General features: G+C 61.0%; 45 protein-coding genes (1 of these 45 running past the window's edge). 23 read left to right on the top strand and 22 right to left on the bottom strand.

Annotated elements, in window-relative coordinates:
• A protein-coding gene (locus C1X29_RS23125; protein ID WP_102718454.1) for a leucine-rich repeat domain-containing protein crosses the window boundary here: on the bottom strand, positions 1–3,965 show its 5' portion. 1,291 nt of this gene lie to the left of the window's left edge; the window shows 3,965 of its 5,256 coding nt (coding positions 1–3,965); its start codon is at positions 3,963–3,965; its stop codon lies off the left edge, out of view.
• A 177-nt stretch (positions 3,966–4,142) separates the two neighbouring features.
• Here C1X29_RS23125 and C1X29_RS23120 point away from each other — a divergent pair, with 177 nt between their 5' ends.
• A complete protein-coding gene (locus C1X29_RS23120; protein WP_007959515.1) occupies positions 4,143–4,361 on the top strand; it encodes a DUF2970 domain-containing protein in 219 nt (72 codons plus the stop codon).
• A 4-nt stretch (positions 4,362–4,365) separates the two neighbouring features.
• Here C1X29_RS23120 and C1X29_RS23115 read toward each other — a convergent pair whose 3' ends face one another.
• Positions 4,366–5,439 (bottom strand): ABC transporter substrate-binding protein, encoded by a 1,074-nt coding sequence (locus C1X29_RS23115; RefSeq protein WP_102687624.1) that lies wholly within the window; start codon positions 5,437–5,439, stop codon positions 4,366–4,368.
• 525 nt (positions 5,440–5,964) lie between these two features.
• Here C1X29_RS23115 and C1X29_RS23110 point away from each other — a divergent pair.
• Together C1X29_RS23110 and C1X29_RS23105 are read left to right on the top strand one after the other, a co-directional pair.
• Positions 5,965–7,623, top strand: a complete 1,659-nt coding sequence (locus tag C1X29_RS23110) for a nitrite/sulfite reductase (RefSeq protein WP_102718453.1) — start codon at positions 5,965–5,967, stop codon at positions 7,621–7,623.
• A complete protein-coding gene (locus tag C1X29_RS23105) occupies positions 7,607–8,101 on the top strand; it encodes a DUF934 domain-containing protein (protein ID WP_007959510.1) in 495 nt (164 codons plus the stop codon). The genes C1X29_RS23110 and C1X29_RS23105 overlap by 17 nt, the downstream gene beginning before the upstream one ends.
• Positions 8,102–8,148: 47 nt before the next feature.
• On the opposite strand, the gene C1X29_RS23100 is transcribed toward C1X29_RS23105, so the two are convergent.
• Both C1X29_RS23100 and sohB read right to left on the bottom strand, forming a co-directional pair.
• On the bottom strand, positions 8,149–13,137 hold the full coding sequence (locus tag C1X29_RS23100) for an NEL-type E3 ubiquitin ligase domain-containing protein (RefSeq protein WP_146023267.1): 4,989 nt from the start codon (positions 13,135–13,137) through the stop codon (positions 8,149–8,151).
• Between the two features lie 85 nt (positions 13,138–13,222).
• Positions 13,223–14,245, bottom strand: coding sequence for a protease SohB (gene sohB / locus C1X29_RS23095; protein ID WP_102718451.1), 1,023 nt, complete (start codon positions 14,243–14,245; stop codon positions 13,223–13,225).
• Positions 14,246–14,452: 207 nt separating this feature from the next.
• Here sohB and C1X29_RS23090 point away from each other — a divergent pair, with 207 nt between their 5' ends.
• Complete coding sequence (locus tag C1X29_RS23090) at positions 14,453–15,163, top strand: histidine phosphatase family protein (protein ID WP_102687621.1); 711 nt, start codon at positions 14,453–14,455, stop codon at positions 15,161–15,163.
• A gap of 48 nt (positions 15,164–15,211) precedes the next feature.
• The gene (locus C1X29_RS23085; protein WP_007959502.1) at positions 15,212–15,529 is read left to right on the top strand and encodes an SCP2 sterol-binding domain-containing protein; all 318 of its coding nucleotides are present in this window, start codon (positions 15,212–15,214) and stop codon (positions 15,527–15,529) included.
• A 74-nt stretch (positions 15,530–15,603) separates the two neighbouring features.
• Here C1X29_RS23085 and C1X29_RS23080 read toward each other — a convergent pair whose 3' ends face one another.
• From C1X29_RS23080 to C1X29_RS23020, 13 genes are all read right to left on the bottom strand, one after another.
• On the bottom strand, positions 15,604–16,203 hold the full coding sequence (locus C1X29_RS23080; protein ID WP_102718450.1) for a hypothetical protein: 600 nt from the start codon (positions 16,201–16,203) through the stop codon (positions 15,604–15,606).
• 2 nt (positions 16,204–16,205) lie between these two features.
• A complete protein-coding gene (locus C1X29_RS23075) occupies positions 16,206–17,243 on the bottom strand; it encodes a hypothetical protein (protein WP_102687619.1) in 1,038 nt (345 codons plus the stop codon).
• 12 nt (positions 17,244–17,255) lie between these two features.
• A complete protein-coding gene (locus C1X29_RS23070) occupies positions 17,256–17,783 on the bottom strand; it encodes a PAAR domain-containing protein (RefSeq protein ID WP_102687618.1) in 528 nt (175 codons plus the stop codon).
• 34 nt (positions 17,784–17,817) lie between these two features.
• Positions 17,818–19,452 carry an ABC transporter ATP-binding protein gene (locus C1X29_RS23065; RefSeq protein ID WP_102718449.1) on the bottom strand — a complete coding sequence of 545 codons (1,635 nt, stop codon included), beginning with the start codon at positions 19,450–19,452 and terminating at the stop codon, positions 17,818–17,820.
• Position 19,453: 1 nt separating this feature from the next.
• Positions 19,454–20,476, bottom strand: a complete 1,023-nt coding sequence (locus C1X29_RS23060; RefSeq protein WP_102718448.1) for an ABC transporter permease — start codon at positions 20,474–20,476, stop codon at positions 19,454–19,456.
• Positions 20,476–21,540 carry a microcin C ABC transporter permease YejB gene (locus C1X29_RS23055; RefSeq protein ID WP_102718447.1) on the bottom strand — a complete coding sequence of 355 codons (1,065 nt, stop codon included), beginning with the start codon at positions 21,538–21,540 and terminating at the stop codon, positions 20,476–20,478. The genes C1X29_RS23060 and C1X29_RS23055 overlap by 1 nt, the downstream gene beginning before the upstream one ends.
• Positions 21,527–23,377: an extracellular solute-binding protein gene (locus C1X29_RS23050; RefSeq protein WP_102718446.1), complete on the bottom strand. Its 1,851-nt coding sequence runs from the start codon at positions 23,375–23,377 to the stop codon at positions 21,527–21,529. The genes C1X29_RS23055 and C1X29_RS23050 overlap by 14 nt, the downstream gene beginning before the upstream one ends.
• 114 nt (positions 23,378–23,491) lie before the next feature.
• A complete protein-coding gene (locus C1X29_RS23045) occupies positions 23,492–26,146 on the bottom strand; it encodes a TonB-dependent receptor (RefSeq protein ID WP_102718445.1) in 2,655 nt (884 codons plus the stop codon).
• Between the two features lie 118 nt (positions 26,147–26,264).
• Entirely contained in the window at positions 26,265–26,768 is a 504-nt protein-coding gene (locus tag C1X29_RS23040; RefSeq protein WP_102718444.1) for an RES family NAD+ phosphorylase, read from the bottom strand.
• A complete protein-coding gene (locus C1X29_RS23035) occupies positions 26,765–27,256 on the bottom strand; it encodes an MbcA/ParS/Xre antitoxin family protein (RefSeq protein WP_102718461.1) in 492 nt (163 codons plus the stop codon). The genes C1X29_RS23040 and C1X29_RS23035 overlap by 4 nt, the downstream gene beginning before the upstream one ends.
• 254 nt (positions 27,257–27,510) lie before the next feature.
• Positions 27,511–30,435 carry a TonB-dependent receptor gene (locus C1X29_RS23030; protein ID WP_102718443.1) on the bottom strand — a complete coding sequence of 975 codons (2,925 nt, stop codon included), beginning with the start codon at positions 30,433–30,435 and terminating at the stop codon, positions 27,511–27,513.
• Positions 30,436–30,526: 91 nt separating this feature from the next.
• Positions 30,527–31,474, bottom strand: a complete 948-nt coding sequence (locus C1X29_RS23025; protein ID WP_085745476.1) for a FecR domain-containing protein — start codon at positions 31,472–31,474, stop codon at positions 30,527–30,529.
• Complete coding sequence (locus C1X29_RS23020) at positions 31,471–31,977, bottom strand: sigma-70 family RNA polymerase sigma factor (protein WP_011334510.1); 507 nt, start codon at positions 31,975–31,977, stop codon at positions 31,471–31,473. The genes C1X29_RS23025 and C1X29_RS23020 overlap by 4 nt, the downstream gene beginning before the upstream one ends.
• Positions 31,978–32,275: 298 nt before the next feature.
• Here C1X29_RS23020 and C1X29_RS23015 point away from each other — a divergent pair, with 298 nt between their 5' ends.
• From C1X29_RS23015 to C1X29_RS23000, 4 genes are all read left to right on the top strand, one after another.
• Positions 32,276–33,994, top strand: coding sequence for a hydrogenase maturation protein (locus C1X29_RS23015; protein WP_102718442.1), 1,719 nt, complete (start codon positions 32,276–32,278; stop codon positions 33,992–33,994).
• Positions 33,995–34,232: 238 nt separating this feature from the next.
• Complete coding sequence (locus tag C1X29_RS23010) at positions 34,233–35,096, top strand: LysR family transcriptional regulator (protein ID WP_085610473.1); 864 nt, start codon at positions 34,233–34,235, stop codon at positions 35,094–35,096.
• 109 nt (positions 35,097–35,205) lie between these two features.
• A complete protein-coding gene (locus tag C1X29_RS23005) occupies positions 35,206–36,351 on the top strand; it encodes a sterol desaturase family protein (RefSeq protein WP_102718441.1) in 1,146 nt (381 codons plus the stop codon).
• Complete coding sequence (locus C1X29_RS23000; RefSeq protein ID WP_102718440.1) at positions 36,348–37,424, top strand: SMP-30/gluconolactonase/LRE family protein; 1,077 nt, start codon at positions 36,348–36,350, stop codon at positions 37,422–37,424. The genes C1X29_RS23005 and C1X29_RS23000 overlap by 4 nt, the downstream gene beginning before the upstream one ends.
• A gap of 15 nt (positions 37,425–37,439) precedes the next feature.
• Here the strand turns inward: C1X29_RS23000 and C1X29_RS29475 are convergent, their stop codons facing one another.
• A complete protein-coding gene (locus C1X29_RS29475) occupies positions 37,440–37,610 on the bottom strand; it encodes a hypothetical protein (protein ID WP_007959467.1) in 171 nt (56 codons plus the stop codon).
• A gap of 109 nt (positions 37,611–37,719) precedes the next feature.
• The gene (locus C1X29_RS22995; protein ID WP_007959466.1) at positions 37,720–37,962 is read right to left on the bottom strand and encodes a YdcH family protein; all 243 of its coding nucleotides are present in this window, start codon (positions 37,960–37,962) and stop codon (positions 37,720–37,722) included.
• A 205-nt stretch (positions 37,963–38,167) separates the two neighbouring features.
• On the opposite strand from C1X29_RS22995, the gene C1X29_RS22990 reads away from it, so the two are divergent.
• The 7 genes from C1X29_RS22990 (at position 38,168) to C1X29_RS22960 (ending at position 44,356) form a co-directional block, all read left to right on the top strand.
• Positions 38,168–38,689 (top strand): DUF4142 domain-containing protein, encoded by a 522-nt coding sequence (locus C1X29_RS22990; RefSeq protein ID WP_085695913.1) that lies wholly within the window; start codon positions 38,168–38,170, stop codon positions 38,687–38,689.
• Between the two features lie 240 nt (positions 38,690–38,929).
• Positions 38,930–39,781 carry an STAS domain-containing protein gene (locus tag C1X29_RS22985; protein ID WP_102718439.1) on the top strand — a complete coding sequence of 284 codons (852 nt, stop codon included), beginning with the start codon at positions 38,930–38,932 and terminating at the stop codon, positions 39,779–39,781.
• A 3-nt stretch (positions 39,782–39,784) separates the two neighbouring features.
• Complete coding sequence (locus C1X29_RS22980) at positions 39,785–40,147, top strand: STAS domain-containing protein (protein WP_011334518.1); 363 nt, start codon at positions 39,785–39,787, stop codon at positions 40,145–40,147.
• Positions 40,144–40,548: an anti-sigma regulatory factor gene (locus tag C1X29_RS22975; protein WP_039768856.1), complete on the top strand. Its 405-nt coding sequence runs from the start codon at positions 40,144–40,146 to the stop codon at positions 40,546–40,548. The genes C1X29_RS22980 and C1X29_RS22975 overlap by 4 nt, the downstream gene beginning before the upstream one ends.
• On the top strand, positions 40,545–41,555 hold the full coding sequence (locus tag C1X29_RS22970; protein WP_102718460.1) for an ATP-binding protein: 1,011 nt from the start codon (positions 40,545–40,547) through the stop codon (positions 41,553–41,555). Before C1X29_RS22975 ends, C1X29_RS22970 begins: the two co-directional genes overlap by 4 nt.
• Entirely contained in the window at positions 41,548–42,423 is an 876-nt protein-coding gene (locus C1X29_RS22965) for a sensor histidine kinase KdpD (protein WP_102718438.1), read from the top strand. Before C1X29_RS22970 ends, C1X29_RS22965 begins: the two co-directional genes overlap by 8 nt.
• The gene (locus C1X29_RS22960; protein WP_102687603.1) at positions 42,413–44,356 is read left to right on the top strand and encodes a response regulator; all 1,944 of its coding nucleotides are present in this window, start codon (positions 42,413–42,415) and stop codon (positions 44,354–44,356) included. Before C1X29_RS22965 ends, C1X29_RS22960 begins: the two co-directional genes overlap by 11 nt.
• A gap of 51 nt (positions 44,357–44,407) precedes the next feature.
• On the opposite strand, the gene C1X29_RS22955 is transcribed toward C1X29_RS22960, so the two are convergent.
• The 3 genes from C1X29_RS22955 to C1X29_RS22945 form a co-directional block, all read right to left on the bottom strand.
• Entirely contained in the window at positions 44,408–47,041 is a 2,634-nt protein-coding gene (locus C1X29_RS22955; protein ID WP_102718437.1) for an excinuclease ABC subunit UvrA, read from the bottom strand.
• Positions 47,042–47,069: 28 nt separating this feature from the next.
• Entirely contained in the window at positions 47,070–49,181 is a 2,112-nt protein-coding gene (locus C1X29_RS22950; RefSeq protein WP_102687601.1) for a PAS domain-containing sensor histidine kinase, read from the bottom strand.
• A gap of 132 nt (positions 49,182–49,313) precedes the next feature.
• On the bottom strand, positions 49,314–50,003 hold the full coding sequence (locus C1X29_RS22945) for a GntR family transcriptional regulator (protein WP_102687600.1): 690 nt from the start codon (positions 50,001–50,003) through the stop codon (positions 49,314–49,316).
• Positions 50,004–50,143: 140 nt separating this feature from the next.
• Between C1X29_RS22945 and C1X29_RS22940 the strand changes: the two genes are divergently transcribed.
• From C1X29_RS22940 to C1X29_RS22910, 7 genes are all read left to right on the top strand, one after another.
• Positions 50,144–51,229, top strand: coding sequence for an ABC transporter ATP-binding protein (locus tag C1X29_RS22940; RefSeq protein WP_102718436.1), 1,086 nt, complete (start codon positions 50,144–50,146; stop codon positions 51,227–51,229).
• 1 nt (position 51,230) lies between these two features.
• Positions 51,231–52,148 (top strand): ABC transporter permease, encoded by a 918-nt coding sequence (locus C1X29_RS22935; protein WP_102687599.1) that lies wholly within the window; start codon positions 51,231–51,233, stop codon positions 52,146–52,148.
• Positions 52,145–52,933: an ABC transporter permease gene (locus C1X29_RS22930; RefSeq protein WP_007959453.1), complete on the top strand. Its 789-nt coding sequence runs from the start codon at positions 52,145–52,147 to the stop codon at positions 52,931–52,933. The genes C1X29_RS22935 and C1X29_RS22930 overlap by 4 nt, the downstream gene beginning before the upstream one ends.
• Positions 52,934–52,951: 18 nt before the next feature.
• Positions 52,952–54,004, top strand: a complete 1,053-nt coding sequence (locus tag C1X29_RS22925; protein ID WP_007959451.1) for an extracellular solute-binding protein — start codon at positions 52,952–52,954, stop codon at positions 54,002–54,004.
• 273 nt (positions 54,005–54,277) lie between these two features.
• Positions 54,278–55,474 (top strand): amidohydrolase family protein, encoded by a 1,197-nt coding sequence (locus tag C1X29_RS22920; RefSeq protein WP_102718435.1) that lies wholly within the window; start codon positions 54,278–54,280, stop codon positions 55,472–55,474.
• The gene (locus C1X29_RS22915) at positions 55,471–56,958 is read left to right on the top strand and encodes an amidohydrolase family protein (RefSeq protein WP_102718434.1); all 1,488 of its coding nucleotides are present in this window, start codon (positions 55,471–55,473) and stop codon (positions 56,956–56,958) included. The genes C1X29_RS22920 and C1X29_RS22915 overlap by 4 nt, the downstream gene beginning before the upstream one ends.
• A gap of 11 nt (positions 56,959–56,969) precedes the next feature.
• Positions 56,970–57,629, top strand: coding sequence for a flavin reductase family protein (locus C1X29_RS22910; protein WP_085745460.1), 660 nt, complete (start codon positions 56,970–56,972; stop codon positions 57,627–57,629).
• Positions 57,630–57,671 lie beyond the last annotated feature (42 nt).

The raw sequence follows: 57,671 nt of genomic DNA, 5'->3' as shown, positions 1-57,671 counted from the left end.
AGATTCATGTTCAGCACCCACTCATCGCGGGCCAGGGCCTGCCGTGGAATGTCGGAAATCAACGTATTACTCAGGTCCAGCCATCTCAGGTTGCGCAGATTGTCAGCGCCGAGCGGCCATTCCTGAAGACGCGTCCCCTTCAAATTGAGCAATTCGAGACGCCACATCCCGGTGACATCCAGGCGACTCACGGGATTGTCGGAAAGGTCCAGCTCAAGCAGCCGTGCAGAGCACTCCCGAGGGATCGGGTTGGTGACCAGGTGGTTGCCACTGAGGTCGAGGAATTCAAGTTCGGGAAAATTGCGCAGGAATCCGCGCATCTGTCCGAGGGTGGCGTGGGGCGCTTGAAGTCGCATCACCGTGACATGGGAGAAATCCGCCGAGAAACCAGGCAATGCTTCATCAGTGGCCAGATCCAGGTGGCGCAACGTCGGGTTTTCTTCGGCGAATGGCCTTTTTCGCCAGCACCTTTTGAGGCGGGTCGCGATCCGGTCTTTTTGCGCCCGGTTCGGTCCGGTATTGGCCCAATGGTCCAGGGTTTGTTCAAGCTCAAGCCATTGATGCCTCAGATCCTCCAGCAATTGAAGAATGTGCGCATCGCTTTTGCCTGTCCGAATCATCTTCAGGAGCACGCCGTTGGCCCTGGAAATGCTCAGATCCGGATAAAGGCTGAGCAATCTCACGACCAGCGAAGGATTCAGACCGGAGAGCCCGACCGCTCCTTCGCCGCTCGCGTAGTAGCCCACCAGATGCTCTCTGATCCGCTGCGGTGGCTTGAACTTGAGTGTCCTGCGGCCGTGCAGCGCTAGCATCGTGGCCGTATCGCCGGCATGCTCGGTAGCGTAAGCAGTGATGGCTCGCTGAAGATCACTCCCGCGGGCGGCTTCAGACAGGCCGAGGGCCTTTCGAAAGGGCTCGGGGAGCAGGCGCAAGACCGAGGCGTAAAAACCGTTTCCCGAGACCGGCAGCTCATTGAGCGCGACACCATGTTCATTGAATGCCTGATAGACCGGCCCCTTCTTGACCACGCTGCCTCGCACAGTCGCGCTTTCGTGACCGATGGAATCGATCTGTCTGCCATCGACGCGGCCCTCACGGATATCGAGCTGCATATCAGCGGACCAACCAGGCAACTTGCTCAAAGTGTGCAGGGCAAGACGACGTGTGTCAGCCGACATCATGTGCTCCATGTGCAGCCCGGCAAGCGCGCGAACCAGTCGACCGCGCCGCGCATACCATCGCGCCTCCTCAAGCATTGCTTCCGGCATGCGTCCGGTGCTGTACAAAATCGCCATGTCGTCAGCGTTGGCGTGGCGAAGAATCTCTTGCGCCGCGGCGTCGCTGAGTCCGGCGTAAGCGCGCTGCAACCTGTCAACCATGGGATCCGCGATGGCACTTTCCTGGAACAGGCTTTCGAACAGCGTCGGACGATTCGCCCGGGCGTAATCGGCCAGCAGATCCCGAAAAGCCTGAGGTCGCCATACCCGGTCACCCGCCTCCTTGTCACCGAATAACGCGGATATCTCGGACTCATCGAGGGCAGACAGGATTCTGGCGGGTAACTCACCATTGAGCACATGGCTGCGGCTCAGCCGGATCGGCGTTTTATTCGCCATCTCCGCCAATGGATGTTCCGAACCATAGCGGGTGGAAGGCCCGGTAAAGTCTGGGGTGTCATAGACCTTCAAAGTGCGCCTGACAGGCCAGCCCGGCAGTTCGATGATCAAGGGCAAGGCGTGTAAATAGCGATGATCGATGTCCAGATCGCCTGCCAATTGCTCGATGACTTGCACAACACCACGATCAGTATCGAACAGTCGCAAGGCATCCATGAGTTCCGGAGGCGGCGAAAGGTTATCCATGTGCATCTTGCGTAACGCGTTGTCGCTGACCCCGCTGATCTCACCGATCGTGAGAAGTTGTTCGTCTGTATACGCTTCAGTGATGTGTCCGATGCGCCGCAACAAGGTCTGCCGACTCCATTTCAGCGGGTTCTCGAGCGTATGGCGCCACGCTCCCGCCGCGTTGTGAGTCAGGACAGGCTGGTACGCATGCGGATTGTCGGGGTGCCTGATACACCAGCGCCCCAGCGCCCGGTCATACACCTGCTCATAGGTCTTGCCCTCGATCCGAATGAAGTGTCTGCCTTGTATCTCGTAACGCCCCAGCGCATCGGGCCGGACACCTGGATCGAAGCGGACCGTGCTTTCGTATCCCCCGAGATCGGACTTTCTCAATCGCGCATGGCCATCGGGACGCGTGACGGGATGCAGATCCTCGATAACCGGGGCCGCATCGACCAGCTTCAGTCGGGCCGCCCCCTTTGCCACGCCTCCCATCAAAGCGATCAACGCCAGATTGCTTGCAATATCCACCAGATGCGCGGTGGCAGCCTGTCGATCCCCTTCGCTCCACTCGATCACGCCCTCGATGGACTCTTCCAGAAGCTGGCAAGCCATGACCCCCATCATCACTTCGCCCAGCACGGGCACAAGCATCGAAACCGTGTTCAACACGAGCATGCCGCTGTTCAGCAATTTCGCGAACAGCGCCTTGCGAGCATTTGCATCGACATCCTCCACGGGCACGGCGTAACTGCGTGCATCTTCAAGCAGTTGCTCGCGATGACGTTCGAACAGGTAATCCCACAGGTCGATGTTGTCATCCCAGAAGCGCTGCCCCTTGAACGGCATGTTGACCGGGGCGAGAAACGGATCCTGGTTGGCAACCTGTCTGATCGCGGGCGCGGGTGGCACCAGATCGACAAGTGGGTTTGGTAAAGGGCTCAGCCCGTTGATCCAGTCATTGATCCGGGCAAGATAAGACGTGACCCTGCTGCTGAACGAGGCATCCGGTGCATTGTCAGTGAACTGACTGAAGTAGTACGCACGGTCGGCATAGGCTACGAATCTGCTGAAAAATCGTTGATATTGCGTCGGCGAGCCGTCATCGGACGACGCGCTTTTCCGGGCCGTGAATCGCCGTTTGAGGGAGGCTTCGAGTTGCCAGGTCTTGTATCGCTTCAGGGGGTGATGCGGATCATCGGGAATGTACAGAATCAGTTCTTCAGGGTCCTCGAACCTCTCACTGATTGCGAACCACAGACAACCGGTCAGGCGACGCCTCATCAGGCTCATTTCACAGAACCAGATACGCCGGCCGCCAAGCAGGGGCTGGCGCTCCCCATCGAGGATTTCCTGGATCGATGCATGATCCGCAGGCTCGATATCTCCTTGCAGCAGTGCCTGCTCGGCGGCCGCACGCAAGGCTGCTCTGCGCGCCGTTGTGAATAGTTCACGCAGGGTTTGATGGGCTGGCTGATTTTCGGAATACAGATAATGCTTGAGGTATCGCTGGTACTGGCCGCCAATGTCCAGCGCGCGGCAGGCGACCATGAATTGCCGGACGGACATCGAAGTGCGCACAGCCTTGAAAGTCCCCGCCGGCAATCGGGCGAGAAATCCCGACCGCTTGTGAAACGCACCGCTCTCACATTCGGCCGCTTCGAAATTGTGCAGCGCGGCTTCCAGCAATGACATTTTCGACACCTCGAAGGTGCCGATCTCCGTGGACCATATTCCTGCATTGATCGGTTGAATCAGCTGCAAAAACGTGTCTTCGACATCCAGTTCGACATTGAAACGATCCTTGAGCATCGCGCACAGCAGGGTTTTGCCAAACGCATGGATGCCCTGCATGTCGGCCAACGCGTGGTCCAATCGTGTCTGGGCGCGAAAGCTCGCCGTAAAACTCTCGTTCAGAACATTGCGTTGTCCAGACGAGGCCTTCCGATACCAGTCCGGCAAAATGGCATTGGCGTTTCTCAACGACGCACGACGATGGGAAGCAGCCTCCGTCAGCCAGTCGGGAATGGATTGTTCGAGCATTGCTGCGTGAATGCTTTGGGTGACGTGCTGGCGTGAAGGCTTGACGCTGCTCGAATCCGGCTGAAAGGTTTCAGACATGCTCTCGTTCCTTGGAATGAAAGCATCAGAACACCATGCCAGGCGAACCGGACTGCGTTAGATAGTTATCGCGACGGGCGACGATTTGTTGCCATGGATTTCTTCTGGCGTGACCGGCTCCGCACGATTCGCAGGATTAGCTAAGCTCAAGAGGTACACTTTTCAGACGAGGGATTTATGGACGATCCAGTCGACAACAAGCCACCGACCTTCTGGCAGATGCTGCACAGCGTCATGGCGGCGGCGTTCGGGGTGCAGAGCGGCAAGAACCGGGCAAGGGACTTCACCCACGGCAAGCCCAGCCATTTCATCTTTCTGGGCATCGCGTTCACGGCGGTGTTCGCCCTGACGCTGTTCGGCATTGTGCAACTGGTGGTGCATCTGGCGGGCGTCTGACGGCTTAATGCATCAGGGTCTGCAGATTGAACGGGTAGCGATACGACACCGGACGGCCCTTCGCCGAGAGCTTGCGAAAGTGCACGCCGTAGTCCGGCGAGGCGCCCATGGCAAGGATTCGCCGGGCATGATCCCTGTCGATCAGTTGCAGCAACGGAATCTGCCGGTCACGGCCGCCATACTGATTCAGATCGACGCCTTGCGCATGATCATGCAGCTCGACCAATGCCCAGCCACCCAAAGTGAAATGGCCGCCGAGCAATGCGCTCAGGCGCCCGTCGACCACCGCCTGCAACGCTTCGGGCGAAGTGTTGACCGCACTGAACAGCACGTCCTTGCCCGGCACCTTGCCGGCCTCGGACGCGGCACGCATCGCGCCGAAGGCCATTTCATCATTGGCTGCCCATACCAATGAAACGTCGGGATAGCGGACCAGCAACTGCTTCGCCTGCTCGTAAGCCCGTTGCTGGGTCCAGCCGCCATAGACCAATTGCCGCAAACGCACCTGCGGATTCTCCGCCAGCGCTCGCTGCATGCCCTTTTCGCGCAATTGCGCCGATGGCGTGATCTTGAGGCCGGAAAACGCCAGCAGATCGATGCTTTCACCGGGCGCCACGGGCGGATGCAGGCGAATCAGCTCCTTCATCATCAGGTAGCCGCCCTCCTCGTCGTTGGGCACCAGGCTGCCTATCCGATCCGCGGCCTCTGTCACCAGCGCCTGCTGGTTGGGCGTCAGACCCGAGTTGACAATAAAAAGCTTCACCCCGCTGCCATTGGCCATCCGCAGAATCTGCGGTGCCACGTACTGTTCGTTGACGAAAACCAGATAATCCGGGCGCTCAGGCCCCTGCAGGGCCAGTCGCGCCTGCGCCAGGGTCAATTCCGGCTGGCGCTGGGCGTAGAGAATGCGCAGGTCGATGCCCAGGTCCCGGGCGGCAGCCTGCATGAATTGCGAGTAGCTGACCCAGAACGCTTCCTGCGTCGAGCCGGGATTCAGGAACAGCACCGACTCTGCACGCGCGCAGGTACCGAAAACCGCGCCGAACAGCAGCAGGCTGAGTTGGAAAAGCTTGAACATGAATCATCCGGGCCCAAGGAAAAATGGCCGCGCATTATAGCCATTGATCACCTGGCCTTTGGCGCTTGATCCCGCCTTTTGTCCGACAATCGTCGCAAGCGGGGCCCGGACGAGTCGTTTTACTGATGGCTGACCCAAAACACCGCCGTTCCAACGACCAGAATGATCAGGAACAGAATGGCCCATGCATCGACACTGCTATCGCTTTTCCTTGCCTTGGTTGGGTTGCTCATTGCATCGCCTCTTGTCGGTTTTATCGGTGATTGCAGAAAGACTCGACCACAGTTAAGACGATGATTGTCCGCACGACAAATGTGGGTTAGGTGAAAGGAATTCTCGTTAGGCGTTTTGGTTCTTTCCATATACTCAAACATCACTTTTGCGCATAACTGCAAACGGGTATATTGCCCCGGCTCCGTCAGGGAGTGCGCGGCCGTGCGCGCAGAATTGCAGAGGAACCATCGGACTCCAGCAAGCCAAAACGCAGCGTTTTCCGAGTGGCCAAAGCCTGAGAACAGGACTTATATGTACGTATACGACGAGTACGATCAGCGGATCATCGAGGACCGCGTCAAGCAGTTCCGTGATCAGACCCGACGCTATCTGGCAGGTGAGCTGAGCGAAGAAGAATTCCGCCCCCTGCGCCTGCAAAATGGCCTGTACATCCAGCGTTTCGCGCCGATGTTGCGCGTGGCGGTGCCTTACGGCCAGCTGACTTCGCGTCAGACGCGCATGATGGCAAAAATCGCCCGCGACTATGACAAGGGCTACGCCCACATCAGCACGCGGCAGAACGTGCAGTTCAACTGGCCGGCGGTCGAAGACATCCCGGACATCCTCGCGGAACTGGCCACCGTGCAGATGCACGCCATCCAGACCAGCGGCAACTGCCTGCGCAACGTCACTACTGACCAGTTCGCCGGTGTTGCAGCCGACGAGTTGATCGACCCGCGTCCGTGGTGCGAAATCGTTCGTCAGTGGACGACCTTCCACCCGGAATTCGCTTACTTGCCGCGTAAGTTCAAGATCGCCGTCAACGGTTCGACCTCCGACCGTGCGGCCATCGAAGTTCACGACATCGGCCTTGAGCCGGTCCATAACGCTGCTGGCGAACTCGGTTTCCGCGTGCTGGTCGGCGGTGGTCTGGGTCGTACCCCGGTGGTCGGCGCATTCATCAACGAATTCCTGCCATGGCAGGATCTGTTGAGCTACCTCGACGCGATCCTGCGGGTCTACAACCGCTACGGCCGTCGTGACAACAAATACAAGGCGCGGATCAAGATCCTCGTCAAAGCGCTGACTCCAGAAGTCTTCGCCCAGAAAGTCGATGCCGAGATGGAACACCTGCGCGGCGGCCAGACCACACTGACCGAAGCCGAAGTCCATCGCGTCGCCAAACACTTCGTCGACCCGGACTACAAGGCGCTGAGCAATCAAGACGCCGAACTGGCCGCCCTCGACAAAGAACATCCGGGCTTCGCCCGCTGGCGCACCCGCAACACCCTGGCGCACAAGAAGCCGGGTTATGTGGCCGTGACCCTGTCCCTGAAGCCGACCGGCGTTGCACCGGGCGACATCACCGACAAGCAGCTCGACGCCGTCGCCGATCTGGCCGAGCGCTACAGCTTCGGCCAACTGCGCACCTCCCACGAGCAGAACATCATTCTGGCCGACGTCGAGCAGAGCCAGCTGTTCACCCTGTGGGGCGAACTGCGTGAGGGTGGTTTCGCCACGCCGAACATCGGCCTGCTGACCGACATCATCTGCTGCCCTGGCGGTGATTTCTGCTCCCTGGCCAACGCCAAGTCGATCCCGATCGCCGAATCGATCCAGCGCCGTTTCGACGACCTGGACTACCTGTTCGACATCGGTGAACTGGACCTGAACATCTCCGGTTGCATGAACGCCTGCGGTCACCACCACGTCGGCCACATCGGCATTCTGGGCGTGGACAAGAAAGGTGAAGAGTTCTACCAGGTCTCGCTCGGTGGCAGCGCCAGCCGTGACGCCAGCCTGGGCAAGATCCTCGGCCCGTCTTTCGCCCAGGAAGACATGCCGGACGTGATCTCCAAACTGATCGACGTGTACGTGGAACAGCGAACCGAAGACGAGCGTTTCATCGACACCTACCAGCGTATTGGCATCGACCTCTTCAAGGAACGCGTCTATGCAGCGAATCATTAAGAACAACGAGGTCGTCGACGAAACCTGGCACCTGCTGCCCAAGGATTTCAACATCGACGAAATCAGCAACTGCGACGACCTGATCGTCCCGCTGCAGCTGTGGCGTGAACACGCCCGCATGCTCAAGGCCCGCGATGGCGGTCTGGGTGTGTGGCTGGACGCCGACGAAGAAGCCGAAGAAATCGGTGACGACGTGAACGAGTTCCAGGTGATTGCCCTGAACTTCCCGGCGTTCACCGATGGCCGCAATTACTCCAACGCCCGCCTGCTGCGTGACCGCTACGGTTTCAAAGGTGAACTGCGGGCGATTGGCGACGTGCTGCGCGACCAGCTGTTCTACATGCGCCGTTGCGGTTTCGATGCCTTCGCCCTGCGCGCGGACAAAGACCCGTACGACGCCCTTGAAAGCCTCAAGGACTTCTCGGTGACCTATCAGGCCGCCACTGACGAACCGCTGCCGCTGTTCCGTCGCCGCTGATCGTACGTCTACCTCGAGCCCGCATCGGCGGGCTCGAGCTCGCCGCTTTATCCCTCTCTCGTTACCAGTCTGCCGGGCCCCGGCGTGACCGGCAAGGTCAAACCCGGATGCCTCGCCAGCGCCGCATTGGTCAGCTGTTTGCGCAGTTCCAGGCTTTCATTCCTGAAGTTGTCGAAGATCGTCGTCATTTGCTGACTGGCTGCTTCACGGGACAGCCCGACCTGCGCTTCCAGGCGCGCGAACGCGTGAGCACTGCGATCCAGAACGCTGGTAAACGCATCCTGGCGTGTCGCCAGCAAATACTCGGCCCAGAACTCCTGCCTGCTGACTGACTCCGAGAGTTGCGCCGTCTGCTCGGCCCTGACGACCTCCAGATAGGCGTGATCGATCTGCGCGTCCGTCACCTCGGCATCCAGTGGCACATTCAGCTCTGTGGGTTGTGCCGGCAACGCCAGGCGCTGCGCCAGTCGCACCCGATAAATCAGGCTGATATCCAGTGCCTGGCGTTGAGTGAAATTTCCTGCGCGGGATCGGCGCGCGATATCGAGCAACGCCTGTTTTTCTACCTGCTGCAACCGAAACAGCCCGCGCAACAGACGAACCAGATCGCCTTCGAGTGTCTGGGTACCGGTGCGGGCCGCCGCCGCTGCCCGATAACACAGAACCCTGACCTCCAGATCGCTGAACAGTCCCGCAACATTGGGCGCACTGACCCAGCCTGTGCGGGCCATGCGAAACAGCGCGCGACGCAACGAATCATCCTCACAGGCCGCTTCCAGCACATTCCATACCCGCTGCCCGAGCTGTTCGCGGGTTCTGGAGTAATCGGCCGTTTCACGCAGTTGCATGAGCACTTCAAAAAAATCCCGGGAATCCGGGTCAGCCGACAGTGACGACAACACTTGCTTGGCCCGACCGATCTCCACCGTCGGCAAGCCGTTTACCCATCCCGCCCCTTCCCGGTCACCGGCCAGTCGTGCGGTGCTGGTGTACTCGGTGGTGATGACGCCCAGACTTATGCCTTGCGACTGTTGGTACGCAGCGATGGCTTGCAGGCTCTCGGTCGACAGCGGATTGCCATCAATCGTAGTGCCGCGATTCAGTACAGCGCGGGAGGTGAAGACGGACGTCGGGATCTCGACAATCCTGTTGTTGCGCAGATCCAGAGATTCCAGATGCGCAAGCGCATCGGTATTTCCGGGCCATTCGGTGATGCCGGTGTTTCGCAGGCTCAAGTGGCGCAATTTACGCATTGCACTGACGTCCGGAGTACGCCCCAGGAGGGGGTTGAAGCCCAAATCCAGTGTGCGCAGGTGATGCTTGCCGGCCAGCTCTACAATCGTCTGCTGAGTAAGCCGGATACGGTTGTTGCTCAGATCCAGACCTGTCAGCCCCGGCATGTCCCCGATCGCGACAGGGATGCGTGTCAGTCCGTTACCTGACAGGTTCAGCACCCTGAGTCCGGGAAAATTGCGCAGAAACGTATTCAGACCTGCACTGGCGCCCACGCCGCTCATTTCCAGCGCGGTGATGTGGGAAAAATCGCCGATAAGAACCGGCATCTGCCCTAACGGCACCGCATCGAGCGTCAGGCTGTAGGTCGGATGCCCCGAGTGCGCCGTGTGACGGGTTTCCTTGCGCCACGCGCGCAAAATGGCTTGCATTGCCCGCGCCTTGCTATGGGCGGGGACCTTGAGCCTCGGACCTTCCTCACCCTGATAATACGTATCGCGGTGGGTCCAGCGCTCCAGGGTTTCCACCATCGTCCTGTATTGCTCGCGCAACCGTTCAAGCGACCTGATGGCCAATACTTCGTCGGCGCCCAGAGAGGTCACAAAACGTTTGATCTGTGCGGTTGATTGAGTCGGATACAACTCCTGCGCCCGACGCACGAGCGCGGGCGAAACGCCCTGAGAAGGGCTTGAAGGTGCCGATTGCTCGACGGTGACCTGTTCGATCCGCTGATCTGCCAGCCCCATCGGGGAGCGGTAACTCGAGCGTGCCGGTGCAATTTCCAGCACCTTGGCGAAGGCTTCGCGCCGCTGCAGCGCCAATGCGGTGATTTTCTCCCGCAAGCCCGTGCCGTCGACGTCCGTTTCAACGCCGATGGCCTTGCGACTGTGGGCCGGAAGGCTTTCCCACAGCGCCTGGAAAAAATTCGCACGGGTGCGTGACGGGTGACTGGAGACGCTATTGCTGCGCGCATCCTGGACCTGATAGCGCTCGGCATAGGCTTCGACAAGCACTTTGTGTGGGGTATCGCTCGGGCCAACGACGGCCCGCTGATCGGCATACACACCCCAGTCCAGAATTTCGACAAATACATCGCCCGGCCAGCCCGGCAAATGGCTCAAGGTGTCGAGTACCAGCATGTCGGCATCGCGCCCACTGGCGGCGTCCAGATATAACCCCTCGTACGCGCGATTCAATCGCTGGACCTGCTGATAGCGCCTGGCTTCCTCGGCCAGACGTAACGGTACGGTGCCGGATTCAAGCTGCGCCCACTCACGCGCATCGGCATGTTGCACCAGTTCGTCGGCGACACTGGCTGAAAGCCCCGGGAATGCCTTGATGATCGGCTCGCCTCTGGAAAGCTCACAGACGTCGGTTCGCCGGAACAACCGGTCCATCATCGCCATGCGCATCCGCGGCGCCAGCCCGGCAATATGTTTGCCCAATAACGCGATCTGGTTTTTCGACTCCACAGTGGCCGAGCCCAGCAAGTGTGAACGCTCACTGTCGCTGAGTGCTGCCAGAACAGGGGTGTAAAACTGGCCGTTGCGCAGCGCGTCCTCTGTGAGGTTGACCTGGCGGACAGCCTCGTCTGCGCCATAGCGTGTCACTTCATTACCAAAGATGTCTTTCACAATGACTGCCATGTCCTGTGGCCAGCGACCTGCTCCTGTCAGCAAATACAGTTGCAGATCGGCATCCGCCAGCGGCGCAGATGCGGGCGTATCAATTTGCGTCATGAACTGGCTGACGTCGGAGTCGGCACGAAAGCGTCTCACCGAGTCCGTGAGCATCGCCATAGGCTTGCCGCGTTCAACGAACAGTTTGCGCATGGCTGCCTGGCCGATCCCGCTTACTGCAATGGCTTGCAAGGCACGGGGGTCTGAAATCTTTTCTTCACGAAAACCCAGGCGACGGAACAGGGTCAACAAACTCCACTCGTGAGGCAGTTCGGAGTCATGACGCCAGGCGCCAGCTCCATTGGTCTCAAGCAATGGTGAATAACGCCCGGGCAAGTGCGGATCATGGACCTCCCACAAACCGGTGCCGGTAACCGGACGCACCGCGTACGCATTGGCACCCAGCGGCAAATAGCGGTTGTCTGCGCGCCATACCAGCCCTTGCGCATCCGCAGCAAAACTGCGCGGCAAAGACTCGCGCTGGCGGTAAGCCGTCATGTCCGGATTCCACAGGCGATAAGACATTGGCCCAACTGGTACCCGCCGTAGTCCCTGCATGAAACTTGACGAGCGCACGACGGTGTAAGCCTTACCCACCGCGACACCGCCGGCAGCGAAACCCGCCATGAGGATCAGATTCTCAAGCGTGTCGAACAGGCAATCGGTGGCATGTTCCTGATCACCGTGGGCCCAACTGTCGATGCCCTCGTAGATCTGACCGAGCAACTGTATTCCGGCGACGGCACAAATGACCTCGCCGAGAACCGGCACGAAGGACACAAAGAACAACAGCGTATTCAGCCCGATGGCTTTATAGGACTCTTGCCTGGCAAGGCGGGTTTTCTCATCTTCATCATCCGTCGGCACTACCAGCAGGCGAGTATCGGCCCGAACCTGCGCCGCGCGGTGCTGGAAGATCGCGAGAAACAGGTTGTGTCTTGCGTCACCCTGGAGATCGAGCCCTGTCAGCGGAAGGAAGGTCGTGGAAACGGGAAACTGGTTCGGTCGCGCTTTCAACAAACGTACATCGAGTCCGTTAAGGAAAACCGAGCGATCCTTCATCGGGATGAAGCGCGTGAAAAAACTGCGAAACTGCGAGCCGCGTAAACGCCCGCTCAACTCGACCTCGAACTTCTGGAAACTGGGATACTCTTTGAGAGGATGATCGGGATCACCAGGCATATAGATCACACAACGGTAATCGCCATCCGCATGTTCGCTGACCGGGCCGATGAACATCGGCCCTCTGAGCTGCACCTCAAGCATTTCAAGGCTTTGATAACCCAGGGTGTTGTTGCCCAGTGTGATTGAAGAATCCGAGTTCTTGACCGACTCAAGCATGCGGTACACATCCAGACTGATATGGCCACGCATGTAAGCGATGTGCCGCTCGACATCAAACTGGTCTCTGGAAAAGGCAACGGATGATTCCTGCAGATTGGCGAGTTGACTGTCGCTGCCGAAGAATCCTTCCACATGCTTTTTATATTGTTTACCGAGATCCAGATAACGACAAAGCCTGGCAAACTCGTGAGGTTGTATCGACAATACCTTATTGTTGCGGCCGGTTATCCGCTGCGGGATATACAGCAATGAACTCTCGTGATAGGTGCTGGCCAGAGTTTCCGACAATTCGAAATTTTCACAGGCAGCGGTCAGCAAATCACGATTGATCGGCAGCACCAGTTTCCTGCGCAATCCCAACAGGCTGGACTTTGAGCGTACATGTTGAAAAATCGCCCCTTCGACCTCGAAAGGTTCGCCAAGCTTCTCAGCCATGGCTTTGGCCAGCAGTGGCGTACAAAAACTCTGCGGGGATTTCAGTGCGCGCAATTGCTCAAGTGCGGCATGACGGGATTTGAAACTGGCCTTGAAACTTTCATAGAGATCGTTTCGAACAGTTTCTGAAGATTTAAGCAACCAGTCAGGAATCTGTTTTTCATACAATTCAAAAAAGACACCCTGTTGAGCGGGCGTCATGACTGGCAAGATCAATTTACTCTTTTCAACATCCATGTTTAGCAACTTTATTTCTGAAAGGGGCATCCAGAATAAAGTTTCAGACTCTTTCAATACAGCGTGATTAGTTGATGAATCAACCTGTAAAACAACAACAATACGCAACTATAAAATATCTATGTACCGCACTTTCTTCCGCTGAAAATGCAGCACGCCCGCGAGCTTTATTGCTCACGAGCGTGTGAGGTGTTTACCAGAAGCGTTGCTGAGTCAGCCGGCTCCACCAGTTCAGCAACACGCGATCCGCCGAACCGCTGGCCGCCATGCCGATGCGCTCCTGCAGGCTCTTACGCTCGGCGTAGTGCAGGTGATAGACCTCGGACTGTTTGGCACGCTCGGCCAGGTATTCGTCGCTGGTCTTGAGTTCGTCGACCAGTTTATTTTCCAGTGCCGCGATGCCCAGCCAGACTTCGCCGGTGGCGACCTCGTCGATCGCCAGTTGCGGGCGATAACGGGCGACGAAGTTCTTGAACAGCTGGTGGGTGATGTCCAGGTCTTCCTGGAATTTCTCCCGGCCCTTCTCGGTGTTTTCGCCGAATACGGTCAAGGTGCGTTTGTATTCACCGGCGGTCAGCACTTCGAAATCGATGTCATGCTTTTTCAGCAGGCGGTTGACGTTGGGCAACTGAGCCACCACGCCAATGGAACCGAGAATGGCAAACGGTGCACTGATGATCTTCTCGCCAATGCACGCCATCATGTAGCCGCCGCTGGCCGCGACCTTGTCGATGCACACGGTCAACGGCACGCCGGCTTCACGGACGCGCGCCAGTTGCGACGAGGCCAGACCGTAGCTGTGGACCATGCCGCCGCCGCTTTCCAGACGCAGGACCACTTCGTCCTTCGGCGTGGCCAGGGTCAGCAGCGCGGTGATCTCGTGGCGCAGGCTTTCGGTGGCCGAAGCCTTGATGTCGCCGTCGAAGTCCAGCACGAACACACGCGGTTTGGCGTCTGGTTTCTTCTTCTGTTTCTTCTCGGATTTGGCCTGGCCCTTGCGCAAGGCCTTGAGCTGATCCTTGTCGAGCAGGGTCTGCTCCAGCCGCTCACGCAGGCCCTTATAGAAATCGTTGAGCTTGCTGACCTGCAGCTGGCCCGCGGATTTGCGCCGGCCCTTGCTGCGCAACGCAGCAAAACTCGCCAGCACCACCAGAATGGCGATGACCAGCGTCACGGTCTTGGCCAGGAAACTGGCGTATTCAGTGAAAAACTCCACAGTGACTCCTTCAAACGATGCGCGGTCATGAAACACACGCGGGAATTGGCTCCAGCATACCCATGCACCAGCCGGTCGGCCAGCCGTGAAACCTCTGGCAACAAGGCTGGAACGGGCATTTCAAACAAGCGTATGTTTTTTCATTGACAGCTCACCGTCATCCCCATAACCTCGCCACAACCTTCAACGTACCGGGATGACGCGGACGTGGGCAGCATCTACTTGATTCGACATGGCCAGGCCTCCTTCGGTGCAGACGACTATGACGTCCTGTCGCCGACCGGTGTACGCCAGGCAGAAATCCTCGGCCGCCATCTCGCCGAACTCGGAATCAGCTTCGACCGCTGCCTGTCGGGCGACCTGCGCCGCCAGCAACACACGGCCAACAGCGCGCTGGAACAGTTCGCCGCCGCCGGCCTGCCGGTTCCGGCACTGGAAATCGATTCGGCCTTCAACGAATTCGACGCCGACGCCGTGATCCGCGCCCTGCTCCCGGCCATGCTGCCGGAAGAGCCCGAAGCACTGGAAATCCTGCGCAACGCCGCGCAAAACCGTGGCGAATTCCAGCGCATCTTTGCCCTGATCATCGAGCGCTGGCTCGCCGGCACCTACGACACACCGGGCCTGGAAAGCTGGGTGGGTTTCGTCGAACGGGTACAGGCCGGACTGCAGCGGATTCTCGAACAGGCTGACAACACCCAGAAAATCGCGGTGTTCACCTCCGGTGGCACCATCACCGCCCTGCTCCACCTCATTACTCAAATGCCTGCCCGGCAGGCCTTTGAACTGAACTGGCAAATCGTCAACACCTCGCTCAACCAGCTGAAGTTCCGCGGTCGCGAGGTGGCTCTGGCTTCCTTCAACAGTCATGCACATTTGCAACTGCTGAAGGCCCCGGAACTCATCACGTTTCGCTGAGTCCGGATTACTGTGACCCTGCTGCAATCAACCAAAAAGGATCGAACCATGACCTCCGTAGCTGATGCCGTAAAAGCAATGCAAGCCAAGTTCAACCCAGCCGCCGCTGCCGGTCTGGATCTGGTCTTCGGTTTCAACATCACTGACGAAGACAAGCAATACGCCCTGATCGTCAAAGACGGCACCTGCGACATCCAGGAAGGCGAAAACCCGGACGCCAACTGCACGCTGGTGCTGGACAGCGAAACCCTGAAAGGTATCGTCAGCGGCGAAACCGACGGCATGCAGGCTTTCATGGGCGGCAAGCTGCGCGTTGAAGGCGACATGATGCTGTCGATGAAGCTGTCCGAGCTGTTCCCGGCATAAACGCCCGGAAGCAATTCACGAATCCCGCCTCTGGCGGGATTCGTGCTTCCAGAGACCGATGATTTCTCTAACCATCAACGTGTTGAACCCGGCGCTCTTTCCAGCTCTCGCTGAATATCTCGAAACGCAATGGCCGCTTCACTTCCTTCAGCCAGATGCTCAGCCATCGACCCAGTCAGCATCTTTTTGTCGTTGACATCCCAGTCAATCGTGATGACAAACGTGTCGCCCCCCACAGTCACGAACAACCAATAAGAGTCCACAGGTCTGTCCGGTTCGGAGAACGCGCTGTAGGCATATCGGATCTGGCGACGAAGATCAGGTGTATCGAGAACCAGCCCCTCTGTATCCACCTTCGGATAACGCTCCTCCATCGCAACCAGCACTTTGGTCAGAAACTCGTCATTCGAAATGCCCCTCAACGGATCAGGACTGGTGCGCAGCATGGTGACAGGACTCTGTACGGAAGGCGTCCCCATCAAACGCGGTCGATACATTCCCGAGCTGAACCATCGTGTCGCGTCAAAGCGCGTTTCTTCAGGGCTCCAGTCGCCGTAATACATCATTACCCTGGCGGACATTTGATCTTCCTTGCTGTAATAAAAAAAAACCGTAGTGATGAACACCGCCAGCAAGATGAGCAGGAGGCTGTTCTTTCTCGATAGACGCAGCATGCTCAAGCGGGTCTGTACTCAAGAAGGTGAGCGGGCACACCCGTGGGGGTATCCCCGGAACGGACATCACGATGCGCACCCAACGCATCCAGCGGATAACCCACGGTTTTCTCGTGAAAACTGCGGCTGTCCTCATGTGCTACCAACTTGCGCTCCTCATCAGTAACCGTTGAAAGGGGTTTTTGCGGAGCCTTTTCATCTGGAAGCTCAGCCGTCGGGTTCTTCGCTGTCTTGCGGTGTTCTGCAAGCTTTCGTTGATACTCGATATTCTTGCGGGTGTAGCTTTCCATCGCCTCCCTGTCGGAGGCCATCCGCTGACGCGTGCCGGGCACCGATTGCCGCTCCGCGTTGGTGCCATAAGTCGTGTCGTAATTGCTGCGTCGCGGAAACGCCATGACGGTTGTCCGGGTGGCGTTAGCCATGATCTGCGCGAGGCTGAGTTCATAGTGAGGGTCTTCGCCCTCGAGCACCCAACGCTCGGCGTTGATGCCCAGCCCGGTGCGACAGGCATAAGAGTGAATCTTTGCACCGTATGCAAACGCTTCCGGCTTGAACATTTTTGCCTGGGCATCACGCAATCGGTAACTTTCACGCTTATCCAGCTCGTATCCCAGCTCGATTGCACCCACTACGCCATGGGAGAAAAAATCGAGCTGTTTGATTTCTCTGCCGCGACGTTGCCGGGTAAAGATGAAATCCACTAGGCCGGATATTGAATCCAGTTCCCGGTATTGCGCGCCATGATCGCGCTCGACTACCAGCTTCAAGGCCGCCAGCAGGTTTTGCGGGTAGTCATCCTTGAAAATCAGAAAGACGCGCTGTTTCGAAAAACTTGGTGTGCCTTCGGGATACTTCGTCAGTTGTCGGATGCCTTGATTGATGAAGCGCATTTTATTGCCCTTCTGCCCGCGCCAGTTTTCTATCGTCGACATGTAGGAAGCCCCCACCACCGTCACATAGTCCTGGGCCAGCGTTCCCGTGACCTGAGTCGTCGCATGCTGCTCAGTGGTCTGGGCCTGTTTCTTCTTTGGTGCAGCCACGCGTCACCCTCCTTAATAGTCGATGCCCAGGGCATCCAGATGGGCGGCCGCTTCCTTGCCCCACTGAACAACAATGGACGTCGGATCGGCAGTGAATACCCTCGCAGCATTGCCATGGTTGTCGGTATGGCCGACCAGGCGCTGTCCATCGCCGGTTTCGATGCAATAGAGCATGTCGGGAATTGCTTCGCCGGTGGTTTCGTCCACCAGCTGGAAGCGTTCACTGTGTTTTGGCACGGTGACAATCGGGCTGAAAGGCGCGGAACCGACCTGCGTGCCGACGAAAACGTCGCCGGAGCCGGTAATGATCATTCCACCATGGGCCGTGGCGCTACCAAGAAAGGCGATTGGCTTGCCATTGATCAGGATGTTGCCGATGCCCTCGGTGACCGAGTCACCGCAGGCGGTGGTATCACCGACTCGCAGCACGGGCATGCCATTGATGTTCACATTGGGTGAACCGCTGGTGCTGGGGTTGGTACCGTGTCCAGTGATCGGGCAGGCATTGAGATCGCTGAGGCGCGCGGCAGGTTTTGCCATCATCTACATCCTTGTATGAGCGGAACCGCGAAATTTACCGGATCTGCCCTGTGGGCGAAAGGCTGGCCTCCTGCCTGCCCGTCTCTGCCGTGATAGGTGTCACAAACGATGCAGCCAGCAGCTCCCGCGTATACGGGTGTCGGGCCGAATGAAACAACCCGGCCGTTTCCCCACGCTCCACCACCTCGCCATCCTTCATCACGATCAGATCGTGGGCCAGCGCCCGCACCACCGCCAGGTCATGACTGATGAACAGATAGGTCAGCCCGTGCTCCTCCTGCAACCGGCGCAATAGCGCGACGATTTGTTTCTGCACCGTGCGATCCAGCGCCGAGGTCGGCTCATCCAGCAGAATCAGATCCGGCTTGAGCACCAGCGCCCGAGCGATGGCAATGCGTTGCCGTTGCCCGCCGGAAAACTCGTGGGGATAGCGATGACGCGTCGCCGGATCGAGCCCGACTTCCTTCAGTACATCGATCACCGCCTGCTCGCGCGCCTGCGCATTCAAGTCGCTGTGCACCTGCAAACCTTCGGCAATGATCTGCTCCACACACAAGCGCGGGCTAAGGCTACCAAACGGGTCCTGAAACACCACTTGCAGGCGTTTGCGCAACGGACGCAATTGTTTGCCGCTCAGTTGCTCAAGCGACTCACCCTTGAAGCGGATGCTGCCGTCGGCGTCGATCAGGCGCAGGATCGCCTGACCCAGCGTGGATTTACCCGATCCGGACTCACCGACAATGCCCAGCGTCTTGCCCCGCTGCAGGTTCAGATCGATGCCGTTGACCGCGTGCAGATACGACTTGGCCCGCAGCCAGCCGCCACCCAACGGAAAACGCACATTCAGATCGCGAACTTCGAGCAAATCCTCCGCCGCATCACGGCACAGCGCCGCGCCGCCGGGTTCGGCGTTGAGCAATTCGATGCTGTAGGGATGCTGCGGCGCGCGAAACAATTGCTCGCAGCTTGACTGCTCAACGATTTCGCCCGCGCGCATCACCGCCACCCGCTGAGCGATGGTGCGCACCAGATTCAGGTCGTGACTGATGATCAGCAGCGCCATGCCCAACCGCTGTTGCAGTTCCTTGAGCAGCAACAGAATCCTGCGCTGGACCGTGACGTCGAGAGCCGTGGTCGGCTCATCGGCAATCAGCAACTGCGGTTCGCACGCCAACGCCATGGCGATCATCACCCGCTGCCGCTGCCCGCCGGAGAGCTGATGCGGATACGCTTTCAGCCGCTCGCGCGGTCGTTGAATGCCGACCAGTTCCAACAGTTCCAGAATCCGTTTGCGCGCCGCCGCGCCCGCCAGGCCTTTGTGCAGCGCCAGGCTTTCGCCGAGTTGGCGCTCGATGCTGTGCAACGGGTTGAGCGAACTCATCGGCTCCTGAAAAATCATTGCGATGCGGTTGCCGCGCAGTTGCCGCAGATAGCGCTCGTGCACACCCAGCAGCTCTTCGCCGCCATAACGGATGCTGCCGTCGATCTGCGTGATGTTCGGGTCCAGCAGTTGCAGAATGCTGTGGGCCGTCACTGACTTGCCGGAACCCGATTCGCCCACCAGCGCCAGGCATTCCCCCGGGCAAATGTCGAGGTCGATGCCGTGCACCACTTCCTGCCCTTTGAACGCCACCCGCAGGTCGCGTATTTCGATCAGATGTTCACGCATATCAAGTCCTGGGGTCGAAGGCATCACGGCAGGCTTCGCCGATGAATACGAGTAGAGAAAGAATCAGCGCCAGGGCAAAAAATGCCGTCAGGCCCAACCACGGTGCTTGCAGATTGTTCTTGCCCTGACCGATCAACTCGCCCAGCGAAGCGCTGCCGGCGGGCATGCCGAAGCCGAGAAAATCCAGCGCCGACAACGTCGCAATCGCTCCGGTCAGAATGAACGGCAGATACGTCAACGTCGCACTCATGGCGTTAGGCAGAATGTGCCGCACGATCACCTGTGCATCGCCGACACCCAGCGCCCGCGCCGCTTTCACGTACTCAAGCCCCCGGCTGCGCAGGAACTCGGCGCGCACCACGTCCACCAGACTCAGCCACGAAAACAGGGCCATGATCCCCAGCAACCACCAGAAGTTCGGCTCGACGAAGCCCGACAGAATGATCAGCAGATAGAGCACCGGCAGCCCCGACCAGACCTCCAGCAGACGCTGCCCGAGCAAGTCGACCCAACCACCGTAATAGCCCTGCAAGGCACCGGCGGCGATACCGATCAACGCGCTCACCGCCGTCAACGCCAGGGCGAACAACAGCGAGACCCGCGTGCCGAATATCACCCGCGCCAGCACGTCCCGCGCCTGATCGTCGGTGCCCAGCCAGTTTTCAGCGGTGGGCGGGCTCGGGGCCGGTTCAGTGAGGTCGTAGTTAGCCGTGTCGTAGCCGAACGGGATCGGCGCAAACCACATCCGTCCGCCCTGCCCCTCGATCAATTCACGCACCTGGGCACTGCGGTAGTCGGGCTGGAACGGCAGCTCGCCGCCGAAATCCTGCTCGGTGTAGCGCTTGAACGCCGGGAAATACCACTCGCCCTGATACGTCACCAGCAACGGTTTGTCATTGGCGACCAGTTCGCCGCCCAGGCTCAGGCCAAACAACGCGACGAATAGCAACAACGACCACCAGCCGCGCCGATGGGCCTTGAACCGCGCCCAACGGCGCTGTCCGATGGGAGAAAGCGTCGGCATCAGGCAGTCCTCGCGGTGAAGTCGATGCGCGGATCGACCAGCGTGTAGCACAGGTCGCCCAGCAGTTTTATCAGGAGCCCGAACAGGGTGAAGATGAACAGCGAGCCGAACACCACCGGGTAATCCCGTGACACCGCCGCTTCGTAGCTCAGGCGGCCGAGCCCGTCGAGGGAGAAGATCACTTCGATCAACAATGAGCCGCCGAAAAACACCGTGACCAACGCCTGAGGCAATCCGGCCACCACCAGCAGCATCGCGTTGCGAAACACATGCCCGTACAACACCTGTCGTTCACTCAGGCCCTTGGCCCGGGCCGTGACTACGTACAGCCGCGAGATCTCGTTGAGGAAGCTGTTCTTGGTCAGGATCGTCAGCGTCGCAAAACCGCCGATCACCAGCGCACTGACCGGCAACACCAGATGCCAGAAGTAATCGGCGACCTTGCCCCACAGCGACAGCTCGGCGAAGTTGTCCGAGACCAGCCCGCGCACCGGAAACCAGTCCAGCGCCGTACCGCCGGCGAACACCACGATCAGCAGCAGCGCAAACAAAAAACCCGGCATCGCGTAGCCGATGATGATCGCCGCACTGCTCCAGACATCGAACGCCGAGCCGTTGTGCACCGCCTTGCGGATGCCCAGCGGAATCGACACCAGATAAGTGATCAGCGTCGCCCACAAACCCAGCGACAGGGTCACCGGCAGCTTCTGCCAGATCAGCTCGGTCACCGACGCGCCCCGGAAGAAACTCTTGCCGAAATCCAGTCGCGCGTAGCTCTTGAGCATCAGCCACAAGCGCTCACCGGCACTTTTGTCAAAACCGTACTGACGCTCGATCTCGGCCACCAGTTTCGGGTCCAGGCCACGGGTCGCGCGGGACTCGCCGCCAATGCTTTCGACATGGCTGGCACCCACCGCCGCACCGACACCGATCCCCTGCAATCGGGCGATAGCCTGCTCGACCGGGCCACCGGGCGCGGCCTGCACGATCACGAAGTTCACCAGCAGAATCGCCAGCAAGGTTGGCACGATCAGCAGCAGACGCCGCAGGCTATAACCCCACATGGGCGTACTCCTTTTGCTGTTGCTGCATTTGCGTCGCGGTCAGCGCGGTCGGGCTGATTTCCCACCAGGTGTCGAGGCCGGCGTCGTACAGCGGCGCAATCGTCGGGCGACCGAAACGGTTCCACCACACCGTGGAAATCCCCGGCGGGTAATAGTTGGGAATCCAGTAGTAGCCCCACTGCAACACCCGATCCAGGGCATGGGCGTGGCGCAGCAGACTTTCACGGTTGTCGGCCTGGACCACGCCTTCGAGCAGCGCATCCACCGCCGGATCGCGCAGCACCATGTAGTTGTTGGAGCCAGGATCATCGGCGCCGTCGGAACCGAAATAATTGAACAGCTCGCGCCCCGGCGCCTGACTCACCGGGTAACCGACGACGATCATGTCGTAGTCGCGGCTGCGTACGCGGTTGGTGTATTGAGCGGTGTCGACCTGACGAATATCGAAGCCGATGCCGATCTGCGCCAGATTGCGCTTGAACGGCAGCAGCAGACGCTCGAAGCCCTTCTGACCGTTGAGAAAAGTGAATTGCAACGGCTCGCCGGCGGCATTCACCAATTGATCGCCACGGGGTTTCCAGCCGGCGGACTCCAGCAATTTCAGGGCCTGCAACTGCTGCGCTCGGATGTTGCCGCTGCCGTCGGTGCGCGGCGCCTCGAACACCTGGCTGAAGACTTCATCGGGAATCTTGCCGCGCCACGGTTCGAGGATTTTCAGTTCTTCGGCATCCGGCAGTTCGGTGGCCGACAACGCGCTGTGGGAAAAGAAGCTGCGCTGACGCAGGTACATGCTGCGCATCATCTGCCGGTTGCTCCATTCGAAATCCCAGAGCATGGCAATCGCCTGCCGCACCCGACGATCCTGAAACATCGGCTTCTGCAGATTGAACGCAAACCCCTGGGCACCTTGCGCGGCGCCGGGTGCGAGGTGTTCGCGCAGCAACTTGCCCTGCTCCAGCGCCGCGCCAGCGTAACCGATGGTGTAACTGGTGGCAGAGAACTCGCGGTTGTAATCGAAGCCGCCGGCCTTGAGCACCTGTCGCGACACATCGGTGTCGGCAAAAAACTCCACGCTCAACTGATCGAAGTTGTAGAGCCCGCGAGTGATCGGCAGATCCCTGGCCCACCAGTCCTTGATCCGCTGGAATTTCACGCTGCGCCCGGCGTCCACCGCGCTGACCTTGTACGGCCCGCTGCCCGGTGGAATTTCGAAGCCTGCGCCATCGGCGAAATTGCGTGTACGCCACCAATGCTCGGGCAATACCGGCAACGTCGCCAGATCCAGCGGCAAGGTCCGGCTCTCGTTGTTCTTGAACACGAATCGCACCTGGGTCGGCGACTCGACCTGCACCTCGGCGACATCGCGAAACTGTTGGCGATACTTGAGGCTGCCCTGAGTGGTGAACAGCTCGAAGGTGTAGCGCACGTCTTCAGCGGTGATCGGCGTGCCGTCCTCGAACCGCGCCTTGGGGTTCAAGTAAAAACGCAGCCAGCGCCGGTCCGCGTCCAGCTCCATCCGTTGGGCGACCAGGCCGTAGACACTGTACGGCTCGTCCTTGCTGCGATAGGCCAGCGGCGCGTAGAGCCAGCCGTCGATGTCGGCAACGCCGGTGCCTTTGTCGATGTAGGGAATCAGGTGATCGAACGGGCCGCTCTCCAGCGAAGAGCGGCGCAAGGTCCCACCCTTGGGCGCGTCGGGATTGGCGTAGGCCAGGTGCTGGAAGTCCGGGGCGTATTTCGGGGCTTCGCCGTAGACCGTGAGGGCGTGTTGTGGCGCGGCAAACAGCGCCGGGCTCAGCAACAGACCGACGCTGAACAGAATGACTCTGGAAAACATGGGCAGATCCTTTCACCACGTGCCTGCCTGACTGTGATGTGCAACAGGCCGGGCCTTTTTATAGGGCGGGGTTTAGAACGATGTGTTACTAAAACTCGCCCTGACCGATCATTCTCAGAACTTGTAATTGACCCGTGTGTACAACGTGCGGCCAAACGGGTCGCCGTATTTCGGGTCGTAGCCGCTCTGGAACGTGTAGGTCTGGTTGCTGAATGGTGGTTCGCGGTCGAACAGGTTTTTCACCCCGAGCGTCACCGCCAGGGTCTTGCGCCAGGTGTAGGTGCCGGCCACGTCCCAGACGTTGTACGAACCGACGTAATCGTGGGTCTCGCGATCCGAGTCGTGGTAACCGCTGGTGTAGCGGTTGGTCAGGCTCGCGCCGAGCGGGCCGTAGTTCCAGCTGCCGGTCAGGCTGTGACGCCAACGGGCCACGGCGCCGGCCGAGGCAAAGTCGCCACCGCGAAAATCGCCGAGCTTGTCGATGTAGTCGCCCTTGAGCTGCTGCTGAAAGTCGTAACGGGTGACGTAAGTGCCTTGCAGACCGATGCCGAAATCGCCGTACGGTGTGCTCGGCAGGCGATAGTCGAAGCTCACGTCGACGCCGTTGGTCTTGATCTTGCCGAGGTTGGCCAGACCGGTGACGATGTGATCGATGGAGCCGTCCGGCTTGCGGATCAAACGCTCCGGATACAGTTCCGGGTTTTCGAACACCGCCGATTCGGGGAATTCGGCGATCTGGTTGGCGATGTCGATCCACCAGAAATCCAGCCCGGTGGTCAGGCGATCAAATGGCTGATAAACGAAACCGAGGGTGACGTTGCGCGCGGTTTCCGGGCTCAGGTCGGTGTTGCCCCCGGAAGTACGGTTGAACTGCTGGGCGCAGTCGCGGTTGGCAATCCCGCCGTTGCTCGGGTTGCCGCCTGCGCAAAGGCGCGGGTCGTTGTAGTTGGCATTGGTGAACGAGGTGAACGTCGGGTTGTACAACTCATAAAGCGACGGCGCACGGAAGCCTTCACTGTAGGCACCACGCACCACCAGCTCCTTGAACGGCTGGAAGCGGAACGAGTATTTCGGATTGGTGGTGCTGCCGAAATCGCTGTACTTGTCGTGGCGCACGGCGGCGGATAATTCAAGGCTGTCGAGCACCGGCACATTGACCTCGGCGTACTGCGCCGAGACGCTGCGATCGCCCTCCACACTGCCGTTGGGATCGACGCCCAGGCTCTGCACGTCGCCGGCAAACGCGGCGAAATCCTGATGGAAGTCTTCCTTGCGGTACTCACCGCCCAGCGCCAGTGCCGAAGGCCCTGCACCGAACCAGTCGCCGATCTCGCGGCTGATACGCCCGTCAATCGCCTTGACCCGGCCCACCGCCGTCGCGTAATCGCCGTCTACCTCATTGGCCGCCAGCAACGCCGAACCCGCAGCCGTCTGCGAACCGAACGGGTTGATCACACCGTCGGCGATGCCCTGGCTGACGGCGCGGTCGTTCACATAACCACTGCGAATCGTGTTGACCACCTTGTTCTGGTTGTACGACGCGCCGAGGTTGTAATCCCACCCCACCAGCGTGCCGTCGAAGCTCAACAGCAGACGCTGACCGGTGTTGTCATCTTCATGCTGACGGGCACCGACGGCGGTTTCACGCCAGTTCACGTCCACTGGCTGCGTCGGGTCGAGGGCAAAACCGCTCGGGCCGGGCGTAATGCCGTTCCCCGGATAGAACGCGGTGCCAGGATTGACCTGATTGCCCATCAAAGTGCCGGGCCCGATCTGCGTTCGGTTTTCGTTGCGCGCCCAGAAGTATTCGAGGCTGACGTTGTGATCGTCCGACAGCTTGCCGGTGGCTTTGGCGAAGGCCGAGGTCTTCTCGGTTTCCGGCACCAGATCGAGGTAGTTCCACAGGCTCTGGCGGCAGATACCATTGCGCGACAGCAGCCCCGGCGCATTGCAACCGGAACCGGCCAATGGGTTGGTGGCGTTGCTACCCTGGCTCCAGTTGGCGGGCGACGCCGTGCCGGAGGTGTAATCGAGGCCGCGCCCCGGCTGGTAGTTATAGGTGTAACCACGATCGTCGGCGGCCAGGCGATTCTGCTTGTCGTAGCTCACCACGCCGAAAACGTTGAAGCGATCGTCCTGCAAATCACCAAAACCCCAGCTGCCGCTGAAGTTGCGGCTTTCACCGCCACCGGAATGGGTCGGGGTGTCGTAATTGGTGCTGATCTGACCTTCGGTGAGGCTGGTCTTGGTGATGAAGTTGATCACCCCGCCGATGGCATCGGTACCGTACAGCGCCGAGGCGCCGTCGCGCAGCACTTCCACCCGGTCGATGGCGGCGAACGGAATGGTGTTGAGATCGACGCCGGAGCCGTTGATCGCATTGGTCGCGTTGTTGCTCAGACGCCGACCGTTGAGCAGCACCAGGGTCTTGTTCGGGCCGATCCCGCGCAGGTCGGCGTAAGACGCCCCGCCGCTGCTCGACCCCACCGAGCGCCCGGAGCCTACCGAAGACTGGTTGGCCGAGATGCGATTGACCAGCTCTTCAGTGGTGGTCACGCCCTGCTTCTGCAACTCCTCGACGCGAAGGATGGTGACCGGCACGGCGGTTTCGGCATCGACCCGGCGAATCGCGGTGCCGGTGACTTCGACCCGTTGCAGTTGGGTGGTTGGTTCGTTTGCCGTGCTGTCGGCAGCGATGGCCGGCAACGTGTTGATCGCCAGCAGCAAGGCCAGGCTCAAAGGGGATTTAACGGGTGAAAAATGGATCATGAACAGCCATCCCTGCGTTTTGGTTTATGCAGGGATGTGCGATGGCGGATGTTGATTTATAGAGCGAGATTTAGACCGTTGGGTGCTGAGGTTATGCAAAATGCAGCATGACGCTGCATCAGACCAACGCCATTTCCCTGACCAGTCGGGTATCAAGGCTGAACCGCTCCTGCGAGACCATCTTGAACTGCCCCTCTGCCAGGTCACAACTCACCAGCAAGTTCCACGAATGCCGGGTTGCCGCCGAGGGAATCAGTACAAACGGATGTTCAGCCAGTAAAGCGTCGGCAAACAATCGCTGATTGGGTGACGGCCGTGCAGGGCTCAGCCAGTAAGGGTTCGGCACCTCTTCGGGCTGCACGATTTTCACCTTCGCGTCGCTGATGACCTCAAAGCACGTCAATACATAAGGTTCGCGGTCCAGGGCATCAAAGCTGCGGTTGGCTGCCACCTCCAGAATGGCCGAGGACGGGTCGACTGATGCGTAGACGACGCGTCGTCCGGGAATGTTCCATCGACCCCCTCTCATCTTTGAACCCATCCCGCTATCCCACGTTCTTCCATAAACCTCGCGGTCAAGCCGCCATGCATACCAATGTTTGTCCCACGGCAAGGGATTCATGGGTAAACCCCATAGATAAGCTGACTCAGATACTGCTCCACCATCTGAAAACCCAATGGATGCAGGGTCAATTCCAGCGGCACATGACCGTAAAAATAGGTAGAGGGTTTCTGCAGCCAGTCCTCCGCCCGTGGTTGCCCCCCGAAGGCCCGAATGGCTAACTCCAGCACCAATGCATATTGGTAGGCGATGACACTCTGCTGCGGGTCAAGCCGTACCGGTTTGCCTTCCTTCAGCAGCCGCCTTACCGTTCTGACCGACTTGCCAGTGATGAGTTTGACCATGTCGCCTTGCTGATAAAGCTCGGAGGTTGAAAGCATGTCGACGACGTCGTTCAGCTCGAAACCCTCATCGGTAAGCTGAATAATCAGCAGGGCGTCATCACCGATGTTCCGGCCATGCACGAGCAATTCGACAGGCTTGCCCTCGACTTTCTTCAAACCCGCCAACCGGGGTACTTTTGCGCTGGGCAAGGCGACATCCTCCATGGGGCACCTGGCACGATCATCGCGCCACTGATGGCGAGCGGAATAAGCAGGCGTTTCGTATTCGAGGTGTGCAGTTCGCATGATCAATCCATTATCAGAGGCCTGAGTGATAAGGCCGTTAACGACTTCAATGTCATCGCCGATGCTATAGATCACGCTTCCGACGGCCAACCTTAAAAAGTCGTCGGAAATATCCCCGTTTTCGCCCAAAGTCCGGCAACTTCCGTAGGACGCTGCCTGACGCCATTCCGTCCTCAACTGCCGAAGTGATAACTCACATCCAGCCACCACTGGCGCCCGTACGGGTCGTAGTTGCCGGTCGGGTAATACGGCCAGCCCGCCGAGTCGTCATGCTTGACCTGATTGAGCACGTTGTTCACGGTCAGCCCGACACTCGCCCGGTCGTTGAGTTTGTACCGTGCACTGGCGTTGAACACCGTCCACGGCGACAGGCGCCCGTCGCCCGCGCCGTTGGTGACCGAGCCGTAACGAATCCCCATCAGCGTTGCCGTGGCCTTCTGGTAATCCCAGGTCAGGCTGGCGTTGACCTTGCTGCGCCAGTCGTAGTTGGTGCGCGAGGTGCGCCAGTCCTGGGTCGGTGCTTCGTCCGATTCCTTGTAGTAATGCGAGAGCACCAGGGTGTAGCCCAGCGCCGAACTGAACGCGCCGTACTGCCCGGCGCCCCAGCGGATGTTGCTCTTGAAGTCCAGACCGCTGACCCGTTCGCTGGCGGCGTTGATCGCGTTCACCCGCACCCGCTGCAACTGATTGGGATCGACGGCGGCATTGCCGGGATTGCGATCGACGCGTGCCAGGGTCGACTGGCAGTTGGCCGAGTTGATGTCCTGGGTGCCATTGCGGCATTCGTTCTCTTGCTGCAACAGGCGGTTTTCGTCGACGGTGGTCAGCAGGTCATCGATCTCCACTCGCCAGAAATCGGTGGAGAAATCGAAATTGCGCGACGGCGACCAGACGAAACCGTAGGTCCAGGATTTGCCGCGTTCGGATTCCAGATCCGCCGTGCCGCTCTGGGTGTAATCGACGCGCCCACGGTCACAGGCGCCCTCCACGCCCTGGCTGCAACCGTAATAGTCGATCTGTGCCGGGTAGTAGCCGTTGCTGTCGGACTGATAGATGTAGTTCAGGTCCGGGGCGCGGAAACTGGTGCCGTAGCTGCCGCGCACCAAAAGGCTGTTCACCGGCCGCCATTCCAGGCCGAGGTTGTAGGTTTTCTGTTGTTCGGTGCGGCCGCTGAATTTGTATTGGTCCCAGCGCCCTGCCGCTGTGGCCAGCACCGTGTCGGTGACAGGAATGCTGAACTCGCCACCGGCCGCGTAACGCTTGCGCGAGCCGCCGGAGCTTTGCGCCGGGGACACGCCGTAGAAACTGCCGTCATTGAGGCTGTCATCCGGGTCGATGCGATATTCCTGCTTGCCCGCCTCCAGCACCCCGGCGAATCCCACCGGGCCGGCCGGCAGGTCAAACAAATCGCCGTTGACCGAAGCGTTGTAACTCGTGGACACCGACTTGCTGCTCTGCGTCAGGTTGCCGCGAAACTTCTCCCATTCCTGGGTTGTCAGGGGCCGGTCGAGGCGCGAGGCATCCGGCGCGAACACCGGGTAACCGTCGCGGGTGCCCAGTTGCGGACCGAGGTAGAAATCCTGGATCGACGACAGCGGCGTGTAACGCGTGGTGCGAACGCTTTTGTACTCGGATCGGTTGGCCGCCAGTTCATAGTTCCACCCGGTGTCGGCGATCTTGTCCGAAAGGCCCAGGGTGCCGGTCCAGGAGGTGTCGCGCCACTTGCTGTTGTTGCTGGTGCGCCCACCGATTTCCTCTTCGCCGAAGCGTCGATACCAACGCTCCAGATTGCCGCTGTTCTGGTTGATGAAATCCGGCGAAGTGAAGCTCGGGCCACGGGTGTTGTTCTGGATGTGATCGAGGCCGTACATCAGATCGGCGAAGACCTGGCCGCTGTCGCTGAAATGCCAGGTGCCACGGGTGTAGCCGTCGTAGTTTTCCTTTTGCGTCTGCACCGTCCAGTAATCGTTGTACATCTGGTCGGTGCGGCAACGTCCGCCGCTGTTGAACAGCTTGTTGTCGAACGTGCCCTGATAGGCGCCGCAACCTGGCCCCAGATAGCGATTGTTGGTCAGGTCGCGACGGTAGCCGACATCCGCCAGCGGTCCGCTCTGCATGAAGCCGCGATCATCGGCCCAGATCGGATCGCGGTTGGTCAGTTCAAGTCCGAACAAACCGTCGAAGTCGCCCCAACTGCCGCCGCCGCTGATCTGCAAACGCTGGTTGTCGCCGCCGCCGCGCTCGCTGGTGCCGCCCTTGAGGTTGACGTCGACGCCATTCATTTTGTCCTTGAGGATGATGTTCACCACCCCGGCAATCGCATCCGAACCGTAGATCGCCGACGCGCCGCTGCTGAGCACTTCGATGCGGTCGATGATCGCCGACGGAATGTTCGCAAGGTTGGTGAAGTTGACCTTGCCGTCGTACGGCGTCGGGTAATCGGCGACCCGCCGGCCATTGATCAGCACCAGCGTGTGGTTGGGACCGAGGCCACGCAGGTTGAGGGCGCTGGCCGCCGGTTGCCAGGTGTTGCCGTAGTCTTCGCCCTGGGTCATGCCGGTGTTCTGGGTTTGCGTGGCGAGGGCGTCGAAGACGTTCTTGTAGCCGCGCGCTTCCATTTCTTCGTGGGTGATGACGTTGACCGGCGTCGCACCATCGCTCTGCGCCCGGGCGATCCGCGAGCCGGTGACGGTGACTTTTTCCATTCGGTAATCGGCGCTGCTGGCGGGCGCCACGGCAGCCGCCTTGACCGGCGCGGCGCTCGGCGCATCGGCCGGGCGAATGCTCAGGCCCTGGCTGCCCTGCTCGACTTGCAGGCCGCTGCCGATCAGTGCTTTCTCTACCGCCTGACGGCCACCCAATGCGCCGCGCACCGCACTGCTGCGCTTGCCCTGCACCAGATTCTGACTGAAGGAAATCGGCACCCCGGTCTGGCGCGAGATATCCAGCAGCACCTCGTCGAGGGCCCCGGCGGCAATGTCGAAGGTAAAGACCTGAGCGGCGACGTCCTGTGCCTGAACGGCGGCCGGGGCAATCCCCGTCGCCAGCACGATGGCCAGCGTCAGGCGGGACAATTTTTGTTGTTTGAATGAGAACATCGAGGGGCTTCCCTGTTGAAGGCGTCTGCAGGGAATGAGCAGCGGGCCGGCGCTTTTTATAGGGGGACGGATAGACCGGGAAGTTATGGATTTATAACCGTGCTTCAATGCTGACCCAGTACGGGTTGTGCCAGGTGACGCGGATCGGGAGCGAACGCTCCAGCAGTTGCAGCGTGCGGTCGCTGTCGTCCAGTGGATAGAGACCGCTGAGGCGCAAACCGGCGACCTCGGGGCTCAGGTGCAGGATGCCGCGACGGTAGCTGCGCAGGCTGTCGATGACTTCGCTCAAAGGGCGATCACGCACTTCAAGCCGCCCTTGCACCCAGGCACTTTCCTGTCCTTTGCTGCGTTCCAGCGCGAGGATTTCCTGTCTGTTGAACAGCAGACTTTCGCCGGCCTCCACCACTTGCCGCGCGCCGCTGGCGGTGACCACTTCGACCTGTGAATGCAGCATCACCAGCCGCGTTGAATCGTCACCGCGCTGCACCAGGAATTTGGTCCCGAGCGCACGCATCCGCCCGTGCTCGGTTTCGACCACAAACGGTCGGGCCAGATTTTTCGCCACATCGATCAGCAGCTCACCGCTGCGCAAGTCCAGCAAACGTTCGAGATTGTTGAAGCGCGGCACCACGCGGCTGCGGGCATTGAGGGTCAGAGCGCTGCCATCCTCCAGCGTGAATTCCCGACGCTCGCTGGTACCGGTCGACAACTCGCCAGCCTCGGGCAACCAGCCATAACGTCGACCGAGCAAACCGGCCAGCACCGCGATACCGAGCACACTCAAACTGCCACTGAGGAATCGGCGTCGACTGGACGGTGCATTCAAGCTGTGCAGCACACTCTCACGCGGCAAGCCGCGCAGGTTCGAATGGCGCAGCAGATTCAGCCCGCCACCCATTTGCTCGATGATCTGCTGATGCCGTGGATCCGCCGTGCGCCAGGCGTCGAAGGCCGCACGCTCCTGCAAGCTGACGTGCCCCGATTGCAGCAGTGCCATCCATTGCGCGGCTTCGTCGATCAGCGTTTCGTCCGGCCTCATGCCTGCATCGCCTGATAGCAACGCTTGAACGCTTCGACCATGTATTGCTGCACGCGGCTGGTGGACACGCCGAGGCGTTCGCCGATTTCGCTGTAGGTCAGGCCGTCGAGCTGGTGATAGAGAAACGCAGCCTTGGCCTTGGCCGACAAACCATTGAGCAAGCGATCCACCGCCAGCAGCGTTTCGATCACCAACTCCCGTTCCTCGGGCGACGGATGCACCGGTTCCGGCGCCAGTGCCAGGCTTTGCAGATAAGCGCGCTCCAGATCCTGCCGGCGCCAGCCTTCATAGACCAGCCGCCGGGCAATCGTGGTCAGCAGCGCGCGGGGTTCGCGAATCGCCAGCGGATCGGGCAGCGCCAGGACCCGAAGAAAAGTTTCCGAAGCAATGTCCTGTGCGCTGTGCGGGCAGCCGAGGGTACGGCTGACCGCTGCGCACAACCATCGGTAGTCCTTTTGGAACATTTGCCCGATGACCTGGTAATGCGGGTTGTGACTCCCCATACCTTACTCCCTGAAAACGGGCTCCACCCGCTGCGAAAATCCATGGATACGCCGGGATCTTCCGGCGGTGATCAGGGGTGCGACTGTGCTATAGCGCCTGAGACATTTGAAGTAATAAAAAATCAGGATCAGCAAACCTTTGAGAATAAGGCACGTCGTCGCCACGGCAACATTGGCTGACACAACGTTGATCTCGATCAGTGGCGCCAGCCACGCCAGTCTCTAACCTTGCGCCTCCATCGATAGCCACGGACGGCTCACCGGGAGCCTGCGGCTGACCTTTCAAGGAAGAGCAATCATGCGATCACTCAACATCATTCTTCTGTCGTCGGCGTTCAACGGCCTGACCCAGCGTGCCTGGCTGGAACTGCGTCAGGCCGGGCATTCACCCAGCGTGGTGCTATTCACCGACGAAACCGCCGTGTGCGAGCAGATCGAAAACAGCGGCGCTGACCTGGTGATCTGCCCGTTCCTCAAGGATCGCGTTCCCCACGCGCTGTGGAGCAATCCGCAGCGTCCGGTGGTAATCATCCACCCGGGCATCGTCGGCGATCGCGGCGCCAGCGCACTGGATTGGGCGATCATGCGCGAGCTGCCGTCCTGGGGCGTGACCGCCCTGCAAGCGGTAGAGGAAATGGACGCCGGCCCGGTCTGGGCCACCTGTGAATTCAACTTGCCAACGGGCCTTCGTAAATCCGAGCTGTACAACGGTCGGGGCAGCGACGCGGCGATCCGTTGCATCCGTGAAGTGGTGGAGAAATTCATCGACGGCTTCGAGCCGGTGGCGCTGGATTACAACGATCCGACAGTGCGCGGGCGCTTGCAGCCGAACATGAAGCAGGACGACCGCACCTTCAGCTGGCACGACTGCTCACGCTTCATCAAGCGCTGCATCGATGCGGCGGACGGCCAGCCCGGCGTACTCGCCAGCCTCGCCGGCGGGCAGTATTACGTGTACGACGCGCACCTCGATCAGCGCACCGGCATGCCCGGCGAGATTCTCGCGGTGCATGACGACGCGGTACTGGTGGCGACTGGTGATCACAGTCTGTGGATCGGCTCGCTGCGGCGCAAACCGCAACCGGGCGAAGAAACCTTCAAGCGTCCGGCGCGGCATGTGCTGGCCGGGAAGTTGTCTGGCGTGCCGGTGCTGGACTGGTCGATTGCCAACGCGCCATTCGGCGACGAGGCGTATCAGCCGATCCGTTACCGCGAGTCCGGTCAGGTCGGCGAGCTGACGCTGGAGTTCTACAACGGCGCCATGAGCACCGAGCAATGCCGGCGCATGGTCGAGGCGCTGCGTTGGGCCAAATCACGCGACACTCACGTGCTGTTGATCAAGGGTGGACGCGGCAGTTTTTCCAATGGCGTGCATCTGAACGTGATCCAGGCCGCCGAAGATCCGGGTGCCGAAGCCTGGGCCAATATCCAGGCCATCGATGATGTGTGCGAAGAATTGCTCAGCGCACGGCAACTGGTGGTCAGCGGGGTTACCGGCAATGCCGGCGCGGGCGGTGTAATGCTCGCCCTGGCGGCTGACATCGTGTTCGCCCGCGCCGACATCGTGCTCAACCCGCATTACAAGAGCATGGGCCTGTACGGCTCGGAATACTGGACTTACAGCCTGCCCCGCGCCGTCGGCCCGGCGATGGCGGAACAATTGACTCAGGCCTGTCTGCCGGTCAGCGCTGCGCAGGCGCTGCAACTGGGCATGGTTCAGGAAATCGGCCCGCGCTGCCCGGACGAGTTCTCGCTGTGGCTGCTGCAACGGGCCAACAGTGTGCTGAGTGATCCGAATTATGCGCCGGTGCGCGAACGCAAGCTGCGGGTCGATCATGCGCTGATCCGCCAATGCCGCGAGGCGGAGCTGCAAGAGATGCAGGAAGACATGCTGTACAACCGCAATCAGTTCGCCGAGAAGTGCCGCAACTTCGTGTACAAGCGCAAAACTTGCTGTACGCCGGCGCGGTTGGTGGAGGAATGGGCGCGGGTGGTTGAGACCGATCTGGTCAGTTAATCGGCGGTGCCTGTTTTTCCCCTCACCCTAGCCCTCTCCCCCAGGAGAGGGAACTGATCCGGGGATATTGACGAGATACATCGACTTGGAATATCTGCTTTGAATCCATAATCGACTCGGTCTTTCAGGTCGATGTATAGCGCAAGACAACTCGGTCGATCCCCTCTCCCTCGGGGAGAGGGCTAGGGTGAGGGCGCTTTTGCCTTACAATGCGCGCACCTCAACCACCGGCCCGCCCATGGACATCGATCTCGCCCGCACCTTTCTGGAAATCGTCCGCCACGGCAGCCTCGCCGCGGCGGCGGAAAAGCTGTTCGTCACGCAAACGGCAATCACCGCCCGGGTCCAGAAACTCGAAAGCCAGTTGGGCAGCACGCTGTTCGTGCGCAACCGTGCCGGTGCGCGGCTGACCGCCAACGGCGAGGCCTTCGTGGTCTACGCCAATCAACTGGTGCAGACCTGGGAAGCCGCGCGCCGCGACCTACCCTTGCCCGAGGGCTATCACAACGTGCTGCACATCGGCGGCGAGGTCAGCCTGTGCAACCCATTGATGCTCAGTTGGGCTGCCGAGCTGCGAGAGAAAATCCCCGGCCACGCCTTGCGCATGGACATCCGCGACGGCGAAAACCTGCTGCGCCAGCTCGAACTAGGCGTACTCGATGCCGCGCTGGTCTATCAACCGGAATACTGGCCAGGACTGCAGGTCGAGCAGGTGCTGGAGGAGAAACTGATTCTGGTGACCACGCCCGGCCGCCCGGCCCCCTACGTGTACATCGATTGGGGCCCGGACTTCCGCCGCCAGCACGACGCCGCCCTGCCGGAAAAGGCCAAGGCCGCCCTGAGCTTCAACCTCGGCCCGCTGGCCCTGCAATACATTCTCGAGAACGGCGGCAGCGGCTATTTCCGGACCCGGGTCGTGCGCACCTACCTGGAAAGCGGCGCGCTGGAGCCGGTGACCAAAGCCCCGGAATTCGGCTACCCGACCTACCTCGTCTACTCCCGCGACCGTGACTCGGCGATCCTGCAACAGGCGTTCGACCTGCTGCGCGAGGTGATCAGGGCCGATGACGACTGGTCGCAGCGCTGGAACCCGTTGAGCTGACGGCCGCTATGCACCGGAGCATGGCACTTGTGACCTGAAGGTTGCCCCTGCACAAACGGCGGGATCGGCTACGCTGCCGGGATAACGACAATATCCGCAGGTGACCGCAGTGAGGCAGACCACCGAGGCTTTTCGCAGCCGCTACCGTGCGGCGATCCATCCCCGCTACAACCCGTGGCTGCACGGTGCGTTCGTGCTGCTGTTCGGCGTGCTGGCCATCGGCGCGTTCTGGAGCAGCGTGCACCAGGTGCAACCGCTGGAATGGCTGACCGTGCCGCTGACCCTGCTGTTCTTCAATTTCGGCGTGTACATGGTTCACCGCCACCTCGGCCATCATAAAAAGAGTTTCACGCGGATGTTCTACGCCCGACATGCCGGCGACCATCACAGCTTTTTCACCCCCGGCCACATGACCTACGACGGCGCCCGCGACTGGCGGGTGATTCTGTTCCCCGCCTGGCTGATCGTGCTGCACACGCTGGTGATCACCCTGCCTCTGTGGTGGCTGTTCGCGCAGTTCAACGGCAATGTGGCCGGGCTGTTCGGCGGCTGCATGGTGTTCGGTTACCTGACCTATGAAGTGTTTCACGCCTGCGAACATCTGCCGCCGCAGAACCCGCTGACCCGCCTGCCGTGGATCCGCCAGATGCGCCGTCTGCACGAGCTGCATCACCGTCGCGAGCGCATGCAGGAGCGCAATTTCAATATCGTTTTTCCGCTGATGGACTACCTGTTCGGCACCCTCTACTGGGAGCCGGAAACCGCCCCTCTGACCGATTCGAGAACGCCCATGACCCGCATGCAGCACACCGTCGACATTGCCGGCGATCCGATCGCCGTCCTCGCCTACGCCGCCACCGTCAGTCGCTGGCCGGAGTGGCATCCGTCTTCACTGAAGATCGACGGCCCCAGCGGTGCGCTACATGCCGGTGCGCGATTCGACGAGGACATTCACGCTGGCGGGCGTGAGGGGCATTTGCGCTGGGAGGTCACCGAATACCTGCCGGGCCGGCGCTGGTGTGCCCGGGCCCAAAGTGATCAGGGTCTGTCGTTGCGGCTGACCTATGAATGCTCGGCGCACAACGATGCCACTCGGTTTGTACGAACCCTCGATTATCAGTTCGAGGGCATTGGCCTGCGCATTGCCAACCACTTGCTGCTCAAGCGTCGCATCGAGCGCGAATCGGCGGCTTCGATGCTGGCCCTGCGTGACATGGCGACCCGGCACCTCGCTCTCGCGGGAGCCCACGTGTGAGATGGCGTTATCTGCTGTTGCTGCTGATTGTCGGCGTTCTGGCCTTCTTGTTGTTGATGCCGACCAAGGTCGAGCCCGTGGCCTGGACACCGCAACCGGCGCCCTCGCTGACCGAAGGCCAGTACGCTGACAACCAGCGACTCAAGGGCGCGGCACAAGTTGGCCCAAGTGACATCGAAGGCCCGGAAGCGCTGCTGCTGGAAAACGACTTTCTGATCACCGGGCTGCACGACGGACGCCTGCTGCGCACCAGCCTCGACGGTCAGCAGCGCAAGGTGCTGGCGGATACCGGCGGCCGGCCGCTGGGGCTGGCGCGGCATCCCAACGGTTTGCTGGTGATCGCCGACGGGGTCAAGGGTTTGCTGTCGCTCGATGCGCAGGGTCAACTGGTGGCGCTGACCACCGAAGCCAATGGCCTGCCGTTCGGGTTTACCGATGACGTGGCCATCGACAAGTCCGGGCATTACGCCTACTTCAGCGATGCCACGAGTCGCTGGGGTTACGGCCACGATGGCGAAGCGATCATCGAGCATGGCGGCGACGGACGCCTGCTGCGTTATGACTTCCAGACCGGCAAGACCGTCGTGCTGCTCGACAAACTGGAATTCGCAAACGGCGTGACGCTCGGCCCCGATGACGCCTATGTGCTGGTCAACGAAACCGGCGCCTACCGCATCAGCCGCTATTGGCTGACCGGGCCCAAGGCCGGCACCCATGACCTGTTCATCGACAACCTGCCGGGGCTACCGGACAACCTCGCGTTCAACGGCCGGGACCGTTTCTGGGTGGCGCTGTACACACCGCGCAATCCGCTGCTGGATCGCACGGCTGAACTCCCGTTCGTACGCAAGATGATCGTGCGGGCCATGACTGTACTGCCCAAACCGGTGGAGAAGCGCGGGTTCGTGCTGGGCCTGGATCTGGACGGCAAAGTGATCGCCAATCTGCAGGATGCCAGCGCCGGCAATTACTCGCCGATCACCACGGTGCGCGAGTATGGCGAGTGGTTGTATTTCGGCTCGTTGAAGGCGACGCACATGGCGCGGCTGCCTCTCGAGGCAGCCTTGAAGTGAGGCGATGGCAGCCGGTCAGTTACTGGATCGATCGAACTTGTCCGGATCCTCATCCTCCGGCACTTCCTCGCTCTTGCGTTCCTCTTCAGGATTACGGACGGTGTGCGCCGGACTGTTCGGCTCGGGATGGGTGGGTACCGGGTCGAATGCACCCTGCTCTTCACTGGGGAATTTTGGATCTTTCATAAGGCACCTCGTTGAGAGTCGCAATGTGAAGACTCTGAACATTCGAGGTGCCGGTCGGGGCTGTCGTTCCAGTCGTTTCACCAGCGAGGGCCGGTGGCGCGACTGACGGTCAGGTTCGAGCCTGCAACTGCTCGACGATCTTGTCCTTGACCTGCAGGCGTTTCTCTTTGAGTTTCTTCAGGGTGTCGTCGCTCGGCGCATCCGAGGTCGCCGTCTCGGCCTTGACGACTTCGGCGTCCGCCTGGGAATACTTGTTGATCAGTGCATCCAGATGTGGATCCGCGGTGCGTCGTTGCTGGATCTCTTCCTTTGTCAGTTTCAAGTCCTGTAACAAATCATGGGTCACCGGCATGGAACACCTCCGTCAGTTGATCGGTAGCCAACGCGACCGATTGCGCTGGCCAAGTATCAGAATGGCCTCGGTTGACCGGTTCTGTCGACCTCCTGTCAGACCAGCGGTGCCCGTTCGTCGCCCTTTCGCAAATGCGATAAAACCTTTGGTCGGCGAAATCCCTCCATTGAATAACGCTCACAAAAACCTGCGTGGAGAAACACCAATGGACGGATTCAAACTGCGTCATCTTTTTCTGGCCGTTGCGTTGAGCACAGGCATGGGCTCGGCCTTCGCTGCCACCGACAACGACTTCGTCGACAACGCTGCTGCCGGCGGCATCGCCGAGATCGAAACCAGTCGCCTGGCGCTGGAGAAGAGTCAGTCGGCCGACATCAAGGCCTTCGCCAACATGATGATCACCGACCACGGCAAAGCCAACGATGAACTGGCGACGATTGCCAAGGCCAACGACATCGAAGTGCCGGATACCACGACGCTGGTCAAACAGGCCAAGGAAAAAATCCTCGACATGCGCGATGAGTCGTTCGATGCCGCCTATGCCAACAATCAGGTGAAGGCCCACGAAGAAACCATCGAGCTGTTCAAGAAACAAGCCAACACCGTGACCGATGACAAGGTCAAAGGCGCCACCGAACTCAAAGCCTTTGCGCAGAAAATGCTGCCCGGTCTGGAAAAACACCTGGCCGCCGCCAAAGAGCTACAGGCCAAACACCCCAGCAAGTAACCGCCAGGTACTCAAAGAGGCCGCCTCCATTGGACGCGGCCTCTTTGCGTTGGGGCCTTGTTGCAGGCAAAAGATCAGCATTTCCGGCCACGCCGACTAGAGTTACCGGTGCATTGCTTGCGGCAGATCAAAAATATCCTCGCGGGAACGAACAACTATTTCGAACGGCCAGGGTCATTCACTTCGCGCCGGTCATTTTCCGAAGAACCGGCCCCCAATTCGCAATGGAGCAACAGGCACATGGCAGCACTGCAGAACAGCACACTCGATGCGATGAAAAACAAACAGGCACAACTGCTGGGCGAATGGATCAACGGGCTGCAAGCCAGCGGTGCTACCCGCAACATCAAAGAACACGACATACAGCAACAAACCAGCGAATTCCTGCAACTGGTGGTCAGCGGCCTGGAAAACGACAGCGGCACCAACATCGCCGCGCCGGGCTGGGAAGGCATGCGCCAGTTCCTCGAAAAACTCTCCCACAGCCGGGCCCAGCTCGGTCAGGATTCGCAGCAGACTGCCAGCTTCATTTTCTCGCTCAAGGGCCCGCTGTTCGCCCTGCTGCAAAACCATTATCAGGACCAGCCCGCCCTGCTCGCCGAACAGCTTTGGGAAATCTCCGAACTGTTCGATGCTTTCGGCCTGTACACCATCCGCACCTTCCAGAAATCCCGTGAAGCAGTGATCAAGCGCCAGCAGGAAGAACTGCTGGAGCTGTCGACCCCGGTGGTCAAACTGTGGGATGGCGTGCTCGCGCTGCCGATGATCGGCACCCTCGATTCGCAACGCACCCAAGTGGTGATGGAATCGCTGCTGCAACGCATCGTCGACACCGGTTCGGAAATCGCCATCATCGACATCACCGGCGTGCCGACCGTCGACACGCTGGTGGCCCAGCACCTGCTCAAGACCGTGACCGCGATCCGCCTGATGGGCGCCGATTGCATCATCAGCGGCGTGCGTCCGCAGATTGCCCAGACCATCGTCCATCTGGGCCTGGATCTGCAGGGTGTGGTCACCAAAGCCAATCTGGCCGACGCACTGAAGCTGGCCCTGACCCGTCTGGGCATCACCCTCACCAAGACGGTCTGAACAATGGAACGTATCCCGATTCTTCAGATGGGTGACTTCCTGCTGGTGACCATCCAGGTCGACATGCACGACCAGCTCGCCCTCACCCTGCAGGACGATCTGTCCGAGCGCATCAGCAAAACCTCGGCGCGCGGGGTGTTGATCGACATCTCGGCGCTGGACATGGTCGATTCGTTCATCGGCCGGATGATCGGCACCATTTCCGGCCTGTCGAAAATCATGGATGCCGAAACCATGCTGGTCGGCATGCAGCCGGCGGTCGCCATTACCCTGGTCGAGCTCGGTCTGTACCTGCCGGGCGTCAGCACCGCGCTGAACGTCGAGCGCGGAATGAAACTGCTGCAGGAACGAGTACGCCAGCAATGACCGTGCGCAGCAGCGGTACTCAACCGATCAACATCGAGCAGGACGTGGTGCTGGCCCGGCAACAGGCGCGAAAGCTGGCCACCGAGTGCGGCATGCGCCTGATCGACCTGACCAAACTGGTGACCGCCGTCAGTGAGCTGGCGCGCAACACCATGGTGTATGGCGGTGGCGGAGACATGGACTGGCAGATCCTCGATGACAACCACAAGGTCGGCCTGCGCCTGACCTTTCGCGATGAAGGCCCGGGCATTCCCGACATCAAACTGGCGATGACCGACGGCTGGACCTCCGGCAGCGGTCTGGGCCTGGGCCTGACCGGGGCCAAGCGGCTGGTGGACGAATTCGAACTGGACACCGAGCCCGGCAAAGGCACTCGCATAACGATCACCCGATGGACATGAACATTAGCGGGACATTGACCCAGGTGTTGGTGATCGAGGACAGCAGCCAGATCGGCCATGCCCGGCGTACGGCGCAACGTCTGGCCGAGCAACACGGTTTTGGCGAAAGCGACGCAGGCCGTGTGGCGCTGGTGGCCACGGAGCTGGCAAGCAATGTGCTCAAGCATGCCGGGCGCGGGGAATTGCACCTGCGTCTGCTGCCGCGTCAGGGTGACGACGGTATCGAGATGATTGCGGTCGACCGTGCCCAGGGGTTTGATCTGGACGCGTGTCTGGCGGACGGCTTTTCCACCGGTGGCACTCAGGGCATCGGCCTCGGTGCAGTGGCACGCCAGGCGGATGTCTTCGATGTTTTTGCCGATCATCGCGGCGCGGTGCTGCTGGCTCGTTTATACCCGCGCAGCGACCGGCAGGTGGATATGCCGTATGGTGTCAGCCAACACTCGCTGCACAACGACCCGGCCTGCGGTGATGTCTGGCATCTGGCGATCCACGGCGCTGACGTCAGTGCTCTGGTGGTCGACGGTCTGGGCCATGGCGAGGACGCCGAGCGTGCGGCCCGCGCCGGTGAAAAGGCCTTTGCCTTGAATCCGTTCGGTGCGCCGACGCTGCTGATGGAAGACATGCACCGCGAGATGATCGGGAGCCGGGGCGGCGCGGTGGCATTCGCGCAGTTTCACGCCGGCCGTGCCAATCTGTCGTTCACCGGTGTCGGCAACATCGGTGCCAGCCTGATCGCCTCCGACAAGTCGCGCGGACTGGCCTCGCATCCCGGAATCGTCGGCGGCCAATACCGGAAAGCCCAGCCCTTTGACTATGCTCACGTGAACGGACATCTATTGATCATGTACAGCGATGGCTTGCAGTCCCGTTGGAATCTACAAGACTACCCCGGTCTGGTGCATCGCCATCCCGCCGTGATAGCCACCGTCCTGCACCGCGATTTCTGTCGTGGGCGCGACGATGTAACGGTGCTGGTCGTTGCCCTGGAGGCCGCCCATGGCTGAGTCCCCGACACTGAGCAATGCCGAACAGGCTGCGTTGATCGCCCAGTTGCAGAGCGAAACGGCGGCACTGCGCGAAGAACTCGACGAAACCAATCAGGGCGTACTCGCGCTGTACGCCGAACTCGACACCCAGGCCGAACAACTGCGCCAGGCGTCCGACCTGAAAAGCCGCTTTCTGTCGTACATGAGCCACGAGTTCCGCACCCCGCTGGGCTCGATCCTGAGCATCAACAGCCTGCTGGCCGACGAACTCGACGGCCCGCTGAGCCCCGAGCAGCACAAGCAGGTGGCCTTCGTCAGCAGCGCCGCCCGGGAACTCAGCGACATGGTCGATGACCTGCTCGACCTGGCGAAGATCGAGGCCGGACGCATCAGCATTTCTCCGGCGTGGTTCGACATGTTCGATCTGTTCGCCGCACTTCGGGGGATGTTCCGGCCGATTGTCGACGCCACGGCGGTGGACCTGATTTTCGAGGAACCGGTGGGTTTGCCGCGCCTCTTCACCGATGACAAGAAGCTGGCGCAGATTCTGCGCAACTTCATTTCCAACTCGCTGAAATTCACCACCCGTGGCGAAGTCCGGGTCTCGGCACGCCTGGAAGGTCAGGACAAAGTGCGATTTGCGGTCAGCGACACCGGCATCGGTATCGCCCCCGAGCTGCACGGCACCTTGTTCGAAGACTTTTCTCAGGTCGACTCACCGCTGCAAAAACGCCTGCGCGGCACCGGCCTGGGCTTGTCGCTGTGCAAGCGCTTCGCCGAATTGCTCGGTGGCCAGGTCGGTGTCGAAAGTACGCCGGGCGTGGGTTCAAGCTTTTTCGTGATCATTCCGTTGGCGATTGCTGAGGAGAACGTCGATGAAACATGACATCCGTCTGTTGATCGTCGATGACAACGTTGCCACCCGCTACGCCTTGCGCCGACGCCTGGAGCGCCACGGTTACGAAGTGCTCGAGGCCGGTACCGGCGGCGAGGGGCTGACCCTGATCGCCAGTCAGTCGCTCGATGCGCTGATCCTCGACGTCAACCTGCCGGACATGAGCGGGTTCGACATCGTGCGTAAACTGCGCGCCGACCCGGGCACCGCCCTGCTCCCGGTGATCCACGTGTCAGCGGCGTCGATCCAGACCGGCGACATCATCACCGGCCTCGATGCCGGGGCCGATGCGTATCTGATTCACCCGGTCGATCCCGATGTGCTGCTGGCGACTTTGCGCACCCTGCTGCGGGTGCGCGACACGGAGAATGCCTTGCGCGAAAGCGAGGCGCGTTTTCGGGAGATCTTCGTCAACATCTCCGCGCCCATCGCGGTGCTCGACGCCGACCTGAAAGTCCACGAGTGCAACCAAGCCTTCTCGCAACTGATCCAGGACAACCGCGACCCGCAGACCCTCAGTGAATGCTTCGCCGAGGATCAAAGCGCGATCCTTGACGAGCTACGCTTGCGACTGGTGGACGGCGAACGCTGGAAAGGCACACTGAACATGCGTGTGCAGGGCGAGATCCGCGAAACCCAGTGGCAGATATCACCGTACCGCACGCCAGAGCTCAGCCTGGTGTTCGTCGAAGACGTCACCGAACACCGCCATCGTGAACGCTCGCACCTTGCGCGACTGGACGACACCACCACACAACTGGCCAAGGAAGTCGCCGATCGGGTACGCGCCGAATCGCAGCTGCTGCAAGTGCAGAAAATGGATGCGCTGGGCAAACTCACCGGCGGCATCGCCCATGACTTCAACAACTTGCTGACCGGGATCATCACCAGCCTCGAACTGATCCAGAAACGCGTCGCCGATGCGCGCCCGGACAAAGTCCAGTTCTACGCCGAAGCGGCTCTGAGTTCGGCGATGAGCGCGGCCTCGCTCACCCATCGCCTGCTGGCTTTTGCCCGCCAGCAACCGCTCGACACACGCCCGGTGGATATCAACGACCACGTGCGTTCGCTGGAAGATTTGCTGGTGCGCACCATCGGCGAACGCATCGCCCTCAAGCTCGAAATGACCACCAAACCTGCCATCGCGCTGGTCGATCCGATCCAGCTCGAAAGCGCAGTGCTCAATCTGGTGATCAATGCCCGGGACGCATTGCCACGGGGCGGCAATATCTGGGTCAGCACGTACGCGGCGTATTCCCACGGCGACCCGAACCTCGCCGATGGATCCTACGTGGCGCTATCGGTGCGCGATGACGGTACCGGCATCGAGCACAGCGTCATCGATAAGGTGTTCGAGCCGTTTTTCACCACCAAACCGCTGGGCCAGGGCACCGGGCTGGGGCTGTCGACGATCTACGGTTTCGCCCGCCAGTCCGGCGGTGATGCGCACATCCGCAGCGTGGCGCGGCGCGGCACCGAAGTGACGATCATGCTGCCGGCCACCAGTGATCCGAGCGCTGTCGATGTGGCCCCGGTGGTCATTGATCCGCTAGGCGCGGGCGAACATGTGTTGATCGTCGAAGACATGCCGGCCGTGCGGCTGTTCGTCACCGAGGTGCTGGAAGACGCCGGTTACCGCTGCACCCAGGTCGGCGACATCGAAACCGCGCTGGAGCGCTTGCAGAACGACCCGTCGATCAACCTGCTGCTGACCGACGTCGGTCTGCCGCGCATGACCGGCCGCGAACTGGCCGACGTTGCCCGGGGCTGGCGAGAAGGGTTGCCGATTCTGTTCATGACCGGTTACGCGGAAACGGCGATCAATCGCCAGGTGTTCCTCGGGGCCGGCATGGACATGCTGGTCAAGCCCTTCCAGATCAGTCATTTGCTGGACAAGGTACGCCGCACGCTCGACGGCACCTGACACACCGCCATCGCGGGCAAGCCCGCGATGGCGGTGTGTCAGGCGACTCAGTTATCGGTTCAAGGCACGGGCAAGAAACGGCGCAGTCCGGCTCTTCTTGCTCGCCGCCACTTTCTGCGGCGTCCCGGCCACGACGATCTTGCCGCCCTGATCCCCCGCACCCGGGCCGATGTCGATCACCCAGTCACTCTGCGCCACCACGCGCATTTCATGCTCGACCACGATCACCGTGTGCCCCGCCGTCACCAGCGCATCCAGCTGCTCCAGCAAGCGGTCAACGTCGCGCGGGTGCAACCCGGTGGTCGGTTCATCCAGCACATACAACGTCGCGCCACGCTGGCTGCGTTGCAGCTCGGTGGCCAGCTTGATCCGTTGGGCTTCGCCGCCGGACAGTTCGGTCGCCGGTTGCCCGAGGCGCAGATAACCGAGTCCGATATCACGCAGCACCTCCAGCGAACGGCGGATCGCCGGTTGCTCGGCAAACACCATCACTGCTTCGTCCACCGTCAGCTGCAGCACCTGCGCGATGCTCAAGCCCTGCCAAAGGATGGCCAGGGTCTCGGGGTTGTAACGCGCGCCATGGCAGGTCGGGCACGGCGCATAAACGCTGGGCATGAACAACAACTCGACACTGACAAACCCCTCGCCTTCGCAGGTCGGGCAGCGACCCTTGGCGACGTTGAAGGAAAACTGCCCGGCGTCGTAACCCGCCGCTTTCGCCTCGTCGGTCGCGGCGAACAACTTGCGCACGTTGTCGAATAGCCCGGTGTAGGTCGCCAGATTCGAACGCGGGGTGCGGCCGATGGGTTTCTGATCAACCTGCACCAGACGCTTGATCGACTCCAGCCCGGCGCTGACCTGGCCGGTACTGGCAGTCGGGGTATCGTCTTCCAGGTTGAGTTCTTCCGGCTCGGCGTCACTGACGCTGCGCCCGAGCTGCGCGCCGACCAGTTCCAGCAGCGCCTGGCTGACCAGACTGGATTTGCCCGAACCGGAAACACCGGTGACCGAGGTGAAACAGCCCAGGGGAAATTCGGCGCTGAGGTTATTCAGGTTGTTGCGGGTGACGCCGTCGAGCTTCAGCCAGCCCGATGGTTTGCGCGCAGTGCGGGTCGAACGTTGCTGTTCGGCGAACAGATAGGCGCGGGTCTGCGAGTCCGCGATCGCGGCCAGCCCCGGCGGCGGGCCGCTGTAGAGAATCTGCCCGCCCTTTTCACCGGCCGCCGGGCCGACGTCGATCAGCCAGTCGGCGCGGCGCATGGTGTCCAGATCGTGCTCGACCACAAACACGCTGTTGCCGTCGGCCTTCAGACGCTGCAACGCTTCGAACAGGGCCTCGCCGTCGGCCGGGTGCAGGCCGGCGGAAGGTTCGTCGAGCACGTAGATCACACCGAACAATTGCGAGCCCAGTTGGGTGGCCAGCCGCAGTCGCTGCAACTCGCCGGACGACAGGGTCGGCGTGCTGCGCTCCAGCGCCAGATATCCGAGCCCGAGATCGGTCAGGGTGCTGACCCGGTCCAGCAAGTCCTCGGCAATGCGCTGCGCGGCCAGGCGTTTTTCCAGCGACAGGTTCGGCGTATGGCGCACGTCCGGCGCGTTGGCGTGGCCGCTGGCGCCATGGGCCACGCGCTGCTGGCGGGCTTCGCGGGTCTGGCTGTGGGACAGGGTTTCGCCGGCTTCATCGGCGTGTTCCAGCCAGCTCGGGTCCGCCACCGGTTTCAAGACTTCGGCGACTTGCAGCAACGGCATGCGCGACAACTCGCCGATGTCATGCCCGGCAAACGTTACCGACAACGCCTCGCGCTTGAGGCGCTTGCCATCGCACAACGGGCACAGGCTGCCGAGCATGAATTGCGACACGCGCTTCTTCATCAGCGCACTTTGCGAATGGGTGAAGGTGTGCAGGATGTAGCGCCGGGCGCCGGTGAAGGTGCCTTGATAACTCGGCTCCATCTTGCGCTTGAGGGCGACGCGGGTCTCTTCCGGCGTCAGCCCGGCGTACACCGGAACGGTCGGTGTTTCCTCGGTGAAGAGGATCCAGTCACGCTGTTTTTTCGGCAGCTTGCGCCAGGGAATATCGACGTCGATGCCCATGGTCACCAGGATGTCGCGCAGGTTCTGTCCCTGCCAGGCCAGCGGCCAGGAGGCCACGGCGCGCTGGCGGATGGTCAGATTCGGATCGGGCACCATCAGCGCTTCGGTGACTTCGTACACCCGCCCCAATCCATGGCACTGCGGGCAGGCGCCTTGCGGCGTATTCGGTGAGAAGTCCTCGGCGTAGAGCATCGGCTGCCCCGGCGGATAGCTGCCGGCGCGCGAGTACAGCATGCGGATCAGGCTCGACAGCGTGGTCACGCTGCCCACCGACGAGCGCGTGCTCGGCGTGCCGCGCTGTTGCTGCAGGGCCACGGCTGGTGGCAGGCCTTCGATGGAATCGACGTCCGGCACGCCGACCTGATCGATCAGCCGCCGCGCATAGGGCGCCACCGATTCGAAATAGCGCCGCTGGGCTTCGGCATACAGCGTTGAAAACGCCAGCGACGACTTGCCCGAACCCGACACCCCGGTGAACACCACCAGTGCATCGCGAGGAATGTCGACGTCCACGTTCTTCAGATTGTGTTCACGGGCACCGCGCACGCGAACCATGCCGGCGGCAGAACTGGAATTGCGTCTGGAAGTCATCGGCCAGCCTTGGTCAGGGGATTGGAGCTCAGGTGCTGAGCACGGAACGGATCATCTGCAGCAGTGCTTCGGGGCCATAGGGTTTGCCGAGCAAATGGGTGTCGGGGCTGAGCTGGTGGTTGCGCGAGATGATGTCGCGCGTGTGCCCCGAGGTGAACAGCACGGCCACCGGCGGCACTTGCACCTTGGCCCACGCCGCCAGATCGGAGCTCTTGATAAGACCGGGCATGACCACGTCGGTGAAGATCAGGTCGACCCGAGCGCCTTCCATCAACATCTGCATGGCCGCGTCACCATTGCCCGCCGTCAGCACGCGGTAGCCTTCTTCGCGCAACAGCTCGACCGCCGAGGTGCGCACCGCTTCGTTGTCCTCGACCACCAGGATCGTCTCGTGACCACCCGCCTGCTGATGATTGACGCTCGGCGAGTCATCGAGCACGGGGCGCAGGCTGCGCGGGAAATACAACTGCACTCGCGTGCCCTGGCCCACCTGGCTGTCGATCTCGACATGCCCGCCGCTCTGTTTGACGAAGCCGAACACCATGCTCAAGCCGAGGCCCGTGCCCTGGCCGTCGGCCTTGGTGGTGAAGAACGGTTCGAACACCTGCTCGAGTATGTGCGGGGCAATGCCGACGCCGCTGTCACTGACCGAAACCCGGACGAAATCCCCCGGCACGATGCCCTTGCCCGAGCAGAACGCCCGATCCAGTGAGAGATTCGAGGCACCGAGCACAATGGTGCCCTCGCCCTTCATGGCGTCCCGGGCATTGATCGCCAGGTTGAGAATGGCGTTTTCCAGTTGATTGCGGTCGACGTTGATGTGCCACGGATCTTCCGGCAGCTGCACGTCGATCTGAATGGTTTCGCCCAGGGCTCGTTGCAGCAACTCGCCGACGCCTTCGAAGATCTGCCGGGGATTGCACACCGCCGGCGACAGCGGCTGACGCCGGGCAAACGCGAGCAGTTGCGAAGACAGCTTGGCGCCACGTTCCACCGCCGCCAGCGAGGCGCTGACCCGGCGCTGGACGTTGGCGTTGTTCGGTTCATGTCGCGCCAGCAGGTGCAGGTTGCCGGCGATCACTTGCAGCAGGTTGTTGAAGTCGTGAGCCACGCCGCCGGTGAGGCCGCCGATGGATTCGAGTTTCTGCGACTGGCGCAGTTGCTCTTCGGCGGAGAGACGCGCGCCGACTTCATCAGCCACCCGTTGTTCGAGATTGCGGGTGAATTTGAGCAGGGACTCTTCGGCGATCTTGCGCTCGTGGATGTCGATCAGCACGCCGGGAAAACGGAACGGCTGTCCCTGCTCGTCGAACTCGCAGCAACCGCTGGCCAGCACCCAGAGGAAACTGCCATCAGCGCGTATCACGCGGTATTCGGCGTTGTACGGCTCGCCGGTGCGCACCGCATTCTCGACGCATTCCTGCACCCAACTGCGGTCGTCGGGATGAATGTGCGCCTCGGTAACGTGCTGCGGCAGGTTGGTCAGGTCCTGATCCGGCGGAAAGGAAAATGTGCGGGCAAATCGCTCATCGGCCGACAGCACATTGTTTCTGACGTCCCAGACAAACGAGCCAAGCAGTGCCCCGGCATTGAGCGCCAGGCGCACCCGTTCGTTGTCGGCGCGGTAGGCATCTTCGGCAGCCTGACGCAAGCGTTCGGACAGCACCAGTTCAGTGGTTTCCACCACCATCGCCATGACGCCCGAAGGCACACCGGCATCGTTGGCCACCGGGCTGTAATACAAATCGAGCCAGACATCCTCGGGTACGCCATCGCGCAGCAACACCAGGACCTTATTGCGATATTCCAGGGTGCCGCCGGCCAGACAGGTGTCGACCACATGGCGATTGAAGTCAGCGACCTCCGGCCAGCCCAGTTCTACCGGCACCCCCAGCAGATACGGATGCCGGCCACCGGCAAATCGGGAATAGGCATCGTTGTAGATCATGTAACCGGCATGGCCCCAGAGCATGACCATCGGCAGCGGCGAAGCCAGCATCAGCTGGACCGTGCTGCACAGGCTGGCCGGCCAGGTTTCGAGGGGGCCCAGATCCGTGCCGCTCCAGTCGAACGCACGGATCCGCCCGGCCATCTCGCCTTGCCAGCCGTCACACCCATGGCTATCGGATAAAAACTGCATTGGCTGCTTCAACGCCTTGTGGTGGGTCCGGTTCTATCGCTGCGCGTTCAAACGCCGCGCCCGTCTGTTTCGAGCGCGCCGGGCAGCGATGGTTTCATTAGAGGTATAGCCGATTTCACCTGGGCTCGATGCTCAGACCTCGATCAGGTGCTTGAGCGGATGGTAGCCGCTCTTCATCTTTGCAGCGACGTCGAGGATCGCCTTCTGGATGCCGTCCAGGTGCATGCAGGTCAGCTCGATCGCGGCGCTCTGATTGCCGGCCTCGATGTACTCGATCAGCCGCAGGTGCTCGTCGTCGCGGCAAGCTTCGTGGCTGTCGTCATCCAGCGCGGCGGCGTACAGCGAGGCACGGGAAATCAGCTTCTGGAACCAGTCGAGCAACACCGGATTGTTCAGGCTGCGGGCCAGTTTGATGTGGAACTCACCGAGCAGGTGAATCAGCCGCTCGTGATCGCCCGCTTCGTGGGCTTCGTCTTCCAGCAGCAAGTGATCGCGCAAGTCCTGCATCACTGCAGAGTCCTTGCGCCGGCACAGTTCGGTGACGATGCCGATCTCGATCAGGCGGCGGGTTTCGAACAGCGAACGGATCTCTTCATCGCTGGGGAGCGACACCGACGCACCTTTATTGGGCTCGGTGGTGACCAGTCCGTCGGCCTCCAATTGCTTGAGCGCCGCCCGAACCGACGTGCGGCTGACATTGAACAATTCCGCCAGCGACGCCTCGCCCAGCTTCATCCCCGGACGCAGCGAACGCTTGCTGATCGCCTCGTAAACCCCTTGGTAGACGCGGTCGACCGTGGTTTCCGTTTTTTTCTCGGTCATTCAAAAACTCCTTCAATGCTGGCAACGCTGCCCGACGAACGACTCAGTCAGGGAAATGGGGGGTTGCGCAAGCAGATTAATCCGGGTATTTCTAAATTGCATTCAGATATTGCATACAATAATTAGAGGATTGCACCATTATGGGTCAACCAATAGCCATTGAAGTGCGTAACGTATCCAAGCGGTATTCTGATGATTCAGGCCTGGCGCCGGCCCTCGATAACGTCTCGGTGAACATCGCCGACAACGAATTCTTCACTCTCCTCGGCCCCTCGGGCTGCGGCAAGACCACCCTGCTGCGCACCATTGCCGGTTTCGAACACGTCAGCGACGGCGAGATCCGTCTGGCGGGCGAAACGGTCAATCACCTGCCGCCGTTCAAGCGTCGGGTCAACACGGTGTTCCAGAGTTACGCGCTGTTTCCGCACATGAGTGTCGCGCAGAATATCGCCTTCGGCCTCGAGATGCAGGGTCTTGATCGCAAGACGATTCCGGGACGGGTCGACGAAATGCTCGCGCTGGTGCAGATGGAGCACCTGGCCGGGCGCAAACCGGCGGAATTATCCGGCGGCCAGCAACAGCGCGTCGCTCTGGCCCGGGCCCTGGCGCCTAAGCCGAAAGTGCTGTTGCTCGACGAGCCGCTGTCGGCGCTGGATCTGAAGCTGCGCAAGGAAATGCAGGTCGAACTCAAGCGCGTGCAGCAGGAAGCCGGGATCACCTTCATCTTCGTCACCCACGATCAGGAAGAAGCCCTGACCCTGTCCGACCGGATCGCGGTGATGTCCGCCGGCAAGATCCTGCAGATCGGCACCCCGACCGACATCTATGAACGACCGCAGCACCGCTTCGTCGCCCAGTTCATCGGCGACATCAATTTCCTCCCCGGCGAACTCAAGCGCGGCGAACACAACGAAAACATCTTCGTGCCCAACGGCATGCCGGTGGAAATCCCCTGCCCGCCACAGGGCGTGAATGGCAACAGCGTGCAACTGGCATTTCGGCCCGAGCGCTCGCAACTGGTCACAGCGGATCAGCCGCATCATCTTCGCGGTGTGATCGAGGCGGTTCTGTATGTCGGCACCGCGACGCTGTACCAGTGCCGCTTGAACAACGACATCAAAGTCATGCTGCGGGAAAACAACGAAGGGCTGAACCGTGGTCGTGCAGTCGGCGAGCCCGTGGCGGTGCATTTACCGCCCCAAGCCTGCCTATTGATGGAGGCCTGAGATGAGCGTCAGCAGCACGTCCCCCTCCCTCAACCGCGCGCTGTTGCTCAGCCCGGTGGTGTTGACCCTGCTCGCCCTGATCGCCATTCCGCTGGGGATCATGGGTTACATCAGCCTGCTGCCGCGCAACACCTACGGCGGCGTTGACTGGCAGGCCCAATGGCAACTGCAGAGTTACGTGCAGCTGTTTTTCCAGGAAGGTTTCGACGGCGAACTGGAGCTGAACTGGGTCTACGCCCAGGCGCTGTTGCGCTCGGTGTTCCAGGCCAGTGGCACCACGGTGCTGTGCTTTCTGTTCGGATTTCCGGTGGCGCTGTGGATGTCGAGCCTGACTCCGCGCCGACGCAATCTGATGGTGTTGCTCATCACCATTCCGTTCTGGACCAACCTGCTGATCCGCAACTACGCGTGGCTGATCATCCTGCGCGAACAGGGCTGGGTCGCCCAGAGCCTCAACGCGCTGTTTCCGAGCGCCGGTGGCATCACCCTGCTCTACAACGACTTCGCGGTCAGCGTCGGTCTGGTCTACAGCTTTCTGCCGTTCATGATCCTGCCGATCTACTCGACCCTGGAAAAACTCGACTGGCGTCTGGTGGAAGCCGCCTATGACCTGGGCGCCAACCGCTGGCATGCGCTGCGCCGGATCATCCTGCCGCTGTCAATGCCCGGGGTGATTGCCGGCGCGTTGCTGGTGTTCGTGCCGAGCCTCGGCGCCTTCATCACCCCGGCGATCCTTGGCGGCGGCAAGACCCTGATGATCGGCAACCTGATCCAGCAGCAATTCGGCACCGCGCGCAACTGGCCGCTGGGCAGTTCGCTGTCGTTCCTGTTGCTGGGGATTCTGCTGTTGTCGCTGGTGCTCTACGCCCTCTACAGCCGTAGCACGGCGAAAACCCTGAACCGGGGAGCGAAAGCATGATCTCTCTGCACCTGAAAAAACTCCCGGCGACCCGGGAAATCAGCCTGCTGATCCTCGCCTACCTGTACGTGCCGATCCTGGTGTTGATCGCCTACAGCTTCAACGCCAACCGCTCGGCGACGGTGTGGACCGAGTTCTCGTTCGCCTGGTACGGACGGATCCTGGCCAACCCGTCGATCCAGACGGCGGCGCTGAACTCGATCATCGTCGCGACCATCGCCACAGTCTGCGCCACGACCATTGCACTGCTAGCAGCCCTGGCGACTTACCGGCCGTTCTACGGACAGAAAATGGTCGAGGGCGGGATCAACCTGCCGCTGATCCTGCCGGAGATCGTCACCGCCGTGGCCACCCTGCTGCTGTTCATGGCGCTGGGGATCAAGCTCGGGCTGATGACGGTGATCGTCGCGCACATCGGCTTCTGCATTCCGTTCGCCTACCTGCCGATCCGCGCACGGCTCAACGATCTGGACAAGAGCCTGCTGGAAGCCGCCAACGATCTGTACGCCAACCCGTGGCAGGTGTTCCGCCGCGTGACCTTGCCGCTGCTGTGGCCGGCGGTGTTGTCCGGTTCGGTGCTGGCGTTCGTGGTCAGCCTCGACGATTTCATCATGACCTTCTTCGTCGCCGGGCCCGGTTCGACCACGTTGCCGGTGTACATCTTCTCGGCGATCAAGGCCGGGGTAACGCCCGAGATCAACGCGATTTCGACCCTGATGCTGGTGATTTCCATCGTGCTGGTGGTGCTGGCCTTCTGGCTCGGCCAACGCGGCAAACAACAATAAACCTGGAGCGCTCTGTTCATGAAAACCAAAAGCATGCGTTTGGCAATTTCCGGTCTGGCCCTGAGTTGTTTCACCGCGTTCAGCGCCCACGCGGCCGAGCCCAAGCAATTGTTCTTCTACAACTGGACCGATTACTACCCGGTGGACCTGCTGGCCAAGTTCGAAAAGGAGACAGGGATCAAGGTCACCATGGACGGCTATGACAGCAACGAAACCCTGCTCGCCAAGTTGCAGGCCGGCGGCGCGGCGTATGACGTGATCGTGCCGTCGCAGTCGATCATGCAGACGCTGATCAAGCAGGATCTGCTGCTGGAAATCGACGCCCCGAGCCTGAACAACTTCCAGTACGTCAAAGGCCCGTTCCGCGACCCGAGCTTCGACCCGGGCCGCAAGTTTTCGGCGCCGTATCTGTGGGGCACCACCGGATTTTCCTATGACAGCGCCCGCGTACCCGGCGGCAAGCTCGACGACTCGTGGAAAGAATTCTTCGAACCGCGCAAGGAACTGCAAGGCCAGCTCGCCGCCCTCGACACTTCCAGCAGCGTGATCAACGCCGCCAGCCATTACCTGAACGTCGACGAATGCACGGAAAACCCGCAGGACGCCAAGCGCATCCTCGAGCTGCTGCAAAAACAGAAACCGTTTTTGAAGATGTACAGCTCCGACAACACCGTCGACCGCATGGCCTCGGGCGAAGTGATCATGATGCAGAACTGGAACGGCTCGACGGCCCGCGCCACGTTGCAGAAGAGCACGATCAAATACGTGTACCCGAAAGAAGGCCTGGCAATGTTCCAGGACAACTTCGCCGTACCGAAAAGCGCGCCGCATCCGGGGAACGCGAAGATCTTCATCGACTGGATGATGAAGCCCGAGAACGCGGCGGCCGTGTCCAACGCGATTGCCTATGCCAACGGGATTCAGAGCGATCAGTTGCTGGATGCGAAATGGAAGGTCATGGACGCGATCAACATGCCCGAGGAATACGCCTCGCGGCTGCGGCCGGAGAAGGAATGCAGCAACAAGGCGCGAGAGCTGCAGGATCGGATCTGGTCGAAGCTTAAGGGTTGATCATGGATCGCTGGTTTATCTGAACGCCCAACTCCCGGATCGGCCTGGAAGCCCCCTCACCCTAGCCCTCTCCCGGAGGGAGAGGGGACTGACCGAGTTGTCTTGCGCTGTCCGCCGACCTGAAAGACCTGGTCGATTATGGATTCAGAGCCGTTCATTCAGGTCGGCGTAGCTCTTCAATATCCCCCATTCGGTCCCCTCTCCCTCCGGGCGGTCCGACGTTTCGGGAGGGCTAGGGTGAGGGAAAAAATTTCAAAGAACACCGAGGTTCCCATGTCCCACCCCCGCTGGCTCAGAAACATCCGCCCCTACGGCGCCCCCGCCGAAGACCTGCTGATCGAAAACGGCAAGTTCACCCAACGCCGCCCGGCCTCCAGCACCCCGCTGGCCGCCACCGACATCGACGGCCAGAACCAGCTCCTGACCGCGCCGCTGGTGGAAAGCCACGTCCACCTCGACAAGACCCTGTACGGCCAACCCTGGCGCCCGAACAGCGCCGGCCCGACGCTCAAGGACTACATCAGCAACGAGCGCCGCGTCCTGCGTGAAGTCAAAGCGCCGATCGCCGAACGCGCCGGCGCGCTGCTGGAAAACTGCATCGCCCGGGGTTCGCTGACCATGCGTTGCCACGTCGACATCGACCCGGAATTCGGCCTGCGCCACGTCGAGGCCATGCAACAACTGCGCGAAACCTACAACGACCTGATCGACCTGCAACTGGTGGTGTTCCCGCAAACCGGCCTGATCAGCCGCCCCGGCACCGCCGAACTGATGCGCGAAGCCATGGCCCTGGGCGTGGAAAACGTCGGCGGGCTCGACCCGTGCGGCATCGACAACGACCCGATCGCGCAACTGGACTTCGTGTTCAAACTGGCCAGCGAGTTCCAGCGTGGCGTCGACATTCACCTGCACGACAAAGGAGAACTGGGCCTGTGGCAGATCGCCCGGATCGCCGATTACACCGAGCGTTTCAACCTGCAGAACCGGGTGATGATCAGCCACGCCTATTGCCTGGGCATGTTGCCGTGGAGCCAGGTCAAACCGGTCGCCGAACGCCTCGCCGCGCTGGGGATTTCGCTGATGAGTTCGGCACCGGCCGATTGCGCGGTTCCACCGTTTCTGGCGCTGCGTGAGGCCGGGGTCAACGTGTGCCTGGGCTCCGACGGTATTCGTGATGCGTGGTCGCCGATGGGCAATGGCGACATGCTGGAACGGGCGATGCTGCTGGCGTTCCGTTTCGACCTGGGCAAGGACGATGAACTGGCGGCGGCGTTCGACGCCGCGACGGTGAACGGTGCGCGCGCATTGGGGATCGAGGATTACGGCTTCGCCATCGGCAAGCCTGCGGATTTTCTGCTGATGCCGGTCGAAACCCTCGGTGAAGCCGTGGTTTCGCGCCCTGTGCGCCAGGTCTATCGCGGCGGCGAACTGATCGCCAGCGGCGGTCGTCTGCTGGGCAGCCGTCTGTGAAACGGATCGGCCTGAAGGCCGGTTGCGTGGTCGGCTTCGACGGCACGCAGCATGTGCTGTGGCGTGACGGTGAAGTGGTGTTCGCCGGCTCGCGCATCGAGTTTGTCGGGCGCGGTTACCAAGGGCCGGTGGATCAGTGGATCGACTACGGCAATGCGCTGATCGGACCCGGTTTCATCGACCTCGACGCCCTCGGCGATCTCGACTCCACGGTACTGACCCTGGACAACGGCGACGAGCGCGCGATGGGCCGGATGTGGTCGGCGGAGTATCTGGCGGCCGGCCCGCGTGAGTCGTTCAGCCCCGAAGAAGAAGTCTTCAAGTACCGCTACGCCTTCACCCAGTTGATCCGCAACGGCATCACCACGGCGATGCCGATCACCTCGATGTACTACCGCGAATGGGCGGAGACCTACGACGAGTTCGCGGCTGTGGCCGATGTGGCGGGCGAGCTGGGCCTGCGCACGTACCTCGGCCCCTGCTACATGAGCGGCATGAGTTACTGGCGCGCCGACGGCACCCTCGCCCACCACTGGGATGAGGCTCGGGGCCTGGCGGGACTGGATGCGGCCGAACGGTTTTTCAAGGATTTCGATGGTGCGCATGCCGGGCTGATTCGCGGTGCGCTGCTGCCGGATCGCATCCAGACCTGCACCCCGGCGCTGCTTAAGCGCACGTCCGCATTGAGTCGCGAGCTGAACGCGCCGATGCGTTTGCACTGCTGTCAGGCGCTGGGTGAGGTGGCGATGGTCGAACAGTTGCGCGGCACTACGCCGCTGGGCTGGTTGCAGCAGCTGGACTTGCTCAACCCGCGCAGCCTGTTGCCCCACGGCATCTACACCTCGGGCGATGACGATCTGCAACGGGTCATCGACGGCGGCGCCAGTCTGGTGCACTGCCCACTGGTGTTCGCCCGCGATGGCGAAGCACTGAATTCGTTCGGCCGCTATGGCGCCAAAGGCATCAACTTCGCCCTCGGCACCGACACCTGGCCGGCGGATTTGCTGGCCAACATGCGCCACGGTCTGAACATCGCCCGCTTGATGGAGGGCGGCTCGGCACTGACCAGCAGCCTCGATCTGTACAACGCCGCGACCCTCGGCGGCGCCAAGGCATTGGGCCGCGACGACCTCGGTCGCCTGGCCCCCGGCGCCAAAGCGGATATCACCGTTTTCAACCTGCGCGGTCTGCACCTGGGCCCGCTGTTCGATCCACTGAAAAACCTGCTGCTGGCCGGGCACGGCGACGACTGCATCGCCAGTTTCATCGACGGTCGCTGCGTGATGCACGACGGTCAGGTCAACGGCGTCGACTACCCCACTCTGCAACGCCAGGCCCAGCGCCAATACGAAAAACTGATGCGCAGCCACAGCGACCGGGCCTTTGGCCGACCGGACTGGAAAACCCTGTTCCAACCGGCCATTCCGTTCGCCGACGACTACAGCGCCGAAGCGCCGTTGAGCGCCATCGATCCACTTCTTTAGAGAACACTGCCATGCACAGCTTCGACTTCAGCCAACTGAGTCCACGGGAAAAATACAAGATTCTGATCGGCAGCGTGGTCCCGCGCCCGATTGCACTGGTCACCACCATCGACGCCGAAGGCCGGGTCAACGCCGCGCCGTTCAGCTTCTTCAATGCGCTGTCGGCGGACCCGCCCATTCTCGCGCTCGGCGTCGAGAACTACGGCGATCAGAGCCCGAAGGACACCACGCGCAATATCCAGATGAATCAGGAATTCACCGTCAACATCGTCAGCGATGCCTTGGTGGAAGCCATGAACGTCTGCGCCGTGCCGTTCGCGCCGGGCTTCGATGAGTTGACCGCAGCAGGGCTGACAGCGATTCCCGGCACCTCGGTCAAATGCCCGCGAATCGGCGAAGCACCCGTGGCGCTGGAATGTCGGCGGATGATGGCGCTGAACATCGGTCAGTCACGGGAGATCATTTTTGGCGAAGTGTTGATGGCGCATGTGCGCGATGAGTTGATCGATCCGAAAACCCTGTACATCGATCAGTTGGGGCTGGATGCGATCGGGCGCATGGGCGGCCATGGTTATGCGCGGACCCGGGATTACTTCGATTTGCCGACCCGCTCGTTGCAAGCGTGGACGGAAGCGCCGGGGGGTGGCGAGCGGTTCTGGCCCGCCAAATAAAAAAACGGCCCACCGAGGTGGGCCGCCGTGGGGGGGGGTTGG

It is taken from the genome of Pseudomonas sp. GW456-12-10-14-LB2 (genome assembly GCF_002884345.1).
GTDB classification, from domain to species: Bacteria; Pseudomonadota; Gammaproteobacteria; order Pseudomonadales; family Pseudomonadaceae; genus Aquipseudomonas; species Aquipseudomonas paraglycinae.
The sequence above is the reverse complement of the archived record's forward strand: the minus strand, read 5'-3'. Positions and strand labels throughout refer to the sequence as shown.

Excerpts from the sequence above, each read along its gene's own strand:
- C1X29_RS23120 (WP_007959515.1), top strand. The coding sequence starts at position 4,143 with ATGGACGATCCAGTCGACAACAAGCCACCGACCTTCTGGCAGATGCTG.
- C1X29_RS23115 (WP_102687624.1), bottom strand. The coding sequence starts at position 5,439 with ATGTTCAAGCTTTTCCAACTCAGCCTGCTGCTGTTCGGCGCGGTTTTC.
- C1X29_RS23110 (WP_102718453.1), top strand. The coding sequence starts at position 5,965 with ATGTACGTATACGACGAGTACGATCAGCGGATCATCGAGGACCGCGTC.
- C1X29_RS23105 (WP_007959510.1), top strand. The coding sequence starts at position 7,607 with ATGCAGCGAATCATTAAGAACAACGAGGTCGTCGACGAAACCTGGCAC.
- C1X29_RS23085 (WP_007959502.1), top strand. The coding sequence starts at position 15,212 with ATGACCTCCGTAGCTGATGCCGTAAAAGCAATGCAAGCCAAGTTCAAC.
- C1X29_RS23080 (WP_102718450.1), bottom strand. The coding sequence starts at position 16,203 with ATGCTGCGTCTATCGAGAAAGAACAGCCTCCTGCTCATCTTGCTGGCG.
- C1X29_RS23070 (WP_102687618.1), bottom strand. The coding sequence starts at position 17,783 with ATGGCAAAACCTGCCGCGCGCCTCAGCGATCTCAATGCCTGCCCGATC.
- C1X29_RS23065 (WP_102718449.1), bottom strand. The coding sequence starts at position 19,452 with ATGCGTGAACATCTGATCGAAATACGCGACCTGCGGGTGGCGTTCAAA.
- C1X29_RS23060 (WP_102718448.1), bottom strand. The coding sequence starts at position 20,476 with ATGCCGACGCTTTCTCCCATCGGACAGCGCCGTTGGGCGCGGTTCAAG.
- C1X29_RS23055 (WP_102718447.1), bottom strand. The coding sequence starts at position 21,540 with ATGTGGGGTTATAGCCTGCGGCGTCTGCTGCTGATCGTGCCAACCTTG.
- C1X29_RS23050 (WP_102718446.1), bottom strand. The coding sequence starts at position 23,377 with ATGTTTTCCAGAGTCATTCTGTTCAGCGTCGGTCTGTTGCTGAGCCCG.
- C1X29_RS23045 (WP_102718445.1), bottom strand. The coding sequence starts at position 26,146 with ATGATCCATTTTTCACCCGTTAAATCCCCTTTGAGCCTGGCCTTGCTG.
- C1X29_RS23040 (WP_102718444.1), bottom strand. The coding sequence starts at position 26,768 with ATGAATCCCTTGCCGTGGGACAAACATTGGTATGCATGGCGGCTTGAC.
- C1X29_RS23035 (WP_102718461.1), bottom strand. The coding sequence starts at position 27,256 with ATGGAGGATGTCGCCTTGCCCAGCGCAAAAGTACCCCGGTTGGCGGGT.
- C1X29_RS23030 (WP_102718443.1), bottom strand. The coding sequence starts at position 30,435 with ATGTTCTCATTCAAACAACAAAAATTGTCCCGCCTGACGCTGGCCATC.
- C1X29_RS23025 (WP_085745476.1), bottom strand. The coding sequence starts at position 31,474 with ATGAGGCCGGACGAAACGCTGATCGACGAAGCCGCGCAATGGATGGCA.
- C1X29_RS23020 (WP_011334510.1), bottom strand. The coding sequence starts at position 31,977 with ATGGGGAGTCACAACCCGCATTACCAGGTCATCGGGCAAATGTTCCAA.
- C1X29_RS23015 (WP_102718442.1), top strand. The coding sequence starts at position 32,276 with ATGCGATCACTCAACATCATTCTTCTGTCGTCGGCGTTCAACGGCCTG.
- C1X29_RS23010 (WP_085610473.1), top strand. The coding sequence starts at position 34,233 with ATGGACATCGATCTCGCCCGCACCTTTCTGGAAATCGTCCGCCACGGC.
- C1X29_RS29475 (WP_007959467.1), bottom strand. The coding sequence starts at position 37,610 with ATGAAAGATCCAAAATTCCCCAGTGAAGAGCAGGGTGCATTCGACCCG.
- C1X29_RS22995 (WP_007959466.1), bottom strand. The coding sequence starts at position 37,962 with ATGCCGGTGACCCATGATTTGTTACAGGACTTGAAACTGACAAAGGAA.
- C1X29_RS22990 (WP_085695913.1), top strand. The coding sequence starts at position 38,168 with ATGGACGGATTCAAACTGCGTCATCTTTTTCTGGCCGTTGCGTTGAGC.
- C1X29_RS22985 (WP_102718439.1), top strand. The coding sequence starts at position 38,930 with ATGGCAGCACTGCAGAACAGCACACTCGATGCGATGAAAAACAAACAG.
- C1X29_RS22980 (WP_011334518.1), top strand. The coding sequence starts at position 39,785 with ATGGAACGTATCCCGATTCTTCAGATGGGTGACTTCCTGCTGGTGACC.
- C1X29_RS22975 (WP_039768856.1), top strand. The coding sequence starts at position 40,144 with ATGACCGTGCGCAGCAGCGGTACTCAACCGATCAACATCGAGCAGGAC.
- C1X29_RS22970 (WP_102718460.1), top strand. The coding sequence starts at position 40,545 with ATGAACATTAGCGGGACATTGACCCAGGTGTTGGTGATCGAGGACAGC.
- C1X29_RS22965 (WP_102718438.1), top strand. The coding sequence starts at position 41,548 with ATGGCTGAGTCCCCGACACTGAGCAATGCCGAACAGGCTGCGTTGATC.
- C1X29_RS22960 (WP_102687603.1), top strand. The coding sequence starts at position 42,413 with ATGAAACATGACATCCGTCTGTTGATCGTCGATGACAACGTTGCCACC.
- C1X29_RS22955 (WP_102718437.1), bottom strand. The coding sequence starts at position 47,041 with ATGACTTCCAGACGCAATTCCAGTTCTGCCGCCGGCATGGTTCGCGTG.
- C1X29_RS22950 (WP_102687601.1), bottom strand. The coding sequence starts at position 49,181 with ATGCAGTTTTTATCCGATAGCCATGGGTGTGACGGCTGGCAAGGCGAG.
- C1X29_RS22945 (WP_102687600.1), bottom strand. The coding sequence starts at position 50,003 with ATGACCGAGAAAAAAACGGAAACCACGGTCGACCGCGTCTACCAAGGG.
- C1X29_RS22940 (WP_102718436.1), top strand. The coding sequence starts at position 50,144 with ATGGGTCAACCAATAGCCATTGAAGTGCGTAACGTATCCAAGCGGTAT.
- C1X29_RS22935 (WP_102687599.1), top strand. The coding sequence starts at position 51,231 with ATGAGCGTCAGCAGCACGTCCCCCTCCCTCAACCGCGCGCTGTTGCTC.
- C1X29_RS22930 (WP_007959453.1), top strand. The coding sequence starts at position 52,145 with ATGATCTCTCTGCACCTGAAAAAACTCCCGGCGACCCGGGAAATCAGC.
- C1X29_RS22925 (WP_007959451.1), top strand. The coding sequence starts at position 52,952 with ATGAAAACCAAAAGCATGCGTTTGGCAATTTCCGGTCTGGCCCTGAGT.
- C1X29_RS22920 (WP_102718435.1), top strand. The coding sequence starts at position 54,278 with ATGTCCCACCCCCGCTGGCTCAGAAACATCCGCCCCTACGGCGCCCCC.
- C1X29_RS22910 (WP_085745460.1), top strand. The coding sequence starts at position 56,970 with ATGCACAGCTTCGACTTCAGCCAACTGAGTCCACGGGAAAAATACAAG.